The organism is Telluria sp. LT2P80, from assembly GCF_059685955.1.
The window spans coordinates 56,681-114,351 of record NZ_JCASIO010000007.1 but is presented as its reverse complement, the minus strand read 5'-3'; the positions used below and the strand labels follow the sequence as shown (position 1 = coordinate 114,351).

The 57,671-nt window shown below is 62.7% G+C and carries 40 protein-coding genes and 2 pseudogenes (2 of these 42 running past the window's edge); 22 read left to right on the top strand and 20 right to left on the bottom strand.

Annotation, left to right across the window (positions count from 1 at the left end; translation table 11 throughout):
- From AC56LW_RS17925 to AC56LW_RS17915, 3 genes are all read left to right on the top strand, one after another.
- Positions 1 to 376, top strand: partial view of an SGNH/GDSL hydrolase family protein gene (locus tag AC56LW_RS17925; RefSeq protein WP_499636522.1) — the 3' portion only. It extends 986 nt beyond the left edge of the window; 376 of the gene's 1,362 nt are visible here — the last part of the coding sequence; its start codon lies off the left edge, out of view; the stop codon is at positions 374 to 376.
- Positions 377 to 445: 69 nt separating this feature from the next.
- A complete protein-coding gene (locus tag AC56LW_RS17920) occupies positions 446 to 1,129 on the top strand; it encodes an OmpW/AlkL family protein (RefSeq protein WP_332532805.1) in 684 nt (227 codons plus the stop codon).
- A gap of 110 nt (positions 1,130 to 1,239) precedes the next feature.
- Entirely contained in the window at positions 1,240 to 2,679 is a 1,440-nt protein-coding gene (locus AC56LW_RS17915; protein WP_499636520.1) for a serine hydrolase domain-containing protein, read from the top strand.
- 52 nt (positions 2,680 to 2,731) lie between these two features.
- On the opposite strand, the gene AC56LW_RS17910 is transcribed toward AC56LW_RS17915, so the two are convergent.
- Positions 2,732 to 4,831: a putative bifunctional diguanylate cyclase/phosphodiesterase gene (locus tag AC56LW_RS17910; protein WP_499636518.1), complete on the bottom strand. Its 2,100-nt coding sequence runs from the start codon at positions 4,829 to 4,831 to the stop codon at positions 2,732 to 2,734.
- A 273-nt stretch (positions 4,832 to 5,104) separates the two neighbouring features.
- On the opposite strand from AC56LW_RS17910, the gene AC56LW_RS17905 reads away from it, so the two are divergent.
- Together AC56LW_RS17905 and AC56LW_RS17900 are read left to right on the top strand one after the other, a co-directional pair.
- Entirely contained in the window at positions 5,105 to 7,381 is a 2,277-nt protein-coding gene (locus tag AC56LW_RS17905) for a DOMON domain-containing protein (protein ID WP_499636516.1), read from the top strand.
- 431 nt (positions 7,382 to 7,812) lie between these two features.
- Complete coding sequence (locus tag AC56LW_RS17900) at positions 7,813 to 8,160, top strand: hypothetical protein (protein ID WP_332532809.1); 348 nt, start codon at positions 7,813 to 7,815, stop codon at positions 8,158 to 8,160.
- Between the two features lie 73 nt (positions 8,161 to 8,233).
- Here AC56LW_RS17900 and AC56LW_RS17895 read toward each other — a convergent pair whose 3' ends face one another.
- From AC56LW_RS17895 to AC56LW_RS17880, 4 genes are all read right to left on the bottom strand, one after another.
- Complete coding sequence (locus AC56LW_RS17895; RefSeq protein WP_499636514.1) at positions 8,234 to 10,195, bottom strand: phosphatase PAP2 family protein; 1,962 nt, start codon at positions 10,193 to 10,195, stop codon at positions 8,234 to 8,236.
- A gap of 131 nt (positions 10,196 to 10,326) precedes the next feature.
- Complete coding sequence (locus AC56LW_RS17890) at positions 10,327 to 11,292, bottom strand: Bug family tripartite tricarboxylate transporter substrate binding protein (protein WP_332532811.1); 966 nt, start codon at positions 11,290 to 11,292, stop codon at positions 10,327 to 10,329.
- A gap of 52 nt (positions 11,293 to 11,344) precedes the next feature.
- The gene (locus AC56LW_RS17885) at positions 11,345 to 12,037 is read right to left on the bottom strand and encodes an aspartate/glutamate racemase family protein (protein ID WP_332532812.1); all 693 of its coding nucleotides are present in this window, start codon (positions 12,035 to 12,037) and stop codon (positions 11,345 to 11,347) included.
- Positions 12,038 to 12,039: 2 nt separating this feature from the next.
- Positions 12,040 to 12,987 (bottom strand): 3-hydroxyacyl-CoA dehydrogenase family protein, encoded by a 948-nt coding sequence (locus AC56LW_RS17880; protein ID WP_499636511.1) that lies wholly within the window; start codon positions 12,985 to 12,987, stop codon positions 12,040 to 12,042.
- Between the two features lie 123 nt (positions 12,988 to 13,110).
- Here AC56LW_RS17880 and AC56LW_RS17875 point away from each other — a divergent pair, with 123 nt between their 5' ends.
- Positions 13,111 to 13,989, top strand: coding sequence for a LysR family transcriptional regulator (locus tag AC56LW_RS17875; RefSeq protein ID WP_332532814.1), 879 nt, complete (start codon positions 13,111 to 13,113; stop codon positions 13,987 to 13,989).
- 38 nt (positions 13,990 to 14,027) lie between these two features.
- On the opposite strand, the gene AC56LW_RS17870 is transcribed toward AC56LW_RS17875, so the two are convergent.
- Together AC56LW_RS17870 and AC56LW_RS17865 are read right to left on the bottom strand one after the other, a co-directional pair.
- Positions 14,028 to 15,221 (bottom strand): acyl-CoA dehydrogenase, encoded by a 1,194-nt coding sequence (locus tag AC56LW_RS17870; RefSeq protein ID WP_332532815.1) that lies wholly within the window; start codon positions 15,219 to 15,221, stop codon positions 14,028 to 14,030.
- Positions 15,222 to 15,313: 92 nt separating this feature from the next.
- On the bottom strand, positions 15,314 to 15,826 hold the full coding sequence (locus AC56LW_RS17865) for a flavin reductase family protein (RefSeq protein WP_258835791.1): 513 nt from the start codon (positions 15,824 to 15,826) through the stop codon (positions 15,314 to 15,316).
- A gap of 154 nt (positions 15,827 to 15,980) precedes the next feature.
- Here AC56LW_RS17865 and msrA point away from each other — a divergent pair, with 154 nt between their 5' ends.
- Positions 15,981 to 16,523 (top strand): peptide-methionine (S)-S-oxide reductase MsrA, encoded by a 543-nt coding sequence (gene msrA / locus AC56LW_RS17860; RefSeq protein ID WP_332532816.1) that lies wholly within the window; start codon positions 15,981 to 15,983, stop codon positions 16,521 to 16,523.
- 3 nt (positions 16,524 to 16,526) lie between these two features.
- On the opposite strand, the gene pdxH is transcribed toward msrA, so the two are convergent.
- The gene (pdxH, locus tag AC56LW_RS17855; RefSeq protein WP_499636509.1) at positions 16,527 to 17,795 is read right to left on the bottom strand and encodes a pyridoxamine 5'-phosphate oxidase; all 1,269 of its coding nucleotides are present in this window, start codon (positions 17,793 to 17,795) and stop codon (positions 16,527 to 16,529) included.
- Positions 17,796 to 17,881: 86 nt separating this feature from the next.
- On the opposite strand from pdxH, the gene tcdA reads away from it, so the two are divergent.
- Both tcdA and AC56LW_RS17845 read left to right on the top strand, forming a co-directional pair.
- The gene (gene tcdA / locus AC56LW_RS17850) at positions 17,882 to 18,769 is read left to right on the top strand and encodes a tRNA cyclic N6-threonylcarbamoyladenosine(37) synthase TcdA (RefSeq protein ID WP_499636507.1); all 888 of its coding nucleotides are present in this window, start codon (positions 17,882 to 17,884) and stop codon (positions 18,767 to 18,769) included.
- Positions 18,770 to 18,816: 47 nt separating this feature from the next.
- Complete coding sequence (locus tag AC56LW_RS17845; RefSeq protein WP_499636505.1) at positions 18,817 to 19,338, top strand: FKBP-type peptidyl-prolyl cis-trans isomerase; 522 nt, start codon at positions 18,817 to 18,819, stop codon at positions 19,336 to 19,338.
- Positions 19,339 to 19,379: 41 nt separating this feature from the next.
- Here AC56LW_RS17845 and AC56LW_RS17840 read toward each other — a convergent pair whose 3' ends face one another.
- The 4 genes from AC56LW_RS17840 to AC56LW_RS17825 form a co-directional block, all read right to left on the bottom strand.
- Positions 19,380 to 20,375 (bottom strand): cation diffusion facilitator family transporter, encoded by a 996-nt coding sequence (locus AC56LW_RS17840; protein WP_499636503.1) that lies wholly within the window; start codon positions 20,373 to 20,375, stop codon positions 19,380 to 19,382.
- Positions 20,372 to 20,722, bottom strand: coding sequence for an ArsR/SmtB family transcription factor (locus tag AC56LW_RS17835; protein WP_332532821.1), 351 nt, complete (start codon positions 20,720 to 20,722; stop codon positions 20,372 to 20,374). The genes AC56LW_RS17840 and AC56LW_RS17835 overlap by 4 nt, the downstream gene beginning before the upstream one ends.
- Positions 20,723 to 20,803: 81 nt before the next feature.
- Positions 20,804 to 23,638 (bottom strand): M16 family metallopeptidase, encoded by a 2,835-nt coding sequence (locus AC56LW_RS17830; RefSeq protein ID WP_499636501.1) that lies wholly within the window; start codon positions 23,636 to 23,638, stop codon positions 20,804 to 20,806.
- 165 nt (positions 23,639 to 23,803) lie between these two features.
- On the bottom strand, positions 23,804 to 24,286 hold the full coding sequence (locus AC56LW_RS17825; RefSeq protein ID WP_499636499.1) for a CinA family protein: 483 nt from the start codon (positions 24,284 to 24,286) through the stop codon (positions 23,804 to 23,806).
- A 397-nt stretch (positions 24,287 to 24,683) separates the two neighbouring features.
- On the opposite strand from AC56LW_RS17825, the gene AC56LW_RS17820 reads away from it, so the two are divergent.
- Both AC56LW_RS17820 and AC56LW_RS17815 read left to right on the top strand, forming a co-directional pair.
- Entirely contained in the window at positions 24,684 to 26,720 is a 2,037-nt protein-coding gene (locus AC56LW_RS17820) for a sensor histidine kinase, YfiR-like protein-associated (protein ID WP_499636497.1), read from the top strand.
- A complete protein-coding gene (locus AC56LW_RS17815) occupies positions 26,717 to 29,341 on the top strand; it encodes an EAL domain-containing protein (RefSeq protein ID WP_499636495.1) in 2,625 nt (874 codons plus the stop codon). Before AC56LW_RS17820 ends, AC56LW_RS17815 begins: the two co-directional genes overlap by 4 nt.
- Here the strand turns inward: AC56LW_RS17815 and thiL are convergent.
- Positions 29,323 to 30,291: a thiamine-phosphate kinase gene (gene thiL, locus AC56LW_RS17810; protein WP_499636493.1), complete on the bottom strand. Its 969-nt coding sequence runs from the start codon at positions 30,289 to 30,291 to the stop codon at positions 29,323 to 29,325. The genes AC56LW_RS17815 and thiL overlap by 19 nt on opposite strands.
- A gap of 149 nt (positions 30,292 to 30,440) precedes the next feature.
- On the opposite strand from thiL, the gene AC56LW_RS17805 reads away from it, so the two are divergent.
- The 5 genes from AC56LW_RS17805 (at position 30,441) to AC56LW_RS17785 (ending at position 37,360) form a co-directional block, all read left to right on the top strand.
- A complete protein-coding gene (locus AC56LW_RS17805) occupies positions 30,441 to 32,753 on the top strand; it encodes an NADP-dependent malic enzyme (RefSeq protein ID WP_499636491.1) in 2,313 nt (770 codons plus the stop codon).
- Between the two features lie 287 nt (positions 32,754 to 33,040).
- Positions 33,041 to 34,081: a GDP-mannose 4,6-dehydratase gene (gene gmd, locus AC56LW_RS17800; RefSeq protein ID WP_332532838.1), complete on the top strand. Its 1,041-nt coding sequence runs from the start codon at positions 33,041 to 33,043 to the stop codon at positions 34,079 to 34,081.
- Between the two features lies 1 nt (position 34,082).
- Positions 34,083 to 35,033 (top strand): NAD-dependent epimerase/dehydratase family protein, encoded by a 951-nt coding sequence (locus tag AC56LW_RS17795; RefSeq protein ID WP_332532839.1) that lies wholly within the window; start codon positions 34,083 to 34,085, stop codon positions 35,031 to 35,033.
- Complete coding sequence (locus AC56LW_RS17790) at positions 35,030 to 36,169, top strand: glycosyltransferase family 4 protein (protein ID WP_499636489.1); 1,140 nt, start codon at positions 35,030 to 35,032, stop codon at positions 36,167 to 36,169. Before AC56LW_RS17795 ends, AC56LW_RS17790 begins: the two co-directional genes overlap by 4 nt.
- 12 nt (positions 36,170 to 36,181) lie before the next feature.
- Positions 36,182 to 37,360, top strand: coding sequence for a glycosyltransferase family 4 protein (locus AC56LW_RS17785; protein WP_332532841.1), 1,179 nt, complete (start codon positions 36,182 to 36,184; stop codon positions 37,358 to 37,360).
- Between the two features lie 408 nt (positions 37,361 to 37,768).
- Here the strand turns inward: AC56LW_RS17785 and AC56LW_RS17780 are convergent, their stop codons facing one another.
- Both AC56LW_RS17780 and AC56LW_RS17775 read right to left on the bottom strand, forming a co-directional pair.
- On the bottom strand, positions 37,769 to 38,764 hold the full coding sequence (locus AC56LW_RS17780) for a response regulator (protein ID WP_499636487.1): 996 nt from the start codon (positions 38,762 to 38,764) through the stop codon (positions 37,769 to 37,771).
- Positions 38,761 to 42,123 (bottom strand): MHYT domain-containing protein, encoded by a 3,363-nt coding sequence (locus AC56LW_RS17775; protein ID WP_499636485.1) that lies wholly within the window; start codon positions 42,121 to 42,123, stop codon positions 38,761 to 38,763. The genes AC56LW_RS17780 and AC56LW_RS17775 overlap by 4 nt, the downstream gene beginning before the upstream one ends.
- A gap of 253 nt (positions 42,124 to 42,376) precedes the next feature.
- On the opposite strand from AC56LW_RS17775, the gene AC56LW_RS17770 reads away from it, so the two are divergent.
- From AC56LW_RS17770 to AC56LW_RS17760, 3 genes are all read left to right on the top strand, one after another.
- On the top strand, positions 42,377 to 43,120 hold the full coding sequence (locus AC56LW_RS17770; RefSeq protein ID WP_499636483.1) for a substrate-binding periplasmic protein: 744 nt from the start codon (positions 42,377 to 42,379) through the stop codon (positions 43,118 to 43,120).
- Between the two features lie 178 nt (positions 43,121 to 43,298).
- Entirely contained in the window at positions 43,299 to 44,852 is a 1,554-nt protein-coding gene (locus AC56LW_RS17765; RefSeq protein ID WP_499636481.1) for an ATPase domain-containing protein, read from the top strand.
- Positions 44,849 to 46,117 (top strand): sensor histidine kinase, encoded by a 1,269-nt coding sequence (locus AC56LW_RS17760; protein WP_499636479.1) that lies wholly within the window; start codon positions 44,849 to 44,851, stop codon positions 46,115 to 46,117. The genes AC56LW_RS17765 and AC56LW_RS17760 overlap by 4 nt, the downstream gene beginning before the upstream one ends.
- A gap of 652 nt (positions 46,118 to 46,769) precedes the next feature.
- Here AC56LW_RS17760 and AC56LW_RS17755 read toward each other — a convergent pair.
- Positions 46,770 to 46,976, bottom strand: a pseudogene (locus AC56LW_RS17755) (IS6 family transposase); the annotation flags it as partial.
- A 175-nt stretch (positions 46,977 to 47,151) separates the two neighbouring features.
- On the opposite strand from AC56LW_RS17755, the gene AC56LW_RS17750 reads away from it, so the two are divergent.
- Positions 47,152 to 48,336, top strand: a complete 1,185-nt coding sequence (locus AC56LW_RS17750; protein ID WP_499636477.1) for an acyltransferase family protein — start codon at positions 47,152 to 47,154, stop codon at positions 48,334 to 48,336.
- A gap of 1,786 nt (positions 48,337 to 50,122) precedes the next feature.
- Positions 50,123 to 50,286, top strand: a pseudogene (locus AC56LW_RS17745) (transposase domain-containing protein); the annotation flags it as partial.
- A gap of 261 nt (positions 50,287 to 50,547) precedes the next feature.
- Here AC56LW_RS17745 and AC56LW_RS17740 read toward each other — a convergent pair.
- From AC56LW_RS17740 to AC56LW_RS17725, 4 genes are all read right to left on the bottom strand, one after another.
- Positions 50,548 to 51,759, bottom strand: coding sequence for a GIY-YIG nuclease family protein (locus AC56LW_RS17740; RefSeq protein ID WP_499636475.1), 1,212 nt, complete (start codon positions 51,757 to 51,759; stop codon positions 50,548 to 50,550).
- Positions 51,759 to 53,675 (bottom strand): DEAD/DEAH box helicase, encoded by a 1,917-nt coding sequence (locus AC56LW_RS17735; protein WP_499636754.1) that lies wholly within the window; start codon positions 53,673 to 53,675, stop codon positions 51,759 to 51,761. The genes AC56LW_RS17740 and AC56LW_RS17735 overlap by 1 nt, the downstream gene beginning before the upstream one ends.
- A 56-nt stretch (positions 53,676 to 53,731) precedes the next feature.
- Positions 53,732 to 56,437 (bottom strand): class I SAM-dependent DNA methyltransferase, encoded by a 2,706-nt coding sequence (locus AC56LW_RS17730; protein WP_499636473.1) that lies wholly within the window; start codon positions 56,435 to 56,437, stop codon positions 53,732 to 53,734.
- Positions 56,438 to 57,058: 621 nt separating this feature from the next.
- A complete protein-coding gene (locus AC56LW_RS17725; protein WP_499636471.1) occupies positions 57,059 to 57,379 on the bottom strand; it encodes a helix-turn-helix domain-containing protein in 321 nt (106 codons plus the stop codon).
- Positions 57,380 to 57,494: 115 nt separating this feature from the next.
- Between AC56LW_RS17725 and AC56LW_RS17720 the strand changes: the two genes are divergently transcribed.
- On the top strand, positions 57,495 to 57,671 hold the 5' portion of the coding sequence (locus AC56LW_RS17720; RefSeq protein WP_499636469.1) for a hypothetical protein. The gene runs 93 nt beyond the window's last position; the window shows 177 of its 270 coding nt (coding positions 1-177); it begins with the start codon at positions 57,495 to 57,497; the stop codon falls past the right edge of the window.

Sequence of the window (57,671 nt, the reverse complement as noted above, 5' to 3'; positions counted from 1 at the left end):
CGTGGCCAGCACGCCGACCGCGAAATCGCGTCCGGCTGCGATCCAGTCGCTGGTCGCCGCGATGGTCAATGCCTTCAACACGCAGCTCAAGGCCGGCCTGGGCGCCGACGATGCGCGCGTGCTGTACTCCGATCTGTACTCGGTCAGCAACGACCAGGTGAAAAATCCTGGCCCGTATGGCTTGACCAACACCAGTACCCCGGCGTGCGCCAACAACGCGCTGGGTGGGACCTCGCTGATCTGCACCGCCAACAACACGGTGGCAGGTGATGTGAGCCGCTACATGTTCGCCGACGGGATCCATCCGACCCCGTTCGAGAACGACCTTATCGCCCGCTACGTCTTCAAGGACATGGCTATCAAGGGCTGGCTGTAAGCAGGTTCTCAGCAACGAGCGGCGGGCCTGCCCTGGCGGCGGGCCCTCACACATCTATCAGGAGAAGTCATGAAAGTTCGTTTTAGCAGTATCGCCAAGGTTGCGGGTGTGGCTGCCGCACTGGCGTTCGCCACCGGCGCAGCAGCGCAATCGGCCGGCCAGATCACCGCCAAGGTCGGTTTCAACCGCCTGATGCCGAAGGTCGAAAGCGGTGACATCAGCGCGCCGGCACTGCCAGGCACCAAGGCCGACGTCGGCAACGACATGCAGCCAGTGCTCATCCTGTCGTACAGCTTCACCGACAACCTGTCGGTCGAGGGCGCCCTCGGCACGCCGTACAAGCACCAGATCTACGGTGCGGGCGCGATCGCCGGCGTGGGTTCGGTGGGCACGGTCGAAGCACTGCCGCCGACCGCGTTCTTCCAGTATCGTTTCTTCGCGCCGACCGCGGCCTTCCGCCCGTTCATCGGCGTGGGTCCGACCTACGCGTACTTCATGAAGGAACGCGGTTCGGGCAAGCTGACCTCGATCACGAACCCGGGCAGCGATGTGCCGACCACGTTCAAGATCGACAACAAGCTGACCTACAGCGCGCAAGTGGGCATCGCGATGAACTTCGACGAGCGCTGGTTTGCCGACGCGACGGTCATCAAGACGCGCCTGCGCACCGACGTGCACTTCTCGACCGGCCAGACCCAGTTCATGAAACTGGATCCGGTGGCGATCGTGCTGGCGGTGGGTTACAAGTTTTAAGCACGGCGCAAGCCGCATGACGAGAGCCCGCCGCGTGCGGGCTTTTTTCATGGCGCGACAGTGCTTCAGCTGTCCGCTATACTTTCTGATCGCCAATTCCGACGCTTCCGATGACACGATTTCACCGTATCGCCACCTGGCCGGTATTGGCCGCTTTAGCGTTCCCTGTTGCCGCTGCAGCGACTGACAACGCGCACCGCATCGCCAGCATCGAGCGGGGCCTGCGGCCTGCTCAGGCACTGGCCGGCGCGCCGGTGCCGCTGAGCACGCTCGAGGGTGAGATGCATCGTCTTCACGTACCTGGCTTGAGCATCGCCGTCATCGACGGAGGTCGCCTGGCATGGGCCAAGGGCTATGGCGTGGTTGGTCCGGGCGGCGGGCCGGTAACGCCGGAAACGCTGTTCCAGGCCGCATCGATCAGCAAGCCTGTTGCAGCGTTTGGCGCCATGACGCTGGTTCAGTCGGGAAAGCTGGACCTGCACGCCGATATCAACACGCAGCTGCGCAGCTGGAAATTGCCTGCGGCATTTGGCGGCGCGCCAGTGAGTCCCTTGCAACTGCTGTCGCACACCGGCGGCCTGAATGTCAGTGGGTTTCCCGGGTATGCGCCGGGAATGCCGGTCCCGACCGTGCTGCAGGTTCTGGACGGCGCGGCGCCTGCCAACACGGCGCCGGTACGCATGGCGTCACCACCGGGCAGCGCGTGGCAGTATTCGGGCGGCGGCTACACGGTGTTGCAGCAGCTGATGACCGACGTGGCTGGCCAACCTTTCGAGACGATCATGCAAACGCGCGTGCTGGCGCCGTTGGGAATGCCATCCAGCACTTTCAGCCAGCCAGCCAGCGCCGCCATCCTCGGGAAGGCAGCATTGCCGCATGACAGCGCCGGCACACCGTATGCCGGTGGCCCGTCCACCTATCCGGAGCTCGCTGCGGCCGGCATGTGGACGACGCCAAGCGATCTGGCCCGCTTCGTCATCGGCGTTCAGGCATCTGCGGCGGGGCGCAGCAAGGTGCTGACGCAAGAGAACGCGCGCAGGATGCTCGCCGCGGTCCGTAACGATTACGCCCTCGGCTTCGAGACCGCCGGCAGCGGCGCCGCCGCATCGTTTGCCCATGGTGGCAGCAACCGCGGGTACCAGAACTATCTGTTTGGCTACGTCGATGGCGGCCGTGGCGCGGTGGTGATGACAAATGGCGACGCTGGCGATGAAGTGGCACGCGCGACCATGCGTGCCATCGCCGCGGAGTACGGCTGGCCCAGCTATCAGACCGTACTGCGCGCAGCAGTGCCGATCGACGCCGTGATGGCGCAACAGATGACCGGGAAATATGCGATTCCCGGGTTGGGTGACTTTGACATCACCGTGCAGGACGGACAGCCGATGTTCTGGATCAAGGCGGGCCAGGGGGAGCGCCTGTACCGGCAATCGGCAACGCGTTTTTTCGTGCTGTCGCAACAGCTTGAATTGCGCTTCGATGCGCTGCCTGGCGATACGGGCCAGATCGTCGCCGGGCCGTTCGACGTACGTTTCAGGCGCGTACCGTAATCACTGGCGACGCTCGTGAAAGTCGGAACGCACGGGGACAGGCACGGCGCCCTCAGTGCATGCCGGTCACGTACTGCGTGAATGTCTCGCCACTCATGGCCTGCTGGTACAGGAAGCCCTGGTAAAGATGGCACCCCGCATCGGCCAGGAACTGGCGCTGGCCCGCCGTTTCCACGCCTTCGGCCATGACCTCCAGGCCCAGGCTGTCGCCCAGCGCGATGATCGAACGCACGATCGAGGCGTCGTTCTGGTCGGTGAGCACGTCGCGCATGAACGAGCGGTCGATCTTGAGCTGGTCCAGCGGCAGCTTGCGCAGGTAGGCCAGCGACGAGTAGCCGGTGCCGAAGTCGTCCAGCGAAAATGACAGACCCTGCCGTTTGAGCGCGCCCATCGTCTGCGCCGCCAGCGTGAAATCGGTGACCACCAGGCTTTCGGTCAGCTCGAGTCTGAGCCCCGACGGCTGCACGCCGGTTTCGGCAAAAATGGTCTCCAGCAGCGCGACGAAATCCGGTTCGGTGAACTGGCGCGCGCTGACGTTGACCGACAGCGTCAGGGCGGCTGTTGCCGGCTGGCGCTGCCAGCGCGCCAGTTCGCGGCAGGCAGAGCGCATGACCCAGGCGCCGATCTCGATGATGAGCCCGCTTTCTTCGGCGATGCGGATGAACTCGGCCGGCAGCAGGACCTTGCCATCGGGCTGGCGCCAGCGCAGCAGCGCCTCGGCGCCGGTCACGCGCCCGAAGCGGTCGAGCTGCGGCTGGTAGTGCAGCATGAATTCGTGGCGCTGCAGCGCGCGGCGCAAGCGGTTTTCGAGTTCGGCGCGCGCGAGCCATGCGGCCTGCGCTGTCGGGTCATGGAAGCGGAACGTGTTGCGCCCGGCCGCCTTGGCCTGGTACATCGCGGCGTCGGCCTGGCGCAAGGTCGATTCGACCGTGTCTTGCTGGCCGCACAGCGTGACCACGCCGACGCTGACCGACAACGCGTAATGCAGGTCGCCCAGCTGGAACGGCGCTGCCAGCGCTGCGACCACCTTCCTGGCGACGGTCTCGGCTTGCGCCGCGGCCACCGCGCGTGATTCGTCGACGGGCCGGATCAGCACCACGAACTCGTCGCCGCCCAAGCGCGCCACCATGTCGGTTTCGCGCACACAGCCTTCGAGGCGGCGCGCCACCGCTTGCAGCAGCAGGTCGCCGGCGGCGTGGCCCTGGCTGTCGTTGAGGTACTTGAAGTTATCGAGGTCGCAGAACATCAGCGCGCCGCACTTGCCGCTGCGGGCGCTGCCAACGAGCGCGCGGCGCAACTGGTCGAGCAGGTTGGCGCGGTTGGGCAGGTCGGTGAGATGGTCGAAGAACGCCAGGCGGAAGATCTTTGCTTCGCTGGATTTGCGCTCGCTGATGTCGGTGCCGATCACCAGGATCTTCTGGCATGCGCCCGGCACGGCATCGGGCACGAGCAAGGTCCAGCGGGTATCGGTGTCGACCTTCGAGCCATCGCGCCGCACATGGGCCAGTTCGCCCGACCATTCGCCATCGGCCAGCGTGTGTGCAAAGGCGGTTTCGTAGTGAGCCTGTTCGTCGCACAGCAGCTCGCCGAAGCGCTTGCCCATCGCCTCCTGCGCGCTCCAGCCGTACAGGCGCTCGGCGCCATGGTTCCAGTAGCTGATGCGCGAGGCCATGTCCATCGCAATGATCGCGTCACGCGCCTGCTGCAGGAACGATGCCTGCTCGAGCATCACCAGATCGGCATGCTTGATCCGCGTGAAATCGGCCAGGAACCCTTCGAGCATGCCCGCCTGCCGGTTCAGGGCACCTTGTTCCCAGATCCACCGGATGCGGCCGTCGGCAGTGCGGATCCGGTACGTGACCTGGAAGGGCTGGTTCTGGGCCAGGGCGATCGCCACCGACGCATGCATCTGGTCGCGGTCTTCCGGCAGGATGATGCTGGCAAACGACAGCCCCGGCTGGGTGGTAAACGCCGCGGCCGAGTAGCCGGTCACTTTTTCGATGCCGTCGCTGACGAACACCATGCTCCACTCGCTGTCGTTGCGACAACGGTAGGCCGCGCCCGGCAAGTTACTCAGCAGCAGGTCGAGCGACAAGGCATCGCTGCGACTGGCTGCGGACGGATCGGATACTGGTTGCGTCAAGCTCATCATGCCTCTGCCGTGAATCGCGCCGGCCTGTGCAGGCCATGCAACATGCATTCGATGGTAGCGCAAATCGGGCCGCTGGCAAGTCCCGAGTACGAGTGACCAGACGAATCGTCATCAGATGCATTCGGTATGCCACGCAAGGTGACGCGGCCTGGGCAAGTTGTCACAATTGAACAGCGCCAGAGGTATCGCGGGCGCGACGTCGGCGGCGTCGAAAAGTGTTCTCTTTGGCAAGTCGCATGCTAGACTGTGCGGCCCATTTTCATGGTGACACGCATGTCTCCCGCCTCGTTTGCCTGCCTCGGCTTGTTGCTCTGTGCTGCCCTGCATGCGTTCGATGCGCATGGCAGCGGTCTGCGCGCGCTGCGCATCACGGCGGGCGACACGCCCGTCATCGACGGCGCCCTGGATGACCCCGCATGGCGCCGCGCGCCCGTCTACCAGGACTTCCACAAGCACCAGCCACGCGACGGCGCGCCCGCGCCTGGCGCCTTGAAGACCAGCGTGCAGGTGCTGGTCGACGACGGCGCGCTGGTGTTCGGCATCCGCGCGTGGGATGACGCGCCGCACCTGCGCCGGGGTCTGCTGGCGCGGCGCGACAAGGTCGGCGTCGACCAGGATTTCATCGGCATCTGGATCGACCCGGCCGGCCATGGCCGCAATGCCCAGTTCGTGCGCATCAACACCACCGGCGTGGTCAGCGACGGCATCCACCGCGCCGAGGATGACGAATCCGATCTGGGGCCGGATTTCCCGGTCGAGACAGTCGTGACCATCCTGCCCGACGGCTACAGCATGGAAGTGCGCTGGCCGCTGTCGAGCCTGCGCTTTCCGTATGCCGATGGCCGCAACTGGCGCCTGATGGTCGAGCGCAGCATCCCGCATGCCGACGGCATGCTCCTGGTGACGGCGCCATGGCGGATCGATGCGCTCAGCCACCTGAGCTTCCTGCAGGAGATCGACGGCATGGAGACTACCGTGGCAGCGGTGCGCGACCGCCGCTTCCTCGAGCTGCGCCCCGAACTGACGGTGCGCAGCGAACGCGCCGCCATGCCGGGCACGCGCACGCGCGGCAGCCAGGCCGAACTGGGCCTGGAAATCAATGCCCGGCCACGCGCCGACTGGGTGTTCAACGCCACCATCAATCCCGATTACTCGCAGGTCGAGATCGACGAGCCGGTGTCGCAGGGCGCCGGTAATATCGCGCTGTCGCTGCCCGAGAAGCGCGGCTTCTTCCTGGAGAGTGCGGACGTGCTGGGCTTGCCACTGCCGGCCTTTTATTCGCGGACCGTGAACGACCCCGAATACGGCCTGCGCGCGACCTGGCGCGGGCCGCATGCCGACGCCACGGCGATGAGCCTGCGCGATGAGCCGGGTGGCCTGATCCTGCGTGGCAAGCCGTACGAAACGCTGGAATACGGGCAGACCAAACGGACGGTCGCGAGCCTCGTGCGTGCGCGCTGGCACGGGGAAGGCTTGCTGCTGGGCGCGTTTGCGTCGCAGCGCGACTACCACCGTTTTGGCGGCAACGACGTCGTCGGCGTCGATGCCCAGTGGCGCGGCGAAGGGGCGGATGGCGAGCAGCAGCAACTGTCCGGCGTGGCGATGGTGTCGCGCACGACCGCGGGCTTTGTCGACGATGATGTACCGGCGCGGGTGGCGGGGCGCTCGGGCGGCTACCTGTGGGGGAAATCCCTGCACAAGACCGAACGCTGGTGGTACGAGGCCGAGGTCGAAGCGATCGCGCCCGGCTTCGTCAACGACAACGGCTTCGTGCCACAAGCGGGGATCGCCCGCGCCACCGGCTCGATCAACCGCATCCTGGGGCCGCAATCCCTGGGAGGGCTCGAGCTGTACGAGTTCGAGACTTACCTGGTCCTGCACGAGATGCGCACGCTGGCCGATCGGGTGACAGGGCAGGCCGGCGGCGAAACAGTCGAGCGCAAGCTGCGCCCCGGCGTCTGGCTGGCCGCGACCCGGCGCACGGGCGTGTGGGCCGAGCTGGGCTTCGACCGCCAGCGCGCGCGGCCGCTGGGACGCCTGCACGATACGCGCGTCATCAACGTCGGCATCGAAACGACACCCGCGCCGTGGGTCTCGAAGATCGCACTGGAAGCAGCGCTGGGGCGCCAGCTGGACGCCGATGCCGACCGCGTGGGGCCGGGCGGGAACGTGATCCTGGACGTGGGCCTGCGCTTTCCCTTGCCGCGCGGCTGGTCCCTCGAGCTTGATCAACATGTGAACCGTGCCTGGGTCCAGGGCACGCTGGGCCAGCCGGCATTCTCCGACACGGCCTGGCGCGCGCTGGCCATCGTCCATTTCAGCCCGCGCGATTCCGTGCGGCTGCTGGCGCAGAACACGTGGGCCGCACGGCGCGACGATGGCGTCACGCAGCTCGAGGCATGGAACGACCGCCAGGTGCACCGTTCGCTGCTGTACCGCTACCAGTGGCGCCACGGCCGCACCGTGTCGCTGGGGATCGTCGACGACAAGCTGCCGCTGGTGGATGAACGGAGCCGGTCGCTGACCTTCAAGCTGCAATGGGAAGTGTAACCGCCATCAAAAGCCGGGGTCAGGTCTGACATTCGGACACGACTTCAGCCCTAGTCGCTCAAAAGCCGGGGTCAGGTCTGACATTCAGACACGACCTCAGCCCTAGTCGCTTGACTGAGCGGGGCATTGAGATTCCGACACCGTTTTAATCGATCCGCCCGGAATTATCGCTTTCAGGAAATCAAAAAACGGATGCTAGTGCAGAGGCCGTGTCCGAATGTCAGACCTGACCCCGCTTTTGCCGCTTGACCCCGCTTTTGCCGCTTTTGTTTTCAGTATCAAACGATCCGCCCGGAATTATCGCTTTCAGGAAATCAAAAAACTGATGCCAGCGTAGAGGCCGTGTCCGAATGTCAGACCTGACCCCCCGCTTTTGTTTTGCGATGCTGGCGTGCGCTACGCAACCTGTGGCTCGGTGCTATGCTTGTGCCATGACTACTGATACCGATATTGAACTGTCCGGCGCCTTTCAGGCCAAGGACAGCAACGGCCGTACCCTCGACGTCAAAGAGATCCGCATTTTTGACGAGGGTTACGGGATCATCGATGTGTACGTGGAGTTTGCTGCCAAGCTCGATCCTGATGCCTATAAGGATACTGTCCTGGTCCGTCAGCTCGTCGAGCGCCTGCGTACGCTTGGGTATGTGGGGCCTGACTTCGGCCACAGCGACCCGGGCCTGCAGGAAAGCCGTCTGATCGTGCTCGAGGCACCGGAAGAATTTTCGGCGTTCGCCAAGAGCCGTGGCTGGAAGAATCTGGCGGAAGAGTTCGACGAGTAAGCTGCGGCAACGTGGCAAAACAATGGGGCCGGGTTCGTCATCGAACCCGGCCCCATTTTTGTACAACCTGCGCTTACGAACCCAGGCGCAGTTGCAGGCCCGTGTCGGTGTAGGTCGGCGTCACGGTAAAGCCGTCGACCGTGATGGTCTCGAACTTGCCCTTCAGGCTTGCCGCGCTGATGACGGTGAGCGTGTCGCCCACGGCCGGCTTGACGCCGTCCTGGAACTTGATGCGCAGTGTGCCGCCGCCGATGGTGGCCGCACCCGTCACGCTCATGCGGCCGCCCTGGGCCGCGCCCAGGCGCAGTTCCAGCGTCGCGCCGGTCAGCTGCGTGTACTTGCCGCCCACGACCAGGGTGGCCGGTGCGTTGCTGATCACGGTACCGCCGCCAGCGACATACACGTCACCCGTGCCGAAGGCCGTCGTCGACAGCGCTTCGAGCGCGCCGGCGTCGACTTGCGTGCCGCCGGTCCAGGCATTCTTGCCGCCCAGCTTCAACGCGCCCGAACCTTGCTTGACCAGCTTGCCGCTGCCGGTGATGTCGTTGCGCCAGCGGTCCGCTGCGTTAAAGCCACCCTTGCTCGCGTCCATGTTCAGCACGACGTTGCCGGTGAAGACCGCATAGCCTTCGGCCGCAGCAAACAGGTTCAGGCGGCCCCAGCCTTCAGCATCGTCCAGCGTCGGATAGCCCGAACCGATTGCGGTCGTTTTCAGCACCACGCGGCGCTGCGCGTCGGTCAGGTACGGCAGGCGCGTTTCCAGCAGCACTTCGGCGCCCTTCGGCACGACGGCCGGCGCGGTGGTCGAACCGATCAGCGGCAGGCCGTAGGTCATGCGGCGCAGGTAGTTGGCTTTGCTGGTCGCGTAGTCGGCAAAACGGTCGTTCGCCGGCGTACCCGAGATGGCGTAGCTCGGGAAGGTGCTGGCGGTGGTGCCGGTCAGCTTCATCAGTGTGCTCTGGGCCTGCTCTCGGGCGGCAGCGCGCGTGGTGGCGCCGGCGGCGATCAGGTTGGCGGCGGCGACGGCTTGCGCCTGCACGCGGCCGCTGATCACGTCCAGCGGCGAGTGCATGCCGGCATAGATGCGGCTCTCGCCCAGTTCGAGGCCACGGCTGACCAGTTCCTGATAGCGCTCCGGCAGCACATAGGCCATGGCGATCGCGTTGCGCACGGCTTCGGCCGAGTGGCCGCTGGTGAAGCCGCCGTCGGTGCTTGGCGTCGTGCTTTTGGCTGGCTCGAGTTGCGGCACGACCTGCACCGCGCTGCTCCAGCGGTAAGGGCGCGCGTATTTGTAGAAGCGCTTGGCCGGCTCGGTCGAACCGTTGCCGCCCATCGCATTGACCAGGTCGATGACCTTGCCGAACTCGGCGTTGGCGGCGCCGCCGACACCGTTGTTGTTGCCGCCATCTTCGTACTTGACCTTGATGGCATCGGCCGGCATGTCGTTGATGGTGGTGGTCGCGCGCGAAGCGCTGCGCCACGCATCGGTCAGCGGGCCCATGCCGCCGGTGACGCTGTAGCCCTTGCCGCGCCGGTCGTCCAGATACGCCAGCAGAGCCTGCTCCGAGGTGCGGCTGGCAGTGGCCTTGACCACGTAATCGATGTTGGCATTGTGCACGGCGGCGTTGACGATCGTGCCGCCATTGGTGCCGTCGTTCGGCACGCCGGTCCAGGTCGACGCGGCCACGGCCGGGAAGCCGTCAACGGCCGGGGCCGTCTGGCCTGCATCGACGAGTTCGGTTACCGGCTTCCAGATGGCGAGCATGCCGCCCAGGACGCGCACGCCGGCATTCGTGGCCAAGGTCGCGTAGCGGGCATCGCCGCGCTGGTTGGTGGCGGCGGTGTCGACAAAAGCAAGCACTGCCGGCACCGGCGCCGTGTCGGCCGCGCCCTGGTCCGCTGGCGCGGCCGGGATGACGATCGCGACATCGGCGGGTGCGTCGTCATGGTGATCGGAACCACCGCAGGCGGACAGGGCAAGTGCGGCGCCGATGGCGACGGCAAGCGGAAGACGGCGGAGAACGACCTGATGCATGTGAACCCTTCAATGGTGGTGAGGCGAAAAATTGAAGGGATGATAAGAAGTGCGTGTGACGTCATGATGACGCGCGGTCGGTTGCGCCCGATCACCGGCGGTAGGTAGCGGTGATCGGGCGCCGCCCTGCGTCAGTCGACCGTCACACCGGCGTCCTTGACGACCTTGCCCAGCTTGACCGATTCGGTGCGCATCAGGGCGCCGAACGCTTCAGGCGTGCCGCCGACGACCGGCGTGCCCAGTTCTTCCCACTTCTTGCGGAAGGCCGGATCGGCGAAGATCTCGTTGAGCGCCTGATTCAGGCGCATCACCACCGGCTTGGGCGTGGCGGCAGGCGCCACGATGCCGTGCCAGCCCGTGAAGTTGTAGCCGGTGAGGCCCGACTCGGCCAGCGTCGGCACGTCCGGCAAGCTCGGCACGCGGGTGGCCGTCGTCACGGCGATCGGATGCAGCTTGCCCGTCTTGATGTACTGGACCGAGCTGCCCAGGATGTCGAACATGACCTTGACGTGCCCGCCGAGGACATCGTTCAGTGCCGGGCCGGCGCCCTTGTAGGGAACGTGCTGCAGCCTGGTGCCCACCGCAGTATTGAACAGTTCGCCCGCCAGGTGTTGCGGGGTGCCGTTGCCGGCCGAGGCAAAGCTCAGCATATCGGGCTGCTCCTTTGCCATGGCAATGAACTGCTTGACGTTCTTGACCGTCACCGAAGGGTGCACTTCGAGCACCAGAGGGAAGGCCGAGATCTGGATCACGGGTGCAAAATCCTTTTCCGGGTCGAACGGGATCGATTTATACAGCGTCTTGTTCACCGCCATCGGCCCGCTGGCCGCCAGCAGGATCGTGTAGCCGTCCGGCGTCGACTTGGCTACCATGCCGGTCCCGATATTGCCGCCGGCACCGCCCCGGTTGTCGATGATGACGGGAACCTTGAACTTCGTCTGCAGCGGTCCCTGGATCAGGCGCGCCATGGCGTCGGTCGGCCCGCCTGGCGGGTAGGGCACGACGAAGCGGATCGGCTTCGACGGATAGACGTCGGCGGCGCCGGCAACGAGCGCCTGGGTCATGAACAGCGTTGCGAGAAGTACTTTCTTGAGCATGCTTTGTCTCCGGTTTGTCTTGTTTTGTTTTGGTGGGGTGGTACGTTGTCGTTCAGGGTGCCTGCTGCGCCAGGCGCCGTTTCAGTTCATGCACGGCGCTGTGCACCGTGGTCAGCACGGGCGCGCCCGCGGCACGGACACAGGCATCATGCGCACGCGCCATGCTGAATTGCGCCAGTGCGATCGTCGCGCAGCCATCATCGATCAGCCGCCGTGCGCTGTCGGCGATGATCTCGTCATGCAGGTCGACGTCGCCCCGGTTGAGCGCATCGAGCGCGCCTTCGGCCAGCGCGCAGCGCAGTGCCACGCGCGCCGGAAATTCGGGCGGCATGGAGGCCAGGGTGGGGCCGAACGTCGCGATCAGCCCCACCGGGCCGGCCGCCTGACTGGCCTCTGCATCGGCAATCATGGCCTGGTTTGGCTTGAGCACGGGGATGTGCGGATGGCGCTGCGCCACCGCTTCGATGCACGGGCCAAAGGCCGAGCAGGTAAACAGGATGGCTTCGGCCCCGCTGCCAAGCGCGTAATCCGCCAGATCGGCGAAGCGCTTGTGCATCGCAGCGTCGAGGCCACGGCCGGATCGGGCCAGGTCGGCCGACAGCGAATCGTCGAGCAGATTCATGCGTGTGGCTTCAGGCCATTGCTCGGCCATGAAGGCATTGATCGGCTCGACCGAATGGCTCAGGGCGTGGATCAGGGCAATGCGCGGCGCCGGGCGGGTCGCCGCTGAAGGGGAGGCAGACATGATCATTGGTCCTCGATCTTTGGCAGTTCAGGCGCAAGCAGGCGCAACCCGGCCATCAACAGGCCATCGTAACGTGCGCGCTCGGCGGCAATGGTGTCCGGCGTCCAGCGATAAAAGCCTTCGCCCGTTTTCATCCCGTAATGGCCGGCGTCATAGCGCTGCGCCAGCACCCGGGCTGGCATGGTATTGGCCGCCAGCGACGGGTACATGGTGGCGGCGGCCGGGCAGTGCACGTCAATGCCGGCATGGTCGCGCTGCAGCACGGGGCCGGCCGCAAGAAAGCGGAAGCCGAAGCCGAAGCGCACCGCAGCGTCGACATCCTCGGCCGTGGCAATGCCGGCATCGATCAGCGCAAACGCTTCGCGCGCCAGGGCATGCTGCAGGCGGTTGGCCAGGAAGCCGGGCAGGTCCTTGCGGACCAGCACCGGCACCATGCCGCAGGCACGCATGAAGGTCATCAACGCCTCCGCCAGCTCGCTTGATGAGTTCGCGCCGAGCACGACCTCGACCAGCGGCACCAGATGCGCCGGCATGAAGAAGTGCAGGCCCAGCATCCGCCCGGTTGTTTCCAGGTGTTCGCCGATGGCCGAAATGGGAAAGCTCGAGCTATTGCTGCACAGCAGAGTATCGGGGCGCGCGCGCTGGACCAGTTCGGCAAACAGTGCCTGCTTGAGCGCCAGCTTCTCTGGAATGCATTCGATGACCAGGTCGATGGCCTGCCAGTCGAGTTCATCGAGGCTGGCGCAGGTCGTGATGCGCTCGCGCTTGTGTTCCAGCCCGAGCTTGCGCAGCGTGTCGCCAAAATAGGTGTCGAGCGCGGCGCGGCGCGTGGCGCCAGGTTCGAGCACGATCGCGCGGCAGCCGGCGCGTGCCAGCACGATCGCTACGTCGGCGCCCATCGTGCCGCCACCTGCGACGAGGGCCAGCGCGTGCGCAGGCTTGGGAAGCATCAAGTTTTCCATGATCATTTTCGAAAAGAGAATGAACTTAGTTTGCGCTTCATCAAATTATCTGAGAAACGCATTTTTTCTATAAACTTATCGATTATGGAAATAAATCTATCCGCACGTGAGTTGCGTGCGTTTCTCGCCTTGGCCGACACGCTCAGCTTCAGCAAGGCGGCGCAGCAGGTCTGCCTGTCGCAGTCGGCGCTCTCGACACTGATCAGTCGTCTGGAGGAGGGCTTCGGGAGTCGCCTGTTCTCGCGCACCACGCGCTCGGTCGCCCTGAGTGCCGCCGGTGAAGTGCTGGTCCTGCACGCCCGGCAATTGCTGGCCGATATCGAGCGCTCGGCCGCAGCGGTACGCGACGTGACGGCGTTGCACCGGGGCCGGGTGGCATTGGCCGCGATGCCCTCGCTGGCGGCGCGGCTCGTGCCACGCCTGTTCCGTGTCTTTCACCAACGCCATCCTGACATTGCGCTGTCGCTGGCCGACACGCTGTCGGAACCGGCATTCGAGCTGGTGCGCCAGGGACGCGTCGACTTCGCCATCACCGCCGCCAATCCGGCCTACCAGGATCTGGAATACATCCCGTTGACGACGGACGATTTCGTGCTGCTGGCGGCCGCTGGGCATCCGCTGGGCCGCGACAGCCGCCCGATCCGCCTGCCCGAGACGCTGCCGTATCCGCATATTTCGATGTCGCGCCACACCAGCGTGCGGCAATACGTGGACGCCGCCGCGCTGCAGGCGGGGATCAATTTTTATCCGGCGTTTGAAGTCGACCACCTGGCCACGATCGGCGCCATGGTGGTTGAAGAGCTGGGTGTGGCGGCCTTGCCGAGCCTGGCAGCCGATGTGATTGCCAGCGCCGGGCTGGTGCGGCGCGAGCTGGTCGATCCCGTGATCCGGCGTTCGATCGGCGTAGTCCGGCGCAGCGAAGGCGCGCTGACGCCAGCGGCGCAGGCGATGCTGGCGCTGTTGCAGGAGCAGATTGCGGATGGTTCTTGAACGGCGCGGCGATGGCCGCGCCGTGGGGGACTACCTGATCAGAACGCGGCGATGCCGGTCTGCGCACGGCCGAGGATCAGCGCGTGGATGTCGTGCGTGCCCTCGTAGGTGTTGACCACCTCGAGGTTGACCATGTGACGGATGATGCCGAACTCGTCCGAGATGCCGTTACCGCCCAGCATGTCGCGCGCCATGCGGGCGATGTCGAGTGACTTGCCGCACGAGTTGCGCTTCATGATCGAGGTGATCTCCGGTGCCGCCGTGCCTTCGTCCTTCATGCGGCCCAGGCGCAGGCAGCCCTGCAGGCCAAGCGTGATTTCGGTCTGCATGTCGGCCAGCTTCTTTTGCACCAGCTGGTTTGCCGCCAGCGGCTTGCCGAACTGCTGACGATCCATCGTGTACTGGCGCGCCGTGTGCCAGCAGTCCTCGGCCGCGCCCAGCGCGCCCCAGGCGATGCCGTAGCGGGCCGAGTTCAGGCAGGTGAACGGGCCTTTCAGGCCGCGCACGTCGGGGAACGCGTTTTCTTCCGGGCAGAACACGTTGTCCATGACGATTTCGCCGGTAACAGAGGCGCGCAGGCCGAACTTGCCGTGGATCGCCGGGGCCGACAAGCCTTTCCAGCCTTTTTCGAGCACGAAGCCGCGGATCGCGCCTTCATCGTCCTTCGCCCAGACGACGAACACATCGGCCACGGGCGAATTGGTGATCCACATCTTGGCGCCACTCAAGCTGTAGCCGCCCTCGACCTTGCGGGCGCGCGAAATCATCGAGCCGGGATCGGAGCCGTGGTTCGGCTCGGTCAGGCCGAAGCAGCCGATCCATTCGCCGGTGGCCAGTTTCGGCAGGTATTTCTGTTTGGTGGCTTCATTGCCGAATTCGAAGATCGGCACCATGACGAGCGACGACTGCACGCTCATCATTGAGCGGTAGCCGGAATCGACACGCTCGACTTCGCGTGCGATCAGGCCGTAGGCAACATACCCCATTGCCGGGCCGCCGTATTCTTCGGGAATGGTCGGGCCGAGCAGACCCAGCTCGCCCATCTCGCGGAAGATCGAGACATCCATCGACTCGTGACGGAACGCCTCGAGCACGCGCGGGCGCAGCTTGTCCTGGCAATAGGCGGCGGTGGCGTCGCGCACCATGCGCTCTTCATCGGTCAGCTGGCTGTTCAGCAGCAGTGGGTCATCCCAATGGAAAGCGGCTTTCTTGGGCGAGTCGGTACGGGTCATCGGAAATCCTGTCTCTGAATTCTGGTTAGAAGTTACCTGACCATTATAGAAACGTGCCGCAGCCCGATCTTTTCAAACTGCGACAGGCATTTTCATTTTTGACTGGCGGTGCTGCCGAACTTGCCGCCGTGGAAGATCAGCGCCGGCTGTGGTTGCAACTGGCATTCTTCGACCTCACCGACAAAGATGACGTGATCACCCTCTGGGTAGCGGCTGCGGTTGTGGCATTCGAACCAGGCCGACACGCCCTTGAGGATCGGCAGGCCGGTGCGCGACAGTTCGTAGTCGACACCCTCGAACGGGTTTTCGCCGCGGCGCGCAAAGCGCATCGCCAGGTCTTCCTGGCCGGCGGACAGCACATTGATCACGTAGTGCGAGTTGCCGCTGAAGATCGGCATGCTGTTGGCCCCGGCGCCCAGGCTCCACAGCACCAGCGGCGGGTCGAGCGAGACCGAGTTGAACGAGCTGGCCGTCAGGCCGCGGAAGGTGCCGTCGGCCAGGCGCGTGGTAATGACGGTAACGCCGGTCGCAAACTGCGACAGCGCCTGGCGGAAATGCGTGGTATCGAAGCCGCGCGTGGTCGCGCGGGCAGAAAGTGTATTCATGGTGTTCCTGGAACTGTGACGCTCATTATGCCACCGTCCTGCGCAAGCTTGCCGCGCCTTGCTCTCTAGCAGCATCGGCAGCGGGTCAATACAGCGGGCAACCGAGCTTTGCGCTACATTAAGCTTATCGAAATTTTACGAAACAAGGTTCATCATGAGTGAGCAAACAACGGGCGACGTTGCCATCCTCGGGGGCGGCTGCTTCTGGTGCCTCGAGGCGGTGTTTCTCGAAGCACGCGGCGTCACGCGCGTGGAGTCAGGCTATATGGGTGGCCATGCCGACCAACCCACCTACGAGGCCGTCTGCAACGGCACCACCGGCCACGCCGAAGTCGTGCGCCTGGAATTCGATCCGTCGGTGATCAGCTACCACGACATTCTCGAGATTTTCTTCACGATCCACGATCCAACCACGCTCAATCGTCAGGGTAACGATGTCGGCACGCAATACCGGTCGGTGATCTTCACCACGTCGCCGGCGCAGGAAGCCGTCGCGCGCACCGTGATGGCCGAGATGGCCATGGTGTGGGATGCGCCGCTGGTCACGCAGGTATTGCCGCAGGAAACCTGGTACAAGGCCGAGGATTACCACCAGAATTACTTCGCGCAACACCCGTTGCAGGGGTATTGCGCGTTCGTGGTAGCGCCGAAAGTCGGCAAGTTCCGCGCGACCTTCAGCGACCGCCTCAAGGCATAACGATTACGGTTGCAGGCGGCTACGCGTCCAGCTGCCGTCCGGCTGGCGCTGGTAGACGATCCGGTCATGAAAGCGCGAGCGCCGACCTTGCCAGAACTCGATGCGTTCCGGCACCAGGCGGAAGCCGCCCCAGTTGTCCGGGCGCGCCGGATCGTCACCGGCGGCCTGCGCCACGGCGTCGTAATTCGCTTCCAGCGCGGCGCGACTGGCAATCGGGCTGCTCTGCTGCGAAGCGATGGCCGCCACCCGGCTCTTGAGCGGCCGGCTGCGGAAATAATGGTCGCTTTCTTCGCTTGACGTCATCTCGACGCGGCCTTCGATGCGGATCTGGCGCTCGAGCTCGCTCCAGAAGAACAGCAGGGCGGCCTGGTTGTTGCCGCGCAGTTCCTGCGCCTTCTGGCTGTCGTAATTGGTGTACCAGGTAAAACCGCGCGGATCGAATTGCTTGATCAGCACGATGCGCGAGCTCGGCCGGTTGCCCGGGCCGACAGTTGCCAGCGTCATCGCATTCGGCTCATTCACTTGCGCGGCCAGTGCCTGCTCGAACCAGGCCGTGAACTGCGCGATCGGGTCGTCCAGCACATCGTCTTCGTTCAGGCTGGCCTGGCCGTAATCCTGGCGCAGGTCGGCCACTGCCTGGCCGACGCCGGCTGTCTTGGCCGCTGTTGTGGCCGATGCGGTGGCCGCTGTTGTGGCCGATTCTGTGGCCGATGCCACCGGCTGGTCAAACGCCTCGGGCGCCAGCAGGCCGCGGCGGCGCTGCATCGCCTGGCCCAGCTGCGCCATCTGCTCGGGCGAGAACAGGCGCATTGCCATCGGCGCCAGCGTGCTTTCCTCGCGTTCCATGTGCGCCGTGTAGCGGGCGACGAAGCGCTCGACGGCCGTGCTGGAGAGCATGGTGCCGGTGCCGGCTTCGATCGCGGTCAGTTGCTCGTGCAGGTCTTGCCACAGGGCGTCCATGTCGTTGTGGTCCTGCACGATCGTCGGGGCCAGCGCCTGCAGCGTGGCGGCGTCGTCGCCCTGCGCTGTGGCGCGCAGCATCGGGATCAGGTCCTGCTCTTCGTCGTCGTGGTGCAGGTGCGCCGCCTTGTCGAAGTAGCGCAGCACGGCGCCGGCGGCGTCGCGTGCCTGCTTGTCGACGCCATGTTCGGCCAGGTGCGGCAGCAGCTTTTCGAGGGTGGACAGTTGTTTGCGGATGCGGCCATGGCAATGCTTGAGCACGGCGATTGGCTGGGAGAAATCGGGGGCGGTGTCGGGCAGGAGAGAGGTCATTGTTCTGTGGGAGACACGCAGGTTATTTGGTTGACGAACGATTATTCTAGTGTAGTCGCGAAACACCTGTCCGCTACAATATCGGGATGAATCAATTACTTGAGCAAGGGGCGGCGGCAGCGCCCACGGAGGATGTCGACTTTGCGCGCCGCTTCGGCGGCATCGGGCGCCTGTATGGTGAGCCTGCGCTGGAACGTTTCCGCGCGGCGCACGTTTGCGTGATCGGCGTCGGCGGCGTCGGTTCGTGGGTGGTCGAGGCGCTGGCGCGCAGCGCGATCGGCCACCTGACCCTGATCGACCTCGACAACGTGGCCGAATCGAACATCAACCGCCAGATCCAGGCGCTGTCATCGACCATCGGCATGCCGAAGATCGAAGCGCTGCGCCAGCGCATCGCCGAGATCAATCCATTTTGCCAGGTGACCCTGGTTGAGGACTTCATCGACCTGGAGAACATCGAGACGCTGGTGGCCAATCAGGGCTTCGACTACGTGGTCGATGCCATTGACAGCGTCAAGCCGAAAGCCGCGCTGATCGCCTGGTGCAGCGCCAACAAGATGCCGCTCGTGGTCGTGGGCGGCGCCGGTGGCCAGATCGATCCGACCAAGGTCGAGATCCGCGACCTGGCCCGCACCGAGCAGGAACCGTTGCTGAAAAAAGTGCGCAAGCTGCTGCGCGCGCAATACGGTTTTTCGCGCGGTGAAAAGCAGAAGTACCACATCGACGCCGTGTTTTCGATGGAGCCGCTGCGGTATCCAGAGACAGGCGACGCCTGCGAGATCGACGACAACGGCATCACGGGCCTGAACTGCGCCGGATTCGGTTCGTGCATGGTGGTGACCGCCACCTTCGGCATGGTGACAGCGGGGCAGGTGCTGCGCCGGCTGGCCGAGGCGGCCAATGCCCAGGCTGCAGCGGCTGCCAATGCCGCTGACGGGCAAACTGTGCAAGCTGAGGCTGCCTTGCTATCATAGGTCCCGATGCAACCGCCCGGTTGCGACCTTTTGATGGAAGAGCACACATGATTCGTCGATCCGCAGTCATCGCCCTGCTCCTGGTGGCAGGCAGCGCCCATGCCCAGGAAGGCGCACAGGACGCCAGCAAGCCCGCGACCCAGCCGCCGCCGGAAGCGCAGCAGCCGGCCACCGCGCCGGCCCCTGTCACGCCACCGGTTGCCGCCGAAACCCAGGCGCCGCAGGTCGAGATCGTCGATCGCGTGGTTGGCACCGGCAAGGAAGCGTCGCTGGGCAGCAATGTCGTCGTCAACTACACGGGCTGGTTCCACAAACCGCTGGCCAAGCAGCAGCGCGGTCGCAAGTTCGATTCGTCGCTCGACAACGGCCGCGATCCGCTGGAATTCCAGCTGGGCGCAGGTCGCGTGATCAAGGGCTGGGAGCAGGGCGTGGCCGGCATGAAGGTCGGCGGCAAGCGCACCCTGATCATCCCGAGCGCGCTGGCCTACGGCAAGCGTGGCGCGGGCGGCGGGATGATTCCGCCGGATTCGGATCTGATCTTCGACGTTGAACTCCTCAACGTGAAGTAATGCTTTAACAGCGCGGCCCGCTTTCGGGCCGCGCCAGTCCTTCAGCGCGCGTGCCCGTGCAGCGTGCAGTGATGATGGGTCGTGCCTTCCTCGACCTGCAGCGTGCAGTGATGAATCGCGAACTGCGCGCTTAACCCGTCCACCATCGCATCGATCGCGGCATCGCCCGGATACCCGGCGGGCATCACGACGTGCGCCGTCAGCGCCGTCTCGGTCGTGCTCAGCGCCCAGATGTGCAGGTCGTGCAGATCCGCCACGCCGGGCTGCGCGAGCAGGAAGCCGCGCACCTTGTCGGCATCGACGCCAGGCGGCACGGCCGCCATCGACAGCTGCACCGATTCGCGCAGCAGCGACCACGTGCCCAGCACGATGACCACCACGATCACCAGGCTCACCGCCGGGTCGATCCAGGTCCAGCCCCAGAACATGATGATCAGGCCCGAGATCGCCACGCCCAGCGACAGCGCCGCATCGGCCGCCATGTGCAGGTAGGCGCCGCGGATGTTCAGATCGCCCTTGCTGCCAGCCAGGAACAGCCAGGCCGAGAAGCCGTTGATCAGCACGCCGATGGCGGCAACGATCGACACCGTGGCCCCGGCTACGGGCGCCGGTTCGGCGAAGCGCTGCACCGCTTCCCAGGCGATGGCGCCGCAGGCGACCATCAGCAGCAGGCCGTTGCCCATTGCCGCCAGGATCGACGAGCCGCGCAGGCCGTAGGTGTAGCGGCCGGTGGGCACGCTTTTGGCCAGCACCGCCGCGCCCCAGGCCAGCACCAGGCCCAGCACGTCGGACAGGTTGTGACCGGCGTCGGCCATCAGTGCCGTCGAGTGCGCGATGAAGCCGTAGGCGAATTCGATGATGACAAAGGCCATGTTGAGCCCGATCGCCAGCGCGAAAGCGCGGCCGTTGCCTTCGGGAGAGGGCATGTGGTGGTGATGGTGGCCAAAGCCATGACCGTGATCGTCGTGCTTGTGATCGTCGTGCTTGTGCTTGTGCTCGTGCTTGTGATCATGGTCGTGATCGTGATGTTGGCTCATGCGTCCATTCCGGTGGCGGGTTCGGCGATGTGCTCGAACATGGTGGAAAGCAGGCTGCTGATGTGGGCGTCAGCAGCTGCGTAAAAGACTTGCTTGCCCTGGCGCTCGGCCTTGACGATGCGGGCCGCGCGCAGCAGGCGCAGGTGGTGGCTGACCAGCGAACTCGACAGCGACAGCGTATTGGCGATGTCGCCCACGGCGGTCGGCTGCGTCAGGCAGGCCAGCACGATGCGCAGGCGCGTTGCATCACCCAGCAGGTGGAACAGGTCGGCCAATTGGCCGATCGCTTCCTCGGGCGGCGGGGCGATCGGCTGGGCAGCCGGGTGCGTGTGGGTGTGTTCGTGCATGCAACTCTAACATGTGAATAGGTGTTCACATGTTAGGGCAACAAGCTGCGCCGGGCAAGCACGGCGTAGTGGGTTACCGGTTCAGTGGCGTGGCTTGTCGCTCACCTGCCCATCGTCGTCGCGAATTTCCGGCTGCCCCAGCCCCAGCTTCTGCAACTGCGGCAGGATCTTGCGCCGTTCGCCCACCGCCACCACGATCATCCGGTCCGGATCGAGCCAGCGGCGCGCGACCGCCTGCACATCGTCGACGCCAACCCCCGCCAGATGTATGGCCAGGCTGTCGTAGTAATCCGCCGGCAAACCATAGACGAACAACTCCGTCAGGCTCGCGCCGATGTCGGCATTAGTCTCGAACTGCCCCGGCAGCGACAACAGCTGCGCATTGCGCGCCGCTGTCAATTCGTCGCTGGAGATCGGCTGCTCGCGCAGCAGCGCGACTTCGCGCAGGATTTCGCGCACCGCTTCACCGGTCGCATCCTGCTGCACGCTGGCTTCCACCGAAAACGGCGCCGGCTGGCGGTCGTAGTCGAAGTGCGAATGGATGCCATACGTCAGCCCGCGCGTCTCGCGCAGATTGTTGTTGAGCCGGCTCGAGAACATCCCGCCCAGCACCCCGTTCATGATTTGCAGTGCCGGGAAGTCGGGCGTGTCGCGCGCCGGGCCCATCGTCGCCACCTGCAGCGCCGTCTGGCCGGCGTCCGGCTGGTCGATGACGACCAGGCGCGCAGCGGTCGGCTTGGCCGGGCCAACTGCAGCCGCTGGGGCATCAAACGCCGGCCAGCCGCCGAACTGCGCCTGCGCCAGCGCTTCCAGTTCGGCGCGCGTGATGTCGCCCGTGACCACCAGCGCCGCGTTCGACGGCACGTAATGGCGGCGCCAGAAGCCGACGATGTCGTCGCGCGTCGTACGCCGGATGGCCGGCTCCAGGCCAAGCTGGCCATAGCCTTTCGGATGGCCGGCGCCGAACAGTGCGCCCGCCGCCGCCAGCGCGGCGACGGTTTCCGGGTCGTCGCGCTGCTGCGTGAGCGCACCAAGGCGGTCCTGGCGCTGGCGTTCGATCTCGGCGGCCGGGAACGCGGGGCGCTGGACGATGTCGGCGACGATTTCCAGCGCGCGCGCAAAGGTGGACGTCAGGGCCAGCAGCGAAACAGTGGAGACGTCGTCGCTGCTGCCCGTGTCCATGAACGCGCCCAGCTGGGCGATGTCGTCGGCAATGGCCGGCGCGCTGCGCGTGGCCGTGCCTTCTTCCAGCATCTGGGCGGTAAAACCGGCCAGGCCGGGCAGGTCGGATGGATTGGCGGCGCCGCCGCTGCGCACCACGAGCTGGCTCGACACGAGCGGCAGCGCCGGATTGCGGTAGTGGATGACGGTCAGGCCATTGGCCAGCGTGAAGGTCTCGCCACGTGGCTGCCTGAAGCGCGGCGCCGGGCCGGCTGTTGGCGGCGTCGCGCGCCACGCTTCGGCCACGTTGACCGGGGCTACCGGCTTTGGCACGGCAGCGGCGCGGGCAGGCTTGCCGGCGCGCGGATCGTCCACCTTCGGCTTGCCCGGCACGCCCGTGACGACGGCGCGCGCCTGCTGCGGCAGCCAGGTCTGCACTGCGCGCTGGACGGCGGCGGCGTCGATGCGGCGCAGGCGCGCCAGGTCCTTGTTCAGGTAGCCCGGGTCGCCCGTGTACAGGTTGTAGTGATTGAGCTGCTCGGCCAGGCCATCGCCGCCCAGCTTTTCGAGCGACGCCAGCAGCGACGTTTCCAGGCTGTTGCGCGCGCGTTCGACCTCGCGCGCCGTCGGGCCTTCGGTGCGCAACAGGGCCAGTTCGGCGTCGATCGCCGCTTCGATCTCTTGCGGCGTGTGGCCGGCGCGCGCCGTCACGTCGATGACGAAGGTCGAGGCCAGGCCCAGTGAGCCTTGCGAGGCCGAGACGTCCTGCGCGATCTGGCGTTCGTAGACAAGTGACTTGTACAGGCGGCTCGACTTGCCGCCGCCCAGGATCGTGGCCGCCACCATCAGTTCGGCGTCGCCCGGTTGATAGGCCGGCGGCGTGAGCCAGCCCATGAACACGCGCGGCAGTTCGACGCGGTCGCGCACGACGACGCGGCGTTCGGCCGTGATCGGCGGCGTGACCACATGCGGGCGCACCACGTCCGGCCCGCGCCGCAGGCCGCCGAAGTAGCGCGTGACCAGCTCGCGCACGCTCTGCTTGTCGATGTCGCCGGCGATCACCAGGCTGGCGTTGTTGGGACCGTAGTACTGGGTGAAGAAGGCGCGCACGTCTTCCAGGCGTGCGCTCTGGATGTCGGCGTGCGAACCGATGATCGAGGCCGCGTACGGGTGCCCCTGCGGAAACAGCGTGCGCGCCAGCGCTTCCTCGACGATGCCGTACGGCTCGCCCTCGACGGTCTGGCGCCGCTCGTTGCGCACGACGTCCTGCTGGTTGGTCAGCGCCTGCTGGTCGAGCACGTCGAGCAGGTAGCCCATGCGGTCGGCGTGTACCCACAGCGCCAGTTCAAGCTGGTTCGACGGCACGGTATCGTAATAGCTGGTGCTGTCGTACCCCGTGCCGCCATTGCTGTCGGTCGCGCCGGCGCCTTCGAGCAGGCGGTCGGCCATGCCGCGCGGGATGTGCGCGGTGGCCGCGAACATCATGTGCTCGAACAGGTGGGCAAAGCCCGTCAGGCCGGGTGCTTCGTTGGCCGGGCCGACGTGGTACCACAGGTTCATGGCCACAATCGGCAGGCGCTTGTCTTCGACCAGGATGACTTGCAGCCCGTTGGGCAGCACCAGCTTGTCAAAGGCGATCGACGGCACCGGCGCGGCTGCCGGTGACGACGCAGGGGCGGGGGGCTGCGCCTGGGCCGGGCCGGAGGCCGGCGCAGCGGCCAGCATCAGCGGGACCATCAGGGTAGGAATATTCAAGCATTCTCCAGATAATTCATTGGCAACGACGCCGGCGTCGGCCAGGCGACGCCCTGGCCAGCCGGCAGGGTGGGGGGCTGCAGGACACCGTCGAACTGGCCTCGCACAACACGCTATTATCGCGGATACGCGCGAAAGGCGTGGGCCGGCGCCGCCTTTGCCCGTCTATTCGACAAAGCGCAGCAGTCCGCGCAGCGCATGCGCCACAGCCTGCGCGCGCACGGCCTGGCGGTCGCCCTGGAACACCAGGCGCTCGGTCTGCACGCGGTCGCCCTGCGCCCAGCCGAAGCACACGGTGCCAATCGGCTTGCCGGGCACGCCGCCGCTCGGACCGGCGATGCCGGTGGTCGAGACCGCCACGTCCGCGCTGCTGTTGGCGACGGCGCCCGCGGCCATGGCTGCGGCCACTTCTTCGCTGACGGCGCCGAACTGGGCGATGACGGCGTCGGAGACATCGAGCATGTCGTTCTTGGCCGTGTTCGAATAGGTGACGAAGCCGCGATCGAACCAGTCGCTCGAGCCGGCAATGTCGGTGAGCGCCTGGGCGATGCCGCCGCCGGTACAGGATTCGGCCGTGGCCAGCATCATTTTTTTGGCGCCAAGCGTCTGGCTGACCTGATTTGCAAGATCGGTAAGTTCATGCGTCACGTGCGTCTCCTTGTGCAGTCGGCGGACGGGCTGTCCGTGTGATTCCATTCTAGCGCGCAGTGTCCCGGTACGGCATGCTGGCAGCAGAGCAGCTGCGTTGGATATTGCCATACGCAAAGATGCTATGCTCTCGGCATGGACGCATCGAAGGCAAAGTTGTTGTCGAGCCCTGACAGATGTTCCGTGCGACATGCGGCTTGGCCGGACTGCTATGCTGGAACGCAGCTGGCCCTGTAACTGGATGCCTCTTTTTTGTTTTACGTAGATCTTACAATGCCGTACGGACGCATCGCATGTGGCCAGCCAGGGTTGGCCCGATCGTGAAGTCGCCAGCCCAACCGGGTCAGCGCCCCGCGCACACGCGTAGCCGTTTCGTGAAACGGTTCGTGGAGGAAGCATGAGCCGCCAGCGCTCGATTCGCAAGAAGCTGGTAGCAATGGTGATGACGACCACACTCGTCGCACTGCTGGTCTCGATCGCCCTGGTGGTGGCCTATGACCTGCGCAGCTATCACCACACGCTCGTCAATGACCTGTCGACCGACGCCGAACTGGTCGGCCACATGACGTCTGCCGCACTCACGTTCGACGACCCGCGCCTTGCCAACGAAGACCTGCTGCTGCTGCGGGCCAGTCCCCTGGTACGCGGCGCCGCGATCTACGATGCGCGTGGCCAGCTGTTCGCGTCCTATTCGGCTGCCGATGAACAGCGACCCGCGCCGCAGCGGCTCGAACAGATCGACGAAAGCGGCAACGGCATCATGGTGGTCAGCCAGCCGATCGTCGAAAATGGCGAGACGGTCGGCACGGTCGTGATGCGCGCCGAGAACCGCATGCTGGCGCGCTTCATCGATTACCTTGCCATCGCTGTTGGCGTGACCCTGATCGCAATGGCGATCGCCTACCTGCTCATGCGCCGCTTCGGGCGCGTGCTCACGTCGCCGATCATCGCGATCACCGAAGTGGCGCGCGACGTGGTGGCCACGCGCGACTATTCGCGCCGCGCGCCGCGTATCGGCGACGACGAGGCGGCCGAGCTGGCCGACTCGTTCAACGCCATGCTGACGGAGATCGAAGGCCGCACGCGCGAGCTCGAAGACTCGCACAACGCCACCCTGCGCACGGCCACCGAGCGCTCGCACGCCCAGCAAGAGGTGATGCGCCTGAACGAGCAGCTCGAGCAGCGCGTCGATGAGCGCACGCTGCAGCTGGCGCTGGCCAACGCCGAACTGGCCAACGCCAACGAAGAAGCGCGCAGCGCCAACCAGGCCAAGTCGGCGTTTTTGTCGTCGATGAGCCACGAGCTGCGCACGCCGCTCAATGCGATCCTGGGCTTTGCCCAGATTCTGACCTCCGACACGCTGCCGTCGACGCTCGAGCAAAAGAAGGAATTTGCCAACCACATCCTCAAGTCGGGCCGCCACCTGCTCACGCTGATCAACGAGATCCTCGACCTGGCCAAGGTCGAATCGGGCACCATCACGCTGTCGATGGAACCGGTGGCGCTGGCCGACATCCTGCTCGAGTGCCGCACGATGATCGAGCCGATCGCCGCCACGCGCAAGGTGCGGGTGCTGTTCCCGGACGTCGACGGCGCCGTGGTGATGGCCGACCGCACGCGCCTCAAGCAAGTGATGCTCAATCTGCTGTCAAATGCCGTCAAGTACAACCGCGACGAGGGCGCCGTGGTGCTCACGTGCGACCAGACCACGCCCACGCGCATGCGCCTGTCGATCCAGGACACCGGCAACGGGCTCAATCCCGAGCAGGTCGCGAGCCTGTTCCAGCCGTTCAACCGGCTGGGCCAGGAGTCGGGCACCCAGGAAGGCACCGGCATCGGCCTGGTGGTGACCAAGCGCCTGGTGGAGCTGATGGGCGGCGAGATCGGCGTGACCAGCAGCCCGGGCGTGGGCAGCGTGTTCTGGATCGAGCTGGCCAGCACCGCGCCGCGCACGTCCAGCCTGGCCGAACGCGCCGCACCCGGCGGCGGCGGGGCGACCTCGCCCGCTTCCACATCCGACACCGCGCCGCGCCTGCTGTTGTATGTCGAGGACAATCCGGCCAACCTGCGCCTGGTCGAAGAGATCGTGGCGTTCCGGCGCGACCTGCGCCTGCTGTCGGCGCACGACGGCCATCTGGGCCTGCAACTGGCGCGGGCGCACCGCCCCGACATCATCCTGATGGACCTGAACCTGCCCGGCATGAGTGGCTTCGAGGTGCTGCGCCAGCTGGGCGCGGACCCGGAAACCGCGGACATCCCGGTGATTGCGCTGACCGCCAACGCCATGCCGCGCGATATCGAGCGCGGCGTGGCGGCGGGCTTTCACCGCTACCTGACCAAGCCGATCGACATCGAGAAATTCACTGAAGCGATCAACAGCACCCTGGCGGAGGGCCCTGACCTGGCCGCGTCAGGCGAAAGGAACCACCCATGATTTCCCTGTCCGACATCAGACGGGCCCGCATTCTGGTCGTCGATGACGAACCGGTCAACGTCCAGCTGCTCGAATATCTCCTGAAGACCACGGGCTACGAAAACGTCACCTCGACGTTTGATCCGCGCCAGGTCGTGGCGCTGCACCTGAAGCACCGTTTCGACCTGATCATCCTCGACCTGCACATGCCCGGCATGGACGGCTTCGACGTGATGGAAGCGCTGAAACCCCTGGAGAGCGATTCGTGGCTGCCGGTGCTGGTGGTAACGGCCGAACCGGACAAGAAACTGGCGGCGCTCGAAGCCGGCGCGCGCGACTTCATCGGCAAGCCGTTCGACACGGTCGAGGTCATGACGCGCATCCGCAACCTGCTCGAGGTGCGCCTGCTGCACCGTGAATCCCTTGACTACGGCAGCGAACTCGAACGCCAGGTGCGCGAGCGCACCGCCGAACTGGCGCGCTTTCGGGGCGCCATGGACGCCACGCCCGATGCGCTGTTTTTGATCGACACGGCCAGCATGGCGATGGTCGACGTCTCCGAAGGCGCCTGCCGCATGCTGGGTTTTTCGCGCGACGCGCTGCTGCGCATCGATCCGGTGGCGCTGGGCCTGGCCTCGCGCACGCAGCTCGAGCGCCACATGGGTGCGGCGGCGCAGGGTGGGCGGCCCGAACCCGACATCGTCGAGACCGACCTGCTGCGCGCCGGCGGCGAAGGCTCGGTGCCGGTAGAAATCAGCTGGAAGCTGCAAGACCCGGAAGGGCAGCGCAACGCCCAGCGCATGCTCATTGCCGTGGCGCGCGACATCAGCGAGCGTCTGCAGGCCCAGGAACGGCTGCGCCACGCGGCCAGCTACGACGCGCTGACCGGCCTGCCGAACCGCACGCTGTTCTTTGAAAACCTGCGCGGCACGATCGAGCTGGCCCAGGACAAGAACTGGCGCGTGGCGGTGCTGTGCATCACGCTCGACCGCTTCAAGGTGATCAACGATTCGCTCGGCACGGCGCCCGGCGACGAGCTGCTGCGCCAGTTCAGCACGCGCCTGGTGCGCTGCGTGAAGGTGCGCGATTCGGTCGGGCGCCTGGGCGGCGATGAATTCGCGTTGATCCTGACGATGCCGCGCGAGCAGCAGGACGCCGTGAACATGGCCAACGAAGTGCGCGAATCGCTGCGCCTGCCGTTCGACCTGCACGGCCAGCAGGCCGCGCTCACGGCCAGCATCGGCATCGCGATGTACCCGGACGACACGATCGACCCCGGCACGCTGGTCAAGTACGCCGACACGGCCATGGTGCGGGCCAAGGAAGCGGGGCGCGACGGCTACCGCTTCTTCACCGCCGGCATGAACGTGCAGGTGCTGGCGCGCCTGGACCTCGAACTGGCGCTGCGCGGCGCGCTGGCGGACAACCAGTTTGTGCTGCACTACCAGCCCAAGCTGGAACTCAATACGGGCCGCATTGCCGGCAGCGAAGCGCTCTTGCGCTGGAACCGGCCCGGCTATGGCCTCGTGTATCCGGCCGAATTCGTGCCGGTGATGGAAGAGACGGGCCTGGTCGTGCGCGTGGGCGACTGGATCATCAACGAAGCCTGCCGCCAGATCGCCGCCTGGAACGCGGACGGTGTGCGCGACGTGCGGGTGGCGGTGAACGTGTCGAGCCGCCAGTTCGTCGAGGGCGACCTGGAAGACGTGGTGCGCAGCGCCCTCGAACGCCATGGGATCGAGGCGGGCCTGCTTGAACTGGAGCTGACCGAAAGCGCGCTGATGCAAAATGTCGAGCGCACGACGGCGGTGCTCACGCGCCTGAAGGCGCTGGGAATCCGCATCGCGATCGACGACTTCGGCACCGGCTACTCGAGCCTGGCCTACCTGAAGCGCTTCCCGATCGACAAGCTCAAGATCGACATCGCATTCGTGCGCGACATCATCACCAATCCGGACGATGCGGCGATTGCGCTGGCCATCATCAGCATGGCGCACAGCCTGCACATGCAGGTGGTGGCCGAAGGCGTCGAGACACGCGCCCAGATGGCCTACCTGCGGCGCAACCGCTGCGATGAAATCCAGGGGTTCTACTTTTCGCGCGCGCTGCCGGCCGCCCAGCTGGCCAAGCTCGTGGTGTCGAACCGCGCCAATCCGAACGAGCCGCCGGAAGTGATCGACAACGTGCAGACGCTGCTCATCGTCGACGACGATGTGAACGTGCTGGCTGTGCTGCACCGGCTGTTCCGGCGCGACGGCTACCGCGTGCTGACGGCATCGTCATCGAGCGAAGGCTTCGAATTGCTGGCGCTGTACCACGTGCACGTGATCCTGTGCGACCAGCGCATGCCGGTGATGAGCGGGACCGAGTTTCTCAGCAAGGTCAAGGAGATGTATCCGGAAACGATCCGCATCATCCTGTCGGGCGATACGGGCGTGGAGGCGGTGCTCGATTCGATCAACCGCGGCGCGATCTACCGCTTCTATACCAAGCCGTGGGACGACATGGAACTGCGCGACAATATCAGGCTGGCGTTTCGTCATTATTGGATGACGCATGGACCGTATGACGACCGCAAGGCGCCGCGCGAAGGCGATGCTCCCACGCACGGGGACACCGCGCATCAGGCGCCGCTGAAGTGATCCCAGCCTGACAGTGCCAGATCAAGCGCCACGCCGTGCGCATCGACCAGGCGCAGTCCGGGTGCGGCGTCGATCGTGCCCACCCGCGTGACCGGCGTGCCGGCCTGTGCCCCTGCCGCCAGCACGGCCTCGCGCGCGGCGCGCGGCGCGGTAAAGCACAACTCGTAATCGTCGCCGCCGGCCGCCGTGAAGCGCCGCCGCAATGCCGGCGCCTGCTGCGCCAGCACCGGGCCGGCCGGCAGCGCATCGACGTCGAGCGTCGCGCCCACCCGCGAGGCTTGCAGGATGTGGCCAAGGTCGCCCACCAGGCCGTCCGAGATATCCAGCGCCGCATGGGCAACCGGCAGGCTGGCCAGCGCCAGGCCGAGGGCCACGCGCGGCGTCGGCAGGTGCATGCGTGTGGCCGCCTCTGCGTGCAATGCCGGGTCGAGTTCGAGTTCGTTCCAGTAGCCCGCCAGCGCCAAGCGCGCATCGCCCAGCGTGCCCGAGATCCAGATGTCGTCACCCGCCTGCGCCGCATCGCGCCGCAGCGCGTGGCCCGGCAGCAGCTCGCCGAACACGGTGATACAGATGTTCAGCGGTCCTCTGGTCGTGTCACCCCCGATCAGCTCGCACCCGTGCGCGTCGGCCAGTGCGAACAGGCCTTGCGAGAAGCCGGCGAGCCAGTCCGGGTTGGCCTCGGGCAGGGCGAGCGCCAGGGTAAAAGCGACGGGGCGCGCGCCCATGGCGGCCAGGTCGGACAGGTTCACGGCCAGCGCCTTGTGGCCCAGCATGCGCGGGTCGGCGCCGGCAAAGAAGTGGCGATCTTCCACCAGCATGTCGGACGAAATGGCAAGCTGGCGCCCCGGCGTGATGGCGAGCAGGGCGCAGTCGTCGCCGATGCCCAGAGGCGCGCGGCCAGGCTGGTCGCGCTTGAAGTAGCGCTTGATGAGGTCGAATTCGGAGAGCATGGCGGCGATTGTACCGTGGCGCCTACCGCCAGCCAGACCGGACGATTTTGCTGCAACCGCACATAATCATGTTGAAAATACGTAGTCGTTGCCAAGACCCTCTCTGATAGAATCGAAAGCCCCGTTTCGCACCAGGAAGGCCTCTCAGCATGGATTCGTCATCTGACAAAAAAGAAGAATTGCGTCAGCAATTGCGCCAAGCAGCGCTCGAATATCACCAGTTCCCACGTCCCGGCAAGATCAGCGTCACGCCCACCAAGGGCCTGCTGAACCAGCGCGACCTGGCGCTGGCGTACTCGCCGGGCGTCGCGGCGCCATGCGAAGAAATTGTCAAGGATCCCGCCAACGCCTACAAGTACACGGCGCGCGGTAACCTGGTAGCAGTCATCACCAACGGCACCGCCGTGCTGGGCCTGGGCAATATCGGCCCACTGGCCTCCAAGCCGGTGATGGAAGGCAAGGGCGTGCTGTTCAAGAAATTCGCCGCCATCGACGTGTTCGACATCGAGATCAACGAAACCGATCCCGACAAACTGGTCGACATCATCGCTTCGCTCGAGCCGACCTTTGGCGGCGTGAACCTCGAAGACATCAAGGCGCCCGAGTGCTTCTACATCGAGCGCAAGCTGCGCGAGCGCATGAAGATTCCGGTCTTCCACGATGACCAGCACGGCACCGCGATCATCGTCGGCGCCGCGATCATGAATGGCCTGAAAGTCGTGGGCAAGGACATCACGTCGTGCAAACTGGTGGTGTCCGGCGCCGGCGCGGCCGCGCTGGCCTGCCTCGACCTGATCGTCGATCTGGGCTTCCCGATCGAAAACATCTATGTCACCGACCTGGCCGGTGTGGTCTACAAGGGCCGCGTCGAACTGATGGACCCGGACAAGGAACGCTTCGCCCAGGACACGCCACACCGCAGCCTGGCCGAAGTCATTCCGGGCGCCGACATCTTCCTGGGCCTGTCCGCTGGTGGCGTGCTCAAGAAAGAAATGGTCGCGTCGATGGGCCCGAGCCCGCTGATCCTGGCGCTGGCCAACCCGAATCCCGAGATCCTGCCCGAAGACGTGAAGGCCGTGCGCAGCGATGCGATCATCGCCACCGGCCGTTCGGATTACCCGAATCAGGTCAACAACGTGCTGTGCTTCCCGTACATGTTCCGCGGCGCGCTCGATTGCGGCGCGACGACGATCACGCGCGAAATGGAAATCGCCGTGGTCCACGCGATTGCCGACCTGGCGCACGCCGAGCAGTCGGACATCGTGGCCTCGGCGTATGGCATTTCGAACCTGTCGTTCGGTCCGGAATACCTGATCCCGATGCCGTTCGATCCGCGCCTGTTGACCCATATCGCGCCGGCCGTGGCCAAGGCCGCGATGGACGGCGGCGTTGCGGCCCGCCCGATCGAGGACCTGGCGGCTTACGCCGAGAACCTGCAGCAGTTCGTGTACCGCAGCGGCACCTTCATGAAGCCGCTGTTTACGATCGCCAAGAGCGCACCGGATGAGCTCAAGCGCATCGTCTACGCCGAAGGCGAAGAAGAGCGCGTGCTGCGCGCCGTGCAGGTGGTGGTCGACGAAAAACTGGCGCGCCCGATCCTGGTCGGCCGCCCGGCCGTGCTGGAGCAGCGCATCGAGAAATTCGGCCTGCGCCTGAAACTCGGCGTGCATTTCGATGTCATCAATCCCGATTTCGACGAGCGTTACCGCGATTACTGGCAGAGCTATCACCAGATGGTGATGCGCAAGGGCGTCACGCAAGACCTGGCCAAGCTGGCCATGCGCCGCCGCCACACGCTGATCGGCGCGATGATGATCCACAAGGGCGAAGCCGACGGCATGATCTGCGGCACCTACGGTACCACCCAGATGCACCTGGAATTCGTCGACCAGGTGCTGGGCAAGCGCGCCGGCGCCAAGGTGTATGCGGCGATGAACTTCGTCATCACGCCAGAGCGTCAGCTGGCGATGGTCGATACCCACGTCAACGAAAATCCGAACGCCGAGCAACTGGCCGAGATCACGGTGATGGCGGCCGAAGAGATGGAACGCTTCGGCATTGTCCCGCGCGCAGCGTTGCTGTCGCACTCGAACTTCGGCAGCGCCAATACGGAATCGGCGCAAAAGATGCGCGCCGCGCTGGCACTCGTGCAGCAGAAGAAGCCCGACCTGGAAATCGATGGCGAGATGCATGGCGACACGGCGCTCGACGCCAAGATGCGCGCCAAGATCATGCCGAACTCGACGCTCAAGGGCGATGCGAACCTGCTCGTGATGCCGAATATCGACGCCGCGAACATCGCCTACAACCTGGTCAAGACGGCAGCCGGCAACGGCATTGCCATCGGTCCGGTCCTGCTGGGTTGCGCGCGACCGGTGCATATCCTGACGCCGTCAGCGACCGTGCGCCGGATCGTCAACATGACGGCGCTGGCCGTCGTCGAGGCGGTTTCGCCACGCTAAGCGGGGGCAATGAACGCGTGGATGGCATTGCCGTCCACGCGCCGCCGCCATGCTTTGTCTCGGGCTGTCGCCCTTTGTCGCGGTCCCGGGACACTCGTAACAAACCGTAAGCACGCGGTTTATCGCGTCATTTCCGCGTCATAATTGACCGGGTAAGCGTTGTCTGAATTGCACCAAACTCCGGAGCGCGAGCCAGTCTGGCGACCTCCTCTGTTACAATCTTCGTTTGGCCGGGCGCGTTTTTCATCACATTGCGCCTGCAAGACCAACTTCAAATCATCCATCATATGCATAACAAACGAGCCCTCATCACCGGCATCACCGGCCAGGACGGCGCCTATCTGGCGCAACTGCTTCTCGAAAAAGGCTACCACGTCACCGGCACCTATCGCCGTTCGAGCTCAGTCAATTTCTGGCGCATGGATGAGCTCGGCGTTACCACGCATCCGAACCTGTCGCTCGTCGAATACGACCTGACCGACCTGGCCTCGAGCATCCGCCTGCTGGAAACGGCGCAGCCGGGCGAGGTCTACAACCTGGCCGCGCAAAGTTTTGTTGGCGTGTCGTTTGACCAGCCACTGGCCACCGCATCGATTACCGGTCTGGGCGCCGTCCACCTGCTCGAGGCGATCCGCATCGTCAACCCGAAGATCCGCTTCTACCAGGCGTCGACGTCGGAAATGTTCGGCAAGGTGCAGGCGATCCCGCAAATCGAAGAAACCCCGTTCTACCCGCGCAGCCCGTACGGCGTGGCCAAGCTGTACGCGCACTGGATGACGATCAACTACCGCGAGTCGTATGACATCTTCGGTTCGTCGGGCATCCTGTTCAACCACGAGTCGCCACTGCGCGGCCGTGAGTTCGTCACGCGCAAGATCACCGATACCGTCGCCAAGATCAAGCTGGGCAAGCAGGACGTGCTCGAGCTGGGCAATATGGACGCCAAGCGTGACTGGGGTTTTGCCAAGGAATACGTCGAAGGCATGTGGCGCATGCTGCAGGCCGACAAGCCTGACACCTATGTGCTGGCGACCAACCGCACCGAGACCGTGCGCGATTTCGTCAACATGGCCTTCAAGGCCGTCGACGTGACGCTCGACTGGAGCGGCAGCGGCGACAACGAAGTGGCCCACTGCACCGCCAGCGGCAAGCAACTGGTGCGCGTCTCGCCGAAGTTCTATCGTCCGGCCGAAGTCGAGCTGCTCATTGGCGATCCGGCCAAGGCGAAGCGCGAGCTGGGCTGGGAACCGAAGACCACGCTCGAAGAGCTGTGCCAGATGATGGTCGATGCCGACCTGCGTCGCAACGAACTGGGCTTCTCGTTCTGATATGACGCGCCTGGCCACGGACGACACCAGCGCATCTTCGGGGCGCGCCCCGCTGCGTGAAGGGGAAGGGCAGCGCGCCCTGATCACGGGCCTGCGCGGCTTTACCGGGTACTACCTGGCGCAAGAGCTGGCGGCCGCCGGCTACCGCGTGTTCGGCACCGTGATGCCGGGCGAAGAGGTCGGCCCCGACATGGTCGCAGTGGATCTGTGCGACCGCGATGCGGTCGCTGCCATGGTGGCCGAGGTGCAGCCCGATGTCGTGGCGCACCTGGCCGGTATCGCGTTTGTCGGCCACGCCAACGTCGAAGCGATTTACCGCGTCAACGTGGTGGGCACGCGCAATCTGCTCGAAGCGCTTGCGTCGGGCAGTCACCGGCCAACCAGCGTGCTGCTGGCGTCGTCGGCCAACATCTATGGCAATGCCAGCGTGCCTGTCATCGATGAAGACGTGCTGCCTTCGCCGGCCAACGATTACGCGGTGAGCAAGCTGGCCATGGAATACATGGCGCGCCTGTGGATGGACAAGTTGCCGATCACGATCGTGCGGCCGTTCAACTACACCGGCGTGGGGCAGGCGGACAATTTCCTGCTGCCGAAAATCGTTTCGCATTTCCGCCGCCACGAAGCGCGCATCGAACTGGGCAATCTCGCCATCGCGCGCGATTTCTCGGATGTGCGCATGGTGGCGCGTGCCTACCGCCGCATCCTGGCGGCAGCGCCGGCCGGCGAAGCCTTCAACGTCTGCTCGGGGACGCCGCATTCGCTGTCGAACGTCATCGAGATGATGGGCGAGATCGCCGGCTACCGCATCGACGTGCAGGTCAATCCGGCCTTCGTGCGTGCCAACGACGTGCTGCAACTGACTGGCAGCAATCGCAAGCTGACTGCCGTGGTGGGCGACCTGGCCCCGACGCCGCTGTACGAGACCTTGCGCTGGATGTACCTGGCGTGAACGCCGCAGCGATCAACGTCGGCCTCGGGACGACCATGATCGAACCGGGGCTGACGGGCGGACGCCTCGATGGCATCGGTGTCTACACCAATGCACTGCTGCGCCACCTTCCGGCCACCGGCTGCACCGTCACGCCGTGGTCCTGGCCGCGTGCGCGCGGCGGGGCCGCTGGCATCAGTGTCGGCCAGCCTTTTCCGTATTCATTTGAAGCCGCCACGCTGCTCGACCTGGTGACGCCGGCGGCACACCGCGTGCATATGCCGCTCGACGTGTTCCACGTCACCGATTACCGCGTGGTGCGCATGGACTGTCCGGTCGTGGCCAGCCTGCACGACGCGCTGCCGATCAAGCACCCGGAGTGGTGCAATCCGCGCTTGCGCGGGCTGAAAAACCAGTTGCAGGCCAAGGCCGCGCGCAAGGCCGACCATGTGATCGCGCTGTCGCACTTTGCCATCCCCGAACTGGTCGAGTGCTTTGGCATCGACGAACGGCGCGTAACGGTGGTGCCGTGCGGCGTCGACGAAAGCTGGCTGACACCGCCCGCGCCAGAGGCCACGCGCGCCACGCTGGCAGCCTACGAACTGCAGGCGGGCTATTTTCTGTTCGTGGGCACGCTGCAGCCGCGCAAGAACGTCGAGCGCTTGCTGGCCGCCTGGCTGATGCTGCCGGCGGCCGTGCGGGCAGAGCGCGCGCTGGTGATCGTCGGCGCGCCCGGCAGCCGCAGCGAAGCCCTGGTGGCCAGCATGGGGGCGGCGCGCGCGGCCGGCGAGAACCTCGTCTGGCTCGATCGCCTGACCGACCAGGAACAATTGCGTCACCTGTATGCCGGCGCCGGTGTATTCGTCTTTCCCTCGCTGTACGAGGGCTATGGGATCCCGGTGCTCGAAGCGTTTGCGTCGAACGTGCCGGTGGTGGCGTCCAATACGACCTCGCTGCCCGAAGTGGCGGGCGATGCGGCCTTGCTGGTCGACCCGCTGTCGGCGGGCGAACTGGCCGAGGCCATGCGTACGCTGGCACAAGACAGCGTTGCGCGCACGCGCTGTATCGCCGCCGGGCGTGCACGTGCCGAACAACTGACATGGCAAAACACCGCACGCCTGACGGCAAATGTGTACCGAGCCGTACTTTCGCAGTAAGCTGAGTTGATTATGCGCGTCCTTCATTTTTACAAGACCTACCACCCGGATTCGGTCGGCGGCGTCGAACAGGTGATCCGCCAGATGGCCGTGGGCACCGGGCGCCTTGGCGTGACCAATACCGTGCTGTCGCTGTCGCGCCACCAGAACCTCGCACCGTTCGAGTTTGAAGGCCATATGGTGCACCGGGTCCCGCTCAATGCCGAGATCGCGTCCAACGCCATCTCGGTCCAGTCGATCGGCGCGCTGGCGCGCCTGGCGCGTGAAGCCGACGTCGTGCACTACCACTTCCCGTGGCCGTTCATGGACCTGGCGCACTTCATGGCGCGCGTGAACAAGCCGACGGTGGTCACCTACCACTCCGACATCGTGCGCCAGCGCCACTTGCTGCGCCTGTACCAGCCGCTCAAGCACCGCTTCCTGCGCAGCGTCGACGCCATCGTCGCGACCTCGCCCAATTACCTGGGCTCGTCGACTGTGCTGGCGCGTTATCCGGACAAGACCAGCGTGATCCCGTTTGGCCTGGACCGCACCACCTACCCGCAGCCCGACCCCGATCGCCTGGCGCACTGGCGCGAGCGGGTCGGTCCCAAGTTCTTCCTGTTCGTGGGCGTGCTGCGCTATTACAAGGGCCTGCACATCCTGCTCGAGGCGGCGGCCGGCACCGATTACCCGGTCGTCATCGTCGGCGCGGGGCCCATCGAGCAAGAACTGAAGGAGCAAGCCGCGCGCCTGGGCCTGAAGAACGTCCTGTTCGTCGGCGCGATCGACGAACCCGACAAGGCCGCGCTGCTGACGCTGTGCTACGCGGTCTCGTTCCCATCGCACCTGCGCTCGGAAGCCTTCGGCATCTCGCTGCTCGAAGGCGCGATGTACGGCAAGCCCATGATCTCGAGCGAGATCGGCACCGGCACCACGTACATCAACATCGATGGCGACACGGGCCTGGTGGTCCCGCCATCGGACGCGCTGGCATTGCGCGCCGCAATGCGCACGCTGTGGGACAACCCCGAATTGGCACGCACGATGGGCCGGCGCGCCGCCGCACGCTTCGAAGAGCTGTTCACCTCCGAGCAAATGGCCGCCAACTACACCGCGCTCTACCACGACCTGATCGCCCGCCGCGCCACCGGTTCAAGCACAGCAGCGCTTGAGCAAACGGAAGCAGGTTTGTCGCAGACGAAAGTCTGAGACGACGCATCGCAGACGAAAGTCTGAGACGACGCATCGCAGACGAAAGTCTGAGACACCGCATCACCCCGCGATCGGCAACGCCGATCGCATCCCCAATCCCCGCCTGCGTCGCTGTCACCAATAAATCCATGCCCCAAAACTCTTGAAAAACAATTAGGGTCAGAGTCGAATTGTTTGACAACTTTGAGGAATTGCCCAATAAGTCGACTCTGACCCTAATTAATTTTTGCCAGTTTGGCGTGTAATTTGATGCTTCAAAAAAATTCAATTACAGCCGGCATCGGAAACGCCGCGCACCGTCGAAAAAGCCCCCAAAACAATTAGGGTCAGAGTCGAATTGTTTGACAACTTTGAGGAATTGCCCAATAAATCGACTCTGACCCTCATTGTTTTTTGGGGGGAGGGTTAGGGTTTTTCGGCCCAGCGGGTGCGGATTTCGCGGATGGCGGGGAGGCGGGTGGTGAAGAGGTCGACTAGCTGGGGGTCGAAGTGGCGGCCTTTCTGGTCGTGCAGGAAGGCGACTGCGTCTTCTTCGGTCCAGGCTTTCTTGTAGGGGCGCAGCGAGGTCAGTGCGTCGAAGACGTCGGCGATGGCCACGATGCGGCCGACCAGCGGGATCGCTTCGCCGGCCAGGCCATTCGGGTAGCCAGTGCCATCGTATTTTTCGTGGTGCGTGAGCGCGATCTTGCGCGCCAGTGCCAGCATGCCGCTGGCGTGTTCGCCGATGATCTCGGCGCCGATCGTCACGTGGCTCTGCATGATCTTCCACTCGTCGGGGTCGAGCGGTCCCGGTTTTTGCAGGATGCGGTCCGGGATGCCGATCTTGCCCACGTCGTGCATCGGCGCCGCATGCAGCAGGTCGTCCGCTTCTGCCTCGTTCAGGCCGGCCGCGATACCCAGGACGTGCGAAAAATGGCTCATGCGGATCACGTGCAGGCCGGTCTCGTTGTCCTTGTACTCGGCCGCCAGGCCCAGGCGCTGGACGATTTCCAGGCGGCTCGCGCGCAGCGCTTCCATGCGCACCAGCGACAGGTGGGTGCGCACGCGCGCGCGCACGACTGGCGGGCTGACCGGCTTGGTGATGTAGTCGACCGCGCCGGCCTCGAACCCTTCCACTTCGTCGGCCGTCTCGGTCAGGGCGGTCACGAAAATCACCGGCACCGACGCCGTGGCCGGATGGGCCTTCAGCGCCGCGCACACTTCGTAGCCGGACATCCCCGGCATCATCACGTCCAGCAGGACCAGGTCGGGCTGCTCCTGGCGCGCCAGTTCGAGCGCACGCGCGCCATCCTTGGCGAACAGCAGGCGGTAGTGGTCCTGCAGGATCTGGCGCAGCAGCTGCAGGTTGCTCGCTTCATCGTCGACGGCCAGGATCAGCGGCCGGGTATTCGGTTGGTTCATGCGGAAGGATCGTTGGTGGCGTCGCCAGGCGCGCCGTCAGAGGACTCGGCCCCCAGGATCGCCATCACGGCCTCCAGGTGATCGAGGGCGAGATCGAAATCGAAATCGGCGATGGCCGACTGCACCTGGACCACGCGGGTGATGGCCGGATGGGCGGCCAGCGCCACAGCGAGGCTGGTCATGGCGCCGTCGTTCAGGGCGCCGCGGCGCAGCGCTTCGAGCAGCACGCCGCCGGCGCGCCGCGCGCGTGTCAGGTCGACGGTGGCGCCTGGCGTGGCCGGCACTGGCGTGGCGGCGACATTGCCGATCGCGGCCAGCGCGGCCTCGAGCGCCTGTCCCGCCACGCCGAGCGCCTCGGCCGCGTGCCGCTCGTCGGTCGGCACCGCATTGGTCGCCTGCTCCAGCGTGGCCAGCGCGTCGGACAAGCGCTCCAGGCCGACGTTGGCGGCGGCGCCGCGCACCTTGTGGGCCAGCATGCGCAGCTGCACGTGATCGCCACCGGCGGCATGCAGGCGCATCGCGCCGTCCAGCTGCGCGTACTGGCGGCTGAAGTGGTCGAGGGCTTCGGCGTAAGCGTCTTCGCGGTTGCTCCAGCGGTGCAGGCCGGCGCGCCGGTTGAGCACTTCGCGTGGCGCCGTCGGGATGGCGGCCGCTTCGACCGGCACGCCACCTTCGAGACCGAGCACGCGCGCGATCTCGTGCGACAGGGCGAACCAGTCGACCGGCTTGCTGGCAAAGCCGTCCATGCCTGCATCGACGCTGGCCTGGCGGTGCTCGGCCAGCACGCTGGCGGTCATCGCGATCACCGGCAGGCGCGCCGTTCCATGGCGCGCCTCGTGCTCGCGAATGGCGCGGGTCGCGTCCAGGCCATCCATCACCGGCATCTGGAAGTCCATCAGCGCCACGTCGTACTCGCCACTGGTGGCCAGTTCGACGATCGCCCCGCCGTCGCGCGCGGCCGTCATCGTGTGCCCGCGGCGCGTCATCAGGAGCTGCATCAGCTCGAGATTCTGCGGCACGTCGTCGGCCACCAGCACGCGCAGCGGCGGCAGCACGGCGGCGCTGCGCACCCGCGGCGCGTGATTGCAGAAGCGCGCCAGGATCAGCGGCACACGCACGTGGAAGGTCGCACCCTGGCCCGGCTTGCTCTCGGCCCAGATCCGTCCGCCCATCAGCTCGACGAGCTGCTTGCTGATCGTGGTGCCCAACCCGGTGCCGCCGAAGCGGCGCGTCATCGACGCGTCGGCCTGGGTGAACGGATCGAAGATCGCGGCCAGGCGGTCGGGCGCGATGCCGATGCCGGTGTCGATCACGGCGATGCACAGCTGGTCGACATCGGCGCTCACGGTCAGCGTCACGCCGCCGGTGGCGGTGAACTTGATCGCGTTGTCGAGCAGGTTGGTGAGCACCTGGCGCATGCGCAGTTCGTCGCCGCGCAGGCCGGTCGGCAGCGCCGGGTCGTACTGGATGTCCAGGTGCAGACCCTTGGCGCGGGCATTGGCCGCCAGCGTCGACGACAGTTCATCGATCAGCGACAGCAGGTTGTAGTCGTTCTGTTCGAGTTCGACCGCGCCTTTTTCGAGCTTGGCCGTGTCGAGGATTTCATTGAGCAGCCGCAGCAGGGCGCGGCCCGCGCTGCGCACGGTGTCCAGATGGCGGCGCTGCTCGAGATTGAGTTCGCCATCGAGCAGCACGTCGGTGAAGCCAAGGATCGAATTCATCGGCGTGCGGATTTCGTGGCTCATATTTGCCACGAAGGTAGCGCGGGCGGCCGCGGCCTGCTCGGCCTTCTCCTTGGCGCAGCGCAGCGCTTCTTCCATCTCGCGCCGCTCGGTGATGTCGAGGATGACGCCGTCGAGGTACTGGAGGTTGCCTGCCTCGTCGTGCACGCCGGTGCCGTTTTCCCACAACCAGCGCACGCTGCCATCGGCGTGCAGCAGGCGGTATTCGACCAGGTACGGCCGGTGCTCGCGCATCGCGGCGCTGGTTTCCTTGCCCACCCGCAGGCGGTCTTCGGCGTGGATCATCGCGCCGAACACGCGGCGCGGCGGGCTGCCCAGGAAGTCGCGCGCCGGGTAACCGGTGACGCGTTCGACCGCATCGCTGATGAAAATCAGCGGCCAGTCGTCATTGAGCGCACTGCGATACGAGATGCCGGGAATATTGCCGATGAGGGAGCGGAACTGCTGCTCGCTGGCCTGCAGCGCGCTCTCCATTGCGCGCCGCTCGCTGATGTCGGTGACGAAGCAGACGAACAGGTCCTGCTCGCGTAGCCGCGCATGGCCGATCGCGCCCCGTACCGGGACTTCGTGGCCGTCCTTGTGCAGGCACCAGGTTTCGGTACTGGTGTTGATGCCTTCAAGGCTGCCACGCGCCAGCACGGTCAGTACGTTGAAGTTGGCGGCGCGACCGCGCTCGGTGAGCAGCAGTCCGATGCTGCGCCCGACGATCTCGTCGCGGCGCCAGCCGAAGATGCGCTCGGCCGAGGCATTGAATTCGGTGATGATGCCGTCACGCCCGACCGTGATCACGCCGTCGACGGTGGTGGTGAGCAGGGCGCGCATCCAGGCTTCGCTGCGCGAGAGGTCCTGGAACATCTGGCGATAGCGCAGCAGGCCGTTCACCCCCAGCACGGCCACCGACAGCGCCACCGTGGTCACCGTGATCGACAGCGCCAGAAAGCCGCTGTTGGCACTGCCCGCGCCGCCCGGATCGACCGTGCCCGAGAAGCGCGCAGCCGCCATGCCGGTATAGTGCATGCCGGCGATCGCGCAGCCCATCACGCACGCCGACAGCAGCAGGCGGCGCGATTCGGACACCGACTGGAAGCGCGACAGGCCGTGGCGTACGCCCAGGGCCAGCGTGGCCAGGATCACGGCCACCAGGATTGAGACCGCGAACGTGAACGGATCGTAGTGCAGCGACAGCCGCATGCGCATGCCGTCCATGCCGGCGTAATGCATCGCGCCGATGCCGGCGCCAACCAGCACGCCGCCCACAAGCAAATGCGGCAGGCGCAGTTCGGAACGCGAGATCAGGCTGAGCGCCACCCACGAGGCACCAATGCTGGGCAGCGCCGACAGCAGCGTCGTCAAGTGGTCGTAATGCACCGGCGTGCACAGGTCGAAGGCCAGCATGCCGATGAAGTGCATCGCCCAGACCCCGGCGCCCAGCGCCAGGCTGCCCGTGCCGAGCGCAATGGCGCGGTGCGACGGATGGGCGCTGGCCTGGCCGGTCACCTGCAACCCCATCCACGACGAGAAGATCGCCACCAGCAGTGACAGCACCACCAGGGTGGGGTCGTATGTCCCGTATGTCAGCAGGGATGGATCTTCGGGAACGGCAAACGATGGCAGCATAGTGAAGGCAGGGTTGTGCTGAGGTAAAAAAAACTTCCATGTGGCATTAATTCAAAGTATCGCATTTTCCGAATTTACTGTGTGGGTGCACGTGAGAATGCTGGACGAATTGTTGTGTTTTGTAGCGCCCGAACGACCATCTCAGGCTGTTCATTGCGTAAAAATCATGCTCGCTGGTATGCTGAGGGCGCAGTCAACGACATCCCGTCGCCCTTGCGCACCGCGCCCGTGGCGGTCATCCCAAGAGAATTAAATGCGATTTCGGCAACTCTGCATTGGCCTTGTTATCCTGTCGGCGACGGCACGGGCGGCGCCGCTGCCCGTACCTTACCTGTCGATCACCACCGAGAGCTCGGCGCCGTCGAGCATGCTGGAGGACGGGCGCGTGGTGGGTATCGCCACCGACAAGATCCGGGTTGTGATGGAACGCGCCGGCGTCACCCACGACATCACGCTGCTGCCCTGGAAGCGCGCGTACGCGGCCGCACTGCAACAGACCAACGGCTGCGTGTACTCCGCCACCCGCACGCCGGAACGCGAAGCCTTGTTCAAATGGATCGGGCCAACCGACGTGGCGCAGTGGGTCCTGATGGGGCGCGCCGACCGCGCCTGGCGTATCACGAGCCTGGAAGACGCACGCGGCCTGCGCATTGGCACCTATGCCGGCGACGCACGTGACACCTATCTGCGTAGCCGGGGCCATGTCGTCGATACGTCGCCCCATGACATGCTCAATCCGCCCAAGCTCCTGCAGGGCCGCATCGATCTGTGGGCCGCCAGCTGGCGCGCGGGCAGCGACGTGCTGGCCCAGAATGGCTGGGACAAGCAGATCGTGCCGGTACACGTGTTCAACCGGGTCGCCGTCTACCTGGCCTGCAACCGGGCCGTGCCCGATGCACTGGTCAAGCGCCTGAATGCCGGGTTTGAAGCGATCGAGCGCGACGGCACGGCACGCGCCATCGAGCGGCGCTACGAATGGCGTGCTACGTCACGTTGACAAGGGCAAGTACGCCATGGCGTGTCCTATCGCAGACCAAGAGCGCGCATGGACGTGTGCACGTACCATCGGCATTGAGACGGACTTGCCAGACACAAGACCCGGCTGCGTGCCGCTGCTGCTGGAGCGCAGCATGCACACATGATAAGCTGGTTCATTCTGCAAAAAAGGTGAGTTCATGAGCGCGTTGGTGAGGACGGGGATTGTGGGGCTGGACGAGATCCTGCACGGTGGCATCCCACGCAATAACAACCTGCTCGTCGAAGGGCCGCCCGGCGCGGGGAAGACGACGCTGGGCCTGGGCTTCATCTACCGCGGCGCCGTCGACTTCGACGAGCCGGGCGCCATCGTCTCGTTCGAGCTCGATCCGGCCAAGCTGCTGCGCGACGCCGCCGGCTTCGACTGGGACCTGCAGGGCATGATCGACCAGGGCCGTGTCAAGATCATCCAGACCAGTCCCGCCGTGTTGATGAGCGAATTTCGCAGCAGTGACGGCGCATTCTCGGCCGCGCTGCTGGCGATGGGCGCCAAGCGCCTGCTGATCGATGGCCTGACGCCATTGCGCCTTTACGCCGAAGGCAACGACATCCCGTTCCGCGAAGACGTGCACCTGCTGATCGAGGGGCTCACGCGCCTGGGCGTGACGACGATGGTCACGGCCGAGAAGGACGCGTCGCTCGGCGGCGTGCTGGCGCACGAGCGCTTCGTGTTCGACACCATCATCTCGCTGACGTTCGAAGAATCGCGCCGCCGCGTGCACCGCCGCCTGACGGTGGCCAAGTCGCGTGGCCAGGATTTCATCGGCGGCAGCCACACCATGCGCATCGAGGCGCATCAGGGCGTGCACGTGTACCGCCGCGCCCAGTCGCGCCCGGTCATGTCGCCCGATCAGCCGACGTCGGAAGAACGCCTGTCGACCGGCTCGGCCGCGATCGACAAGATGATGGACGGTGGCATCTACAAGGGCTCGGTGACGCTGGTCAGCGGTATTTCCGGCACCGGCAAGACGGTGCTCAGCGTGCAGTTCCTGAGCGACGCGATCAAGAACGGCCACAAGGCGCTGCTGGTGAGCCTGGATGAACACGCACGCCAGTTGATGCGCAACGCCAAGCCCCTCGGCTTCGATCTGCAGGCGCTGGTCGATGCGGGCGACCTGTTCATCCATTACGAATCGCCGCTCGAACTCGAGCTGGACGTGCACTTCGACCGCATCATCAAGCTGGTGGAAAAGGAAGGCATCGACTGCGTCGTGTTCGATTCGATCGCCGTGTATGAAATGACCAGCCGCAGCGAAGTGGCCGATTACCTGTACGCGCTGGCGAGCTTCTTCAAGAACCGGCTGGCCACGACGCTGTTCAACTACGAAAGCCCCGAACTGCTGGGCGTATCGCAGATCAGCGAAGAGCTCAAGGGCTCGCACCTGGTCGACAACATCATCCTGCTCAATTACGTCGAAATTTCCACCGTGCTGCGCCGTGCGTTGGCCGTGCCGAAAGTGCGCGGCAGCCGCAACCTGCAAGTGACGCGCGAATACACGATCGGCGTGGGCGGTTTGAGTCTGTTGGACGAAAGCGACAACAATAACCAGGCCGTCCCGCAACTGCCGTTCTCGTCGTATTACGGCCTGCTGTCGCGGTCGCCATCGCGCCAGAGTCCGATGATCGAAGAAGCCGTCGCCAATGGCGAGCCCTTGCCTGAATCGACACACCAGCCGGTCGAAACGAACCGGTGATCGCCGTCGACCTGCCTGACAAGCCGCCCATCGATTGGGACGACTGGCGCGCTCCGCTGCGCCAGTACACCGAGGCGACCGGGCTGGTGGCGTCCGTCTACGACACGACCGGCGTGCGCCGCATCGGGCCACTGACCGGTTCGCGCATGTCGACCTTCCTCGCCGAACAGTCGACGCTGTGGGCCGAGGACGGCCCCGGCACGGCGCTCGAGCGCAGCCTGGCGCGCGACGTCTGCCAGCAGGGGGAACCTAGAGCCAGCGACTTCAGCGAAGGCTTCTGCGTGCGTGCGCTGCCGCTGCTCTTGCACGGCAACGTGTACGGCGTGCTGGTGTTCGGCTGGCGCTTTGCCGATTTCAGCTCGCCGCTGGCCTGCGAGCGCATCGGCCGGCAGATCGGCGTGTCGGGCCATCTGTTGTGGAGCGAAGTGCGGCTTGACGCGCCCGTATCGGCGCAGCGCATGGCCACCTACGAAACCCTGCTGCTCACGCTGTCGAGTACGCTCGACCGGCAGCGCGAAACCATCGACGACCTGACGCGCGTGAACCGCACGCGCGAGCTGTTCCTGGCGACCGTCTCGCACGAGATGCGCACGCCGCTGTCGGCGCTGTCGATGCGCATCGAACTGATGCTGCGCACGATTCCCGACCTGCCAGAGAAGGCGGTCAGCGGCCTGGAGTCGATGCGCGTGCACGTGCGCCAGGAGGCCGGCATGGTCGACGACCTGATTGACGCGGCGCGCACGCTGACCGGGCAGATGTCCATCGTGCGCAAGCCGATCGTGCTGGGGCAGGTGCTGCGCGAAGCCATCGCCACGGTGGAGCCGCACGCGCATGCGAAGCAGATCCTGATGCAGGTGACGCCTGCGGATTATGGCGCAGACATCCGCTTCGAGGCCGATGGGCAGCGGCTGCAGCAGGTGTGCTGGAATCTGCTGTTCAATGCGGTTAAGTTCACGCCGGTTGGCGGGGTGATCCGCATCGGCATCCGGCGCAGTGCCGGATGGGTCGAGATCGATATCGCGGATTCAGGGCAGGGGATCGAGGCGGACGATTTGCCGCACGTGTTTGGCGCGTTCAAGCTGCAGCAGCATGACAATGCGACCGGACTGGGACTGGGGTTGTATATCGCGCGGCGGATTGTGGAGCTGCATGAGGGGACGCTCAGTGTCAGCAGTGAAGGGCGGGGAAGGGGGGCGACGTTTGCGATTCGGTTACCGGTGATAAGCACTGGGGTAGTGGGACTTGGCGATGCTGAGGTTAAATAGCAAACAAAACCGCGTTTCTTGGTAGGAGTGCGGGTTTTTAGCATCAGTCGAATGTGTGATGCGAGTAAGTGGTGCCCCGGGCTGGAATCAAAGCCTCTTGATAATCAATAATTTGCACATCGGACGCTTAATCATGCGTAGTCTCGAAACATAAAAGCGGTACAAATCTAGCACGTCATGCTAAATCTAGAACTGCGATCGGCTGCTTTCGAACCAGGATTGTGTAAAAACGCCCGATCGCCTTTTCAGCGGTCCTTTACCACTCTCGCCCTCAAGAAAACACCGTAGCGAGCGATCTAATAGGTCGAGTGTCGCTAAGCCGACAACAAAGTTGCGTCTTTAAACAGCCTTCACCCGAAGCAGAGCTTCGGCGGGACACGATCTGCCCTCGATCATACCTATTGGCGCGGAGGCTACCGCCATATCCCGGCATTGCTAGACTTCGTGCACCTAGTCCAGGTAACGCACGCTGGAGCCTCGCGCGCTCACGGGACGCGGCAGCGTGCTCGAGATTAAAAAGGTGATATTAAAAAATCCGCCAATATCCCGTGCGCGAGGCGCTACCGCTGACGAGTGTGGGCAAATGTGGCATGGCGGTTCTATCGCGTTGTTGATCAAACGACAGAATTTTCTTAGAACGACACTGTACTGCTCAAACCCGACGAATCATGCCTACCAGCGCAAAATTGTTCAGCAAACGACGTTGCTCATCGCCGTCAATCGCGAACTGGCACTTGCGGATCATGTTCATCAGCTCCATGCCGGAAAATAAAGAGAGCACAGAGTGGAGCAGTTTGAAGTTGAGCATCGGCCTAGTCATCAGCTTGATGGCGCAATGGTCCTGCTCGACGGTATTGTTGAGGTACCTGACTGGCGCACATGGATCAGTTCATTACGACCGGCGTCAATCATACTGATCGCGGCCTCGTTAGCACCGCTCTTGCACAACTACAGACTAATTCATAGCCCTATTTACTAAAAAATAACATAGCGTAGGACTTTACCTACATGTTACTGACTGTTACTATTTGGGGATGAACCGTTCATTTTCCCTGTACCTAGACCTCCTGCGCTTTCTCGCGGCATTTGCCGTTTATATCTTCCATGCAAAACATTTTGCGAAGGTCAAAATTCCATTTGTAGGAAACTTGGGAAGCGAAGCTGTTATCGTCTTCTTCGTATTGTCAGGCTTATTAATTGCGACTGCAACCAGAAATCAACCAAAAGTAGGCGCCTTCGTCCGAGCTCGACTGTCTAGGCTATGGTCAGTTACCATTCCAGCGCTTATGCTGACGCTATTGGCTGACATAGCAGGCCAATATCTTTCCATTGTTTCATATGATCCAATGCAGCCTTATTCAATCGTCAAATGGATATCATCTATTGGCATTAATGCACTATTTTTAAATCAGGTCTGGTATCTTAGTGTTTGGCCTGGTACGAATGGCCCATTCTGGTCACTCTCATACGAGTTTTGGTACTACATGTTTTTCGCTGCGTTTGTGTATCTGAGAGGCAGTAGACGAATTGTGACATTGGCAATAACCATGCTAATCGCTGGACCGTTAATTCTCGGTGCATTTCCGGTTTGGCTTTTAGGGACTGCCGTATATTTAGCATTGGGCCGCAGCCCTGTTGCACAGTATCGAAAAGGCTGGGTGCTGTGGTTAGGTTCGTTTGCTGCAGCGTTTGCTTTCTCGTATTTCAACCTCCACAGCATACTTACAGGCGTGTTTCCGGGAGTGGCAGCAGAGACGCGTTGGGCAGTAAATTTCTGGCCCGCGAGTTATTTGATTGGCGCAATAATTGCAACTAACATTTACGGGTTTGCTTTAATGGGCAACAGCGTCAGTGAATCGTTAGAAAAAATTTCCACTTTCATACGTTTCGGTGCAAATATCAGCTTTGGTCTTTATTTATTTCACTACCCCTTAATGTATTTTACAAAAGCAGTCCTAATGGTACTTGGATTCGAGAGTGGGATAGTGTTCATCTCTTCAATCTTCATTGTGCCGTTTATGCTTTCGGCGCTTTTTGCAATCAAATGTGAGAAATATAAAGATTCCTTTTCCCACATAATCGATGTTGTAATTAGTTTTGTTTCTACACGACGTTCCAAATGGTCGCCAGAAAGAGCCGTTGGTGTTGAGGAATTGAGTAAAGATAATAAAATCATTGAAAAGGGAAACCTACTTCAACCGCACACTCCTTCCCAATGAAGGCGGAATAAAGATTGTGGCGTTGTTGATCAAAGGACAAGGCTTATTTTTTGATTGGCGTGATATGGGGCCGTTGCGATAGCTATCGACGATGCTATGCCAGTTACTCAAGGTTCGATCATGCCTGTAGCTAGTGTCAGGTCTGACATTTGGACACAGCCTCAGCTGTGCACGAGTCAAATGCAGCGTACGGGTTTATTTTTTGCCCCGGCTCCAGTGCTAGGTCACGGCATTTTGAAAAGCTGAGATTTCCTCAGCTACACTCTTGAAAAGCAAGTGAGTTTGACTACATCAGATTGGTGTCCAGATGTCAAACCTAATCCGGAGTGGGTGCCCCAGAAGACCAGGTACAGGCGGGGTCAGGTCTGACATTTGGGCGCAACTTAGATTCACCCTATTCAACTACAGGGATTCAGTGTTTTGTACCACCTTCAACGATAAGCAACTTCATTTCGAAAGCCAATGCTTCTGTAGCGATGAAGTTAATAGGCGAACGAGTCTGACTGAACCAGAGTTCGTGTCCAAGTATCAAACCTAACCGCAAGATCCGATTCGGCCCCAAGTCCGATTGCTGCTTGCGTCAGTCAAGCCGACGGATAGTGATCTGCGGATCAGTAGAATATTGAAAAGATCTGCTTCCTAGTTTCTTTTAGAAATTTCGGATTAGGTTTTGCTGTCTTCATAACACAGCCACATGAAAAACCTGAGAGAGAGGAGCCAGAGTTTGAGTGCAATTCCACCAAGCACTAGAACTAAAAGAGAAATTTTCCACAAAAAACCCTCTGGCATCTTGCTATATATATTAACGCTGAACAAAGCATAGTTTTCGAGGGAATAGGAAAAGACACGCCAAGTGTAATATCCGATCGGAACAAGCGACAGCATACCCAAAAAAATATACCCCACCGACCTTTTCGCTGGGTCCTTGAACGTGCAGGGCCAGAGCCATACTTCACCAAGTACTCAGCAAGATCCACGCTTTTCTTTTGCTCTATCTTCCAGTTGACCGTATTTTGATCATCTACGGGAAGAACGTTAGCCTGTTGCGTATCAGCGAGCGACTGTCCGTCTACGTAATGGCCGAACTGATTACGCGCGTCACTCATATTTTTCCATTTCAAGAAGCACGGAGTCAGTGTGGTAACGCCGAGAATTAGTTAAATTTTCGAACCCAAGTAGACATCAGCATGCCGGTGAAATTAGTTGATGTCAACGAACTGGGGAACGCAGGCGTTTGAGCTTGCTGAGCTGACTTCGAAGAAGCGGAAACGATCTCGCTTTTCGGTGATGGATTCTTGTCGGTTACGAAATCTCTCCGATGCGCATTGTCTCCTATCTGTACGTCCATGAAACACGGACTACCTCCTCTTAAAAGAGAGTTTTTGACCTCAGAGTTTTAACTGGATCGCAAAGCGATATAACGGCTTGCTCAGTGTTAGTAGTGCGGAGTGGGGCAGGTAGTGACGTTTGGAATTCGGTCAACCGTTGGAGAATAGCGCCATCCGTGCTTGATGATCCTGACGCCAGGTGGCAAAAAACCCGCACTTCCTGGGAAGATTGCGGGTTTTTAGCGCGATACGAATGCATGATGCGAGTAGGTGGTGCCTCCGGCCGGAATCGAAAGGTGCTCTGCAACCCGCATGGTTACTGGGTCTTGAGGTTTGATCCTACTGAGATACCGCCAAAAGTACTGTCAAATCTACGCCCTGCTACCTGCTCTCATTCAATCTCATCGAGTCTCATCAGCGCGACGGTGTGAGTTTAGCATGCTGTACGGCCGCAACGCGAACGTGCGGCCACCATCTACTCGTTGATCGGCACACCCAAACTGAACGGGGTCGACCCCGAAGCATAGTTGCGTCTGTGCTGGCGCAGATCGCCGACCACCCCGTCAACCGCGTTGACGAGCTACTGCCCTGGAATTGCCCCCAGCATATCAAGCCCGATTGAGCGACACTTCGCTTCCTAGAGACGTGATGCCATCATCAAAACGATACGCTCAAGACGGTGGTGGCAAGACGCTTGCAATAAATGGGATTTTCGCAACAGAACGGGATGCCGTGTAAGGCGGCGAGTGCGTCGCAGTGCGAGTCACGCAGCAACTCATCGGTTATGGCAGCCAAAAAAACATTTGTTAGTGGGTGAGTACTTAGCAACATCAAAAATCACAAATCCTGCGACGCCCCGTCTTCTTGTGCCGCCAACGCTCCCCTACTTGCTCGACATTGGTAGGATCGCGCACGACCGATGATCGTAGCAATAACCAACAACCGAGCCGTCAATAATCATAGGGACGGCCTGTTCGATAATCGACAGCGGTAAAACGAACCACTCTCGGGGCCGGAAAGGCTTGCCGAATCGATCAATAATTTCGATGTCAAGCCGAGCCGCTGCAAAAAACCTATGCAAAATGTTTTCGAATTTGTTGGCGTTAAAATTGATCGCCTCGTACGAAACCACGGGCTTTACCGCCGCCATCAAAAAAGTGGGATCGTCAGCAGCTGAACGAATGCGTTCCTCAAACACACCAGTGGTGAATCCGATCTTAAACAGGTGACCGTCGAGCCTGGCAATGTCTGGTTGAGTTGACAAGCTCTTGACAACGTAGATGCACCCCATAACCCGATCCTGCGGCTCCTTGACGTGGACCAGCTCTGCGTCACGTTGGCCAAAGAGCGGCCCGGCATACGGGTCAGACAAACGCCGCCCACCCGGATCTTTGTAGAGCTCGGTGGCAAGAGAGCGCAATAAGTTATTTCCTTCCGTTCCATTGTCAAAAATCAGCCGCAACCTCGCGTTGCGTTTTCCATTGCGCACATGCGGGTCGCGCACCTCAGCCACATATACCATCAAACCGTTGAGGATAAAGAAGCCGCCGGCTTCGATCTCCTGCTCATTGGCAAATTTCATGCTTTTGCGAGCACCGCTGGCCAGCTCGGCGGCGGCCGTATCAAAAAGATGCCGAAAGTCTTCAAAATCCGCGCACACGGCGCGCTCGGAAATCATGTCAGGCTTGGCCGACGGCGCCTTGGCGATCCGCATCGTGAAGATGGACTCATTTGGGTCCACGAGCAGATCGTCATCATCCAGAATGTCGCTTAAACTTGCTGGCGCGGCGGCGGCGGCGGCGGCAGTTAGCAGACCATGGCGATCGTGAGGCAGGAGGGACCGAGTCAGGGCAAGGCTTTCAAGGTAAGTGCGCAGCCGCGACTGCAATGCGCGCTCCGATACACCAATCTTGCGTGCAGCAGGCCCTTGGCCCGGCGCGAAGCCCATGCGATCTCGAAATGCGTTGATCTCTTCAAACGCCTGCGCGATCCGAGCTTCCTCAGACACCGAACCGGACGCGCGGGGCTTAACGTCAAGAAGACCAGAATCGTCCTCTTCGGCTAGCAGCTCTTCGAGGGTTTTTTTGGTGACCATTAGAAGTCTCGGCTCGCCATTTTTTTGCGTTTGGCCTCACGCAACCACGCTAACGCCTCCGCCATGCGCCGCTCTAACGGGTTCGGGCTAGTTAAATTCGGCTCATGGCCACGTTCCGTTTTGAAAACCTTAATGCGCGGGTAGAGCGCCACTGCCTCCTCTTCTGTCATGGATATTTTCGTCATGGCGATGGCGCCGTGGATCGTTTTGAGGACATCCGCCGTGACCGACTTCGACATAATTTCGTAAGCGCGTTGGAAGGGGTTGATACTATCGATCAGATCGATGGTCAATTCATCGATATTGACCAACTTCTCCGCCATGCGCAGGAATTTGGTGTCGCCACGACCATCCTTCTCCACGATGAGCTGTGGACTTTTGAATACGCCGCCGGCTACCACCGCCTGGCGGATCTCCTCGACCTCCTCATCTGTGAGATCTGGATATTTCTTGGCGATGACTTTCGGGATAAAGACTTGGCTTACGACCTCCGGTGCGTAATCCTCCGGGCTCATGCTGGCGCGCAGTACTGTCTCATCTTGGAAAATCGCGGCGGTCAGATCGGCGATATCCGTGTCGATGATCTGACGCGTACGAGCGGTCTTGGGTTCAGCAAAACCCTTAATCGCGATCACGGTGTCTTCGCCGGTGTATTCAATGCTAGTCTTGCGGCGGGTACCATCCAATTCATCTGCATCGTCTTTGGTTTTGAACTTAAAGTTGGGCGCTAGCACCTGCTCCATCAGCAGCGAGCAGGAGATCGCTTTGAGCATGTTGTTCACCGCGTCCACCACGCGCTCTCCAGTCGCGTCAGGCTCAGCGATCAGATTTGTGAACTGAGCATGGCTTTTTCCCGGCGCATCGCGCGTCGCGCGGCCGATGATCTGAATCACTTCAGTGAGCGAGCCTCGGTAGCCCACGGTCAACGCATGTTCGCACCAGATCCAGTCAAAACCTTCCTTAGCCATGCCAAGGGCGATGATGATATCCACGTCGTCGCGGCCTTTGATGTCGCGTAGGGCAGTCATCACCACCTCGCGATCAGGACCATCGTCCACCAGGTCAGCGACCTTCAAAACATCTTTGTTGGGACGCTCTACCAGATAGAAGCCGGTTTTCTCGTCTTTGCCTAACACCGTGCCCAGATGATCGAGAATGCGATCGACTTCATTGTATTTGTCTGCCGTCGATTCGGCCGCCCTCACACTCGGAATGTGCAAAATGGTTTTGAGGGTAGGGTCAAGGATTTCGTTAATCGCTTCGACATAGCGGCCCCGGTAGAAGTGGTAACCGATGCCTAGCGTTTTCAAATCCTTGTAGCCGTTAAGCTGCTCATAGTATGTGTAGGTCACCCGGTTAAAGCGCGCTTCATCCTCCGGTCGCAGAACCGGCGCCGCGTCGCCACGGAAAAAAGATCCCGTCATCGCGACCAAGTGGACCCTGGCTCGATCGATCAAGCCACGCACTAATTCGCCCAGTCGGCTATTCTCATCGGCGGATGCGTGGTGGAATTCATCAATCGCGACCAAGCAATTATCGAATGCCTGCGGCCCCAGCGCGTCATAGGCGAAGCGCAGTGTTGCATGAGTACAGATCATGATGCGATCCGGGGAAGTCATGAAGTCGGCAAAGGCTTTGGTCTTCTGCACTCCACCGGCTTGCGTCAGGTTCCACTTCGGATCAACGTCCCAATCGGCGAAGAAGCCGGCTTCGGAGAGCGGGGTTGAACGGAAGGAGGCCCCAATTGAGCGTTCAGGTACCGCAACGATTGCTTTTTCGACCCCCTGATTAAAAAGCTTGTCTAACGCGATAAACATGAGCGCACGCGACTTGCCGGAGGCTGGAGGCGCCTTGACCAGCAGGAATTGCGAATTGCGCTCACCGAACGCGCGAGCCTGCATGGCACGCATACCCATGTTGTCGATGCTCTGACTCGAGCCAGTTTGGGCGTAAGTGACTTTCACGAAATCTGTCAATGTTTTTTCCCTTTAAAAGCTAAAGCGCGATTGCCACCGGACTTGGCCTTTTTCTTCATCGCCGCATATTGCTTGAACAGATGTTCCAAGCGCTCGGTGTCTGTTTTGAACGATCTGCCGATGCAGATCCGCTCCATTGTCTCGTCCAAAGCCATATGAGCTTCGAGGATGTTGTCTGGCATCGTCTCCGAATCGTAGAGGTAGGCAATTGTCTTGCCGGGATGGGATTCGCGCGCGTTGATGATCGCCCACGCGTGGTCTTCGAGCTCTTGGCGCTGATCATCCGTCAGGGCGGGCACTGGGAATGTGTGGTATCCCATCGTGTTCGAATAGCGGATCCGCGTTTCGAGTTGTCCACAAACAGTCGAAATCCAAACGGCATGAAGCCGCGTTGAAAGAATGGCCAGAACATAAGGCTTCGCGTCGTACACGGCGAAGCATAGGTTATTGACCACCGAGGTCTCGCCTTCACAAAAACCGATGGTGAAGTAGCGCCGCGTTTCTGAGAAAACGATTGGCACCAATACGGCATCGGTCCCGACGTTTTGAATCTGACGGAAACGGTGCGGGTATCGAGCGTAATCTCGAGTCGATTCAGCAGGACTCTCTAACCTAAATTTGGCTACAGCCTCGATACGGGCTTTGATGGGCGGGAACGACTCAGCAAAGGCCACTTGGTCATCATCAATCCAGATACACCAGCGCTCCACTCCACGGATAAATTCCTGCGACCCATAGTAACGGCGCACAAGCGCGCCCGCAGTCGGGTATTGTTGGAGAAGCTCCACTTTTTCTTCGGGAGAGAGGATCAATTGTCCGTCGTCAGTCGGCATGTTTCCCTTCTCCATCTTGGGCAGGCCATTAATGGGGGTGGACTCTTTGCTGACAATAATGTCGTCCATCTCCAAGAGGTAAGGTCCAATGTTCTTCACCGTTCGCGCTAGATCGCCTGAGTAGAGGGTCTTGCGGCCAGGTCCGCGTCGGCGGATGCCAACAATCACGCATGTAACACCAGCAACGTGGGCGGCATTATTACGCCACTTGAATGACTGGTGGGCGAAGCCGATCTCGGCGTTACGGTTATGGATTAGAGGCCAGAGCATCTCTACTTGTTCGCCCTGGCAAATCGAATTTGTGGCGACGAAAGCAGCCTGCGACTCCACCATCGTCCCGTAGTCCGCCGCTTTCAGGTACCAAGCAGCAACATAGTCGAGATTTTTGTAGGTGTTGGTGATTGGAGAAAAAATGCGGTCCATGTCGAGCTTTTGCTCTTCATCTTGATTTGAACTGCCCAGATAAGGCGGATTGCCGACAACATAAGTCTCGCTTCCTGCTTTTGGAGGACACACAAGCAGCCAGTTCTCGCGGAGCGAATTACCATGAACAATATTGCCACTATCCCGCAGTGGCAGCGCAGGCGGCGCCGTGCCGAATTCTGCTTTGAATTGTTCATTGATCTGGTATTCCGCAATCCAAAGCGACAGCTTCGCGGTCTCCGCAGCGAAGTCGGCCAGCTCGATTCCGTAAAACTGTGAGAGATGGACGCCGGTCATTGGCAAGGAGCGTTGACCAATGTCGCGCTGTCGCTCAAAAATTCGGCTTTCGAGCTTGCGCAGTTCGCGGTAGGCGATGATCAAGAAATTTCCGGACCCGCAAGCTGGATCGAATACACGGATGTTTTGAATTCTGCGCAGCAGCTTGACGAGCTTCGCTTCGCTATCCCTGCCGGCCTCGAATTCCTCTTCCAGTGACAATAAGAAGAGAGGGTGCAGCACGCGCATGATGTTTGGGACCGAGGTATAGTGCATCCCCATTTCGCCGCGCATGCCCGGCTCTACCACCGCCTGAATCATCGAACCGAAAATATCCGGGTTGATGTGGCTCCACGCCAGCTCGCCGCATTCGCGTAGCAGTCTACGCGAGCGCCTGCTAAATGCTGGAATCGGCGTTTGATCCCGGAAGAGGCCACCGTTGACATAAGGGAAACGCTTGGCAAATTCAGGCATACCCGCCCGACTCGACTCCTCGGTATTCATCGCTATGAAAAGAGCTTGGAGCACTTGCGCTAAGTCGTTGCCATCCTCAGCCGAGACATTCATCAAGGTCTTCGTGAATATCCCCTTTTCGAAGATCGAAGTCCCCTCTGCAAAGAAGCAAAACAGCATGCGTGTCATGAAGATGTTGAGAGCGTGGGTCGGGTTCTCGCCGATCCATGACGGGTTAGCCTCCAAGATCGCATCATAAAGTTTGGCCAAGCGTCCCGTCGCCTTGATGTCTGCGGCGCTCTCCGCCACGCTCTCATAACGCTCGATGCCCGCAAGCGGCAAGAAGAAGTCGAACGCATCATTCAGACGCGCGTAATCAATATCGAGTTGCAGATCGGACTTTGTATCTCGTGCAATGACCTCTTCGCCGTCGGTGATCAGTAAGTAGCGCGGGGCCTGCTTTTTGAGCTCTGGTGACGACCTCATCGCATCAAGCACGCTGCCGGCGCTGCCCTTGTCGGCTACTCGGAACCACAGCTTTTTCTTCCACAGCAAGTCGCCGGTTTGAAGGAAATCGGCATTTTTAGCCTGCTTTAGCTTGGTAATGGTGGACTTGGGGGCGTCGTAAATGCGGAGAAAATCAAACACGAATCCGTCACGGTCAAAAGGCTGCTCTACCAGCTCGCGCAAGGCAGTTTCAATTTCTGCAATATTCATATTTTCTTACAATCCTCTGTTGATGCTTGAACGGCTACTAGTAGCGCGGCCGGATACACAGCCACTATACAGAATGCAACACTTCAAGAACAATCCAGGGGGCAATTTTAATTAAGAATGAATTTCTCATTACGGCCGCTGTGCACGTTGTCGACTGCTTACGTTTACAAGGCAGACATTGGCTTCCAAGTATGCTCTTGCCGCCGTCAGTCTATGCCTCAAGCAGCGTCGACAACTGGAAGCGTCCTCCCAGCACCGTCTTTACGTAGCCGACTCTCTCTGCGAAAGTAGTTCCCGTTCCTTTTTTTATGGAAACTACTATGGACACATGCTCAAAGTGTTGTGGTGGTCTGGCGATGGCCTTTGCCTGCTGGCCAAGTGACTTGAGCTGTCGCTTCGTCTGGCCGCAGGCGAACAGCGGCGTCGTCTGCTTGACCTAGGCACAACTGTCGATGCTGCTCGAAGGGATCGACTGGCGGCGCCCGGAACGCACTTGGCGGCGAACGTCAGCCTTGTAAATCGGTCAAGACTCGTCTAGTGGTTTGCGCAACTGCAAGTGATTGCGCCGCGGGGGTAGCGCTCGCCAATCACCATTTAGGACAATGGCATTCGTCCTGCAGATCACTTGGCGCTGACGGAGTCTTGTAGCAGGCTGTCGATCGCTTTCGTCACGTCGACCTTCTGGGTCGGTGGCATGCGATGTAGGAGGATGAGGATCAGCGCAATTTCGTCATCTTTGAAATAGAAGTAACACTCGGGGACATCAAGCGCCGACGCAATCCGTTCCACCATCGAAAAGTCCGGCCCGTATTTCCCCCGCTCGTACTGGTTCATGCGCGCGCTCGATGACATTTCATCGATCCCTGCCTTCACGCCCAGTTTTTCCTGCGACAGTCCGGCAGCGCGTCGCGCTTCTCTCAGGCTCTTGCTGAATACAGACATTCTCAACCCCTAAAGGCTAAGATATTCTGAGTATTTCGTTGATGTCGAACTAAGGATTACTTAGTATCCGAGCACGCCGAAAGGCGGCTTCGACTCAACTACAGCAAGAATATTAATGAAACTTCAAGCCGTCGTAATTCCCAGCCTGTTGGCTGGCTGCGCTTCAACAACGGGCGTTGTTCCTATCGGCCAGAACACTTTCTCGATCGCATGCGAGGGCAACGGTTCTGCCGCATCGCTCGGCGCCCTCGAAGCTGCTGCCTTTAAAAAGGCTGGCGCATTCTGCACAGGA

What these genes read in the sequence shown, in the direction of transcription:
- AC56LW_RS17920 (WP_332532805.1), top strand. Translation starts at nt 446, where the DNA reads ATGAAAGTTCGTTTTAGCAGTATCGCCAAGGTTGCGGGTGTGGCTGCC.
- AC56LW_RS17915 (WP_499636520.1), top strand. Translation starts at nt 1,240, where the DNA reads ATGACACGATTTCACCGTATCGCCACCTGGCCGGTATTGGCCGCTTTA.
- AC56LW_RS17910 (WP_499636518.1), bottom strand. Translation starts at nt 4,831, where the DNA reads ATGATGAGCTTGACGCAACCAGTATCCGATCCGTCCGCAGCCAGTCGC.
- AC56LW_RS17905 (WP_499636516.1), top strand. Translation starts at nt 5,105, where the DNA reads ATGTCTCCCGCCTCGTTTGCCTGCCTCGGCTTGTTGCTCTGTGCTGCC.
- AC56LW_RS17900 (WP_332532809.1), top strand. Translation starts at nt 7,813, where the DNA reads ATGACTACTGATACCGATATTGAACTGTCCGGCGCCTTTCAGGCCAAG.
- AC56LW_RS17895 (WP_499636514.1), bottom strand. Translation starts at nt 10,195, where the DNA reads ATGCATCAGGTCGTTCTCCGCCGTCTTCCGCTTGCCGTCGCCATCGGC.
- AC56LW_RS17890 (WP_332532811.1), bottom strand. Translation starts at nt 11,292, where the DNA reads ATGCTCAAGAAAGTACTTCTCGCAACGCTGTTCATGACCCAGGCGCTC.
- AC56LW_RS17885 (WP_332532812.1), bottom strand. Translation starts at nt 12,037, where the DNA reads ATGTCTGCCTCCCCTTCAGCGGCGACCCGCCCGGCGCCGCGCATTGCC.
- AC56LW_RS17880 (WP_499636511.1), bottom strand. Translation starts at nt 12,987, where the DNA reads ATGCTTCCCAAGCCTGCGCACGCGCTGGCCCTCGTCGCAGGTGGCGGC.
- AC56LW_RS17870 (WP_332532815.1), bottom strand. Translation starts at nt 15,221, where the DNA reads ATGACCCGTACCGACTCGCCCAAGAAAGCCGCTTTCCATTGGGATGAC.
- AC56LW_RS17865 (WP_258835791.1), bottom strand. Translation starts at nt 15,826, where the DNA reads ATGAATACACTTTCTGCCCGCGCGACCACGCGCGGCTTCGATACCACG.
- msrA (WP_332532816.1), top strand. Translation starts at nt 15,981, where the DNA reads ATGAGTGAGCAAACAACGGGCGACGTTGCCATCCTCGGGGGCGGCTGC.
- pdxH (WP_499636509.1), bottom strand. Translation starts at nt 17,795, where the DNA reads ATGACCTCTCTCCTGCCCGACACCGCCCCCGATTTCTCCCAGCCAATC.
- tcdA (WP_499636507.1), top strand. Translation starts at nt 17,882, where the DNA reads ATGAATCAATTACTTGAGCAAGGGGCGGCGGCAGCGCCCACGGAGGAT.
- AC56LW_RS17845 (WP_499636505.1), top strand. Translation starts at nt 18,817, where the DNA reads ATGATTCGTCGATCCGCAGTCATCGCCCTGCTCCTGGTGGCAGGCAGC.
- AC56LW_RS17840 (WP_499636503.1), bottom strand. Translation starts at nt 20,375, where the DNA reads ATGAGCCAACATCACGATCACGACCATGATCACAAGCACGAGCACAAG.
- AC56LW_RS17835 (WP_332532821.1), bottom strand. Translation starts at nt 20,722, where the DNA reads ATGCACGAACACACCCACACGCACCCGGCTGCCCAGCCGATCGCCCCG.
- AC56LW_RS17820 (WP_499636497.1), top strand. Translation starts at nt 24,684, where the DNA reads ATGAGCCGCCAGCGCTCGATTCGCAAGAAGCTGGTAGCAATGGTGATG.
- AC56LW_RS17815 (WP_499636495.1), top strand. Translation starts at nt 26,717, where the DNA reads ATGATTTCCCTGTCCGACATCAGACGGGCCCGCATTCTGGTCGTCGAT.
- thiL (WP_499636493.1), bottom strand. Translation starts at nt 30,291, where the DNA reads ATGCTCTCCGAATTCGACCTCATCAAGCGCTACTTCAAGCGCGACCAG.
- AC56LW_RS17805 (WP_499636491.1), top strand. Translation starts at nt 30,441, where the DNA reads ATGGATTCGTCATCTGACAAAAAAGAAGAATTGCGTCAGCAATTGCGC.
- gmd (WP_332532838.1), top strand. Translation starts at nt 33,041, where the DNA reads ATGCATAACAAACGAGCCCTCATCACCGGCATCACCGGCCAGGACGGC.
- AC56LW_RS17795 (WP_332532839.1), top strand. Translation starts at nt 34,083, where the DNA reads ATGACGCGCCTGGCCACGGACGACACCAGCGCATCTTCGGGGCGCGCC.
- AC56LW_RS17785 (WP_332532841.1), top strand. Translation starts at nt 36,182, where the DNA reads ATGCGCGTCCTTCATTTTTACAAGACCTACCACCCGGATTCGGTCGGC.
- AC56LW_RS17780 (WP_499636487.1), bottom strand. Translation starts at nt 38,764, where the DNA reads ATGAACCAACCGAATACCCGGCCGCTGATCCTGGCCGTCGACGATGAA.
- AC56LW_RS17775 (WP_499636485.1), bottom strand. Translation starts at nt 42,123, where the DNA reads ATGCTGCCATCGTTTGCCGTTCCCGAAGATCCATCCCTGCTGACATAC.
- AC56LW_RS17770 (WP_499636483.1), top strand. Translation starts at nt 42,377, where the DNA reads ATGCGATTTCGGCAACTCTGCATTGGCCTTGTTATCCTGTCGGCGACG.
- AC56LW_RS17765 (WP_499636481.1), top strand. Translation starts at nt 43,299, where the DNA reads ATGAGCGCGTTGGTGAGGACGGGGATTGTGGGGCTGGACGAGATCCTG.
- AC56LW_RS17750 (WP_499636477.1), top strand. Translation starts at nt 47,152, where the DNA reads ATGAACCGTTCATTTTCCCTGTACCTAGACCTCCTGCGCTTTCTCGCG.
- AC56LW_RS17740 (WP_499636475.1), bottom strand. Translation starts at nt 51,759, where the DNA reads ATGGTCACCAAAAAAACCCTCGAAGAGCTGCTAGCCGAAGAGGACGAT.
- AC56LW_RS17735 (WP_499636754.1), bottom strand. Translation starts at nt 53,675, where the DNA reads ATGGGTATGCGTGCCATGCAGGCTCGCGCGTTCGGTGAGCGCAATTCG.
- AC56LW_RS17730 (WP_499636473.1), bottom strand. Translation starts at nt 56,437, where the DNA reads ATGAATATTGCAGAAATTGAAACTGCCTTGCGCGAGCTGGTAGAGCAG.
- AC56LW_RS17725 (WP_499636471.1), bottom strand. Translation starts at nt 57,379, where the DNA reads ATGTCTGTATTCAGCAAGAGCCTGAGAGAAGCGCGACGCGCTGCCGGA.